The sequence below is a fragment of the Chryseobacterium pennipullorum genome, from assembly GCF_003384725.1.
Lineage (GTDB): Bacteria > Bacteroidota > Bacteroidia > Flavobacteriales > Weeksellaceae > Chryseobacterium > Chryseobacterium pennipullorum.
On record NZ_QNVV01000022.1, the window covers coordinates 1 to 57,671 of the forward strand.

At 37.8% G+C, this 57,671-nt stretch carries 53 protein-coding genes (1 of these 53 running past the window's edge); 12 read left to right on the forward strand and 41 right to left on the reverse strand.

Going from position 1 to position 57,671, the window contains the following annotated elements:
- Window positions 1-469, forward strand: a 469-nt coding sequence (locus DRF67_RS18595; protein ID WP_133297684.1) for an IS256 family transposase, incomplete at its 5' end; no start/stop codon positions are given.
- Window positions 470-556: 87 nt separating this feature from the next.
- Here the strand turns inward: DRF67_RS18595 and DRF67_RS18600 are convergent.
- From DRF67_RS18600 to mraZ, 17 genes are all read right to left on the reverse strand, one after another.
- The gene (locus DRF67_RS18600; RefSeq protein ID WP_115929804.1) at window positions 557-2,071 is read right to left on the reverse strand and encodes a GH3 auxin-responsive promoter family protein; all 1,515 of its coding nucleotides are present in this window, start codon (window positions 2,069-2,071) and stop codon (window positions 557-559) included.
- 106 nt (window positions 2,072-2,177) lie between these two features.
- Window positions 2,178-2,588 carry a BrxA/BrxB family bacilliredoxin gene (locus DRF67_RS18605; RefSeq protein ID WP_115929805.1) on the reverse strand — a complete coding sequence of 137 codons (411 nt, stop codon included), beginning with the start codon at window positions 2,586-2,588 and terminating at the stop codon, window positions 2,178-2,180.
- Window positions 2,589-3,047: 459 nt separating this feature from the next.
- Window positions 3,048-3,494, reverse strand: a complete 447-nt coding sequence (locus DRF67_RS18610; RefSeq protein WP_115929806.1) for a GatB/YqeY domain-containing protein — start codon at window positions 3,492-3,494, stop codon at window positions 3,048-3,050.
- Window positions 3,495-3,583: 89 nt separating this feature from the next.
- A complete protein-coding gene (gene ftsZ / locus DRF67_RS18615; RefSeq protein ID WP_115929807.1) occupies window positions 3,584-5,494 on the reverse strand; it encodes a cell division protein FtsZ in 1,911 nt (636 codons plus the stop codon).
- Window positions 5,495-5,585: 91 nt separating this feature from the next.
- Window positions 5,586-6,968 (reverse strand): cell division protein FtsA, encoded by a 1,383-nt coding sequence (gene ftsA / locus DRF67_RS18620; protein ID WP_115929808.1) that lies wholly within the window; start codon window positions 6,966-6,968, stop codon window positions 5,586-5,588.
- Between the two features lie 84 nt (window positions 6,969-7,052).
- Window positions 7,053-8,030, reverse strand: coding sequence for a cell division protein FtsQ/DivIB (locus DRF67_RS18625; protein ID WP_115929809.1), 978 nt, complete (start codon window positions 8,028-8,030; stop codon window positions 7,053-7,055).
- Window positions 8,031-8,116: 86 nt separating this feature from the next.
- Complete coding sequence (locus tag DRF67_RS18630) at window positions 8,117-8,494, reverse strand: GxxExxY protein (RefSeq protein ID WP_115929810.1); 378 nt, start codon at window positions 8,492-8,494, stop codon at window positions 8,117-8,119.
- Window positions 8,495-8,721: 227 nt separating this feature from the next.
- Window positions 8,722-10,083, reverse strand: a complete 1,362-nt coding sequence (gene murC / locus DRF67_RS18635; RefSeq protein WP_115929811.1) for a UDP-N-acetylmuramate--L-alanine ligase — start codon at window positions 10,081-10,083, stop codon at window positions 8,722-8,724.
- Between the two features lie 69 nt (window positions 10,084-10,152).
- On the reverse strand, window positions 10,153-11,271 hold the full coding sequence (gene murG / locus DRF67_RS18640) for an undecaprenyldiphospho-muramoylpentapeptide beta-N-acetylglucosaminyltransferase (RefSeq protein ID WP_115929812.1): 1,119 nt from the start codon (window positions 11,269-11,271) through the stop codon (window positions 10,153-10,155).
- A gap of 30 nt (window positions 11,272-11,301) precedes the next feature.
- Complete coding sequence (locus DRF67_RS18645; RefSeq protein ID WP_115929813.1) at window positions 11,302-12,540, reverse strand: FtsW/RodA/SpoVE family cell cycle protein; 1,239 nt, start codon at window positions 12,538-12,540, stop codon at window positions 11,302-11,304.
- 61 nt (window positions 12,541-12,601) lie between these two features.
- Window positions 12,602-13,927 (reverse strand): UDP-N-acetylmuramoyl-L-alanine--D-glutamate ligase, encoded by a 1,326-nt coding sequence (murD, locus tag DRF67_RS18650; RefSeq protein ID WP_115929814.1) that lies wholly within the window; start codon window positions 13,925-13,927, stop codon window positions 12,602-12,604.
- Window positions 13,928-13,988: 61 nt separating this feature from the next.
- A complete protein-coding gene (gene mraY, locus DRF67_RS18655; RefSeq protein WP_115929815.1) occupies window positions 13,989-15,230 on the reverse strand; it encodes a phospho-N-acetylmuramoyl-pentapeptide-transferase in 1,242 nt (413 codons plus the stop codon).
- 283 nt (window positions 15,231-15,513) lie between these two features.
- Window positions 15,514-16,974, reverse strand: coding sequence for a UDP-N-acetylmuramoyl-L-alanyl-D-glutamate--2,6-diaminopimelate ligase (locus tag DRF67_RS18660; RefSeq protein WP_115929816.1), 1,461 nt, complete (start codon window positions 16,972-16,974; stop codon window positions 15,514-15,516).
- A gap of 63 nt (window positions 16,975-17,037) precedes the next feature.
- On the reverse strand, window positions 17,038-19,029 hold the full coding sequence (locus DRF67_RS18665; RefSeq protein ID WP_115929817.1) for a penicillin-binding transpeptidase domain-containing protein: 1,992 nt from the start codon (window positions 19,027-19,029) through the stop codon (window positions 17,038-17,040).
- A complete protein-coding gene (locus DRF67_RS18670; RefSeq protein WP_115929818.1) occupies window positions 19,013-19,378 on the reverse strand; it encodes an FtsL-like putative cell division protein in 366 nt (121 codons plus the stop codon). The genes DRF67_RS18665 and DRF67_RS18670 overlap by 17 nt, the downstream gene beginning before the upstream one ends.
- Before the next feature lie 95 nt (window positions 19,379-19,473).
- Window positions 19,474-20,367 (reverse strand): 16S rRNA (cytosine(1402)-N(4))-methyltransferase RsmH, encoded by an 894-nt coding sequence (gene rsmH, locus DRF67_RS18675; RefSeq protein ID WP_115929819.1) that lies wholly within the window; start codon window positions 20,365-20,367, stop codon window positions 19,474-19,476.
- A gap of 47 nt (window positions 20,368-20,414) precedes the next feature.
- Window positions 20,415-20,873, reverse strand: a complete 459-nt coding sequence (gene mraZ, locus DRF67_RS18680; protein WP_115929820.1) for a division/cell wall cluster transcriptional repressor MraZ — start codon at window positions 20,871-20,873, stop codon at window positions 20,415-20,417.
- A 272-nt stretch (window positions 20,874-21,145) separates the two neighbouring features.
- Between mraZ and DRF67_RS18685 the strand changes: the two genes are divergently transcribed.
- From DRF67_RS18685 to DRF67_RS18695, 3 genes are all read left to right on the forward strand, one after another.
- Window positions 21,146-21,907 carry an alpha/beta fold hydrolase gene (locus tag DRF67_RS18685; RefSeq protein ID WP_115929821.1) on the forward strand — a complete coding sequence of 254 codons (762 nt, stop codon included), beginning with the start codon at window positions 21,146-21,148 and terminating at the stop codon, window positions 21,905-21,907.
- A gap of 65 nt (window positions 21,908-21,972) precedes the next feature.
- Window positions 21,973-22,596: a ribosome biogenesis GTP-binding protein YihA/YsxC gene (yihA, locus tag DRF67_RS18690; RefSeq protein ID WP_115929865.1), complete on the forward strand. Its 624-nt coding sequence runs from the start codon at window positions 21,973-21,975 to the stop codon at window positions 22,594-22,596.
- Window positions 22,589-23,038, forward strand: coding sequence for a GNAT family N-acetyltransferase (locus tag DRF67_RS18695; RefSeq protein ID WP_115929822.1), 450 nt, complete (start codon window positions 22,589-22,591; stop codon window positions 23,036-23,038). The genes yihA and DRF67_RS18695 overlap by 8 nt, the downstream gene beginning before the upstream one ends.
- Before the next feature lie 78 nt (window positions 23,039-23,116).
- On the opposite strand, the gene DRF67_RS21375 is transcribed toward DRF67_RS18695, so the two are convergent.
- The 6 genes from DRF67_RS21375 to DRF67_RS18725 form a co-directional block, all read right to left on the reverse strand.
- Window positions 23,117-23,428, reverse strand: coding sequence for a hypothetical protein (locus DRF67_RS21375; RefSeq protein ID WP_123912780.1), 312 nt, complete (start codon window positions 23,426-23,428; stop codon window positions 23,117-23,119).
- Window positions 23,429-23,460: 32 nt separating this feature from the next.
- Complete coding sequence (locus tag DRF67_RS21860) at window positions 23,461-24,081, reverse strand: TM2 domain-containing protein (RefSeq protein ID WP_228435859.1); 621 nt, start codon at window positions 24,079-24,081, stop codon at window positions 23,461-23,463.
- A gap of 9 nt (window positions 24,082-24,090) precedes the next feature.
- Window positions 24,091-25,158: a type I restriction endonuclease gene (locus DRF67_RS18710; protein WP_115929824.1), complete on the reverse strand. Its 1,068-nt coding sequence runs from the start codon at window positions 25,156-25,158 to the stop codon at window positions 24,091-24,093.
- A 117-nt stretch (window positions 25,159-25,275) separates the two neighbouring features.
- Entirely contained in the window at window positions 25,276-25,941 is a 666-nt protein-coding gene (locus DRF67_RS18715; RefSeq protein WP_115929825.1) for a response regulator, read from the reverse strand.
- Window positions 25,942-25,945: 4 nt separating this feature from the next.
- Window positions 25,946-27,331, reverse strand: a complete 1,386-nt coding sequence (locus tag DRF67_RS18720; protein ID WP_123912782.1) for a tetratricopeptide repeat-containing sensor histidine kinase — start codon at window positions 27,329-27,331, stop codon at window positions 25,946-25,948.
- A gap of 298 nt (window positions 27,332-27,629) precedes the next feature.
- On the reverse strand, window positions 27,630-27,809 hold the full coding sequence (locus tag DRF67_RS18725) for a hypothetical protein (protein ID WP_123912784.1): 180 nt from the start codon (window positions 27,807-27,809) through the stop codon (window positions 27,630-27,632).
- A 380-nt stretch (window positions 27,810-28,189) separates the two neighbouring features.
- Between DRF67_RS18725 and DRF67_RS18730 the strand changes: the two genes are divergently transcribed.
- Window positions 28,190-29,044, forward strand: coding sequence for a hypothetical protein (locus DRF67_RS18730; protein WP_115929828.1), 855 nt, complete (start codon window positions 28,190-28,192; stop codon window positions 29,042-29,044).
- A 41-nt stretch (window positions 29,045-29,085) separates the two neighbouring features.
- Here the strand turns inward: DRF67_RS18730 and msrA are convergent, their stop codons facing one another.
- From msrA to DRF67_RS18785, 12 genes are all read right to left on the reverse strand, one after another.
- Window positions 29,086-29,640, reverse strand: a complete 555-nt coding sequence (msrA, locus tag DRF67_RS18735; protein WP_115929829.1) for a peptide-methionine (S)-S-oxide reductase MsrA — start codon at window positions 29,638-29,640, stop codon at window positions 29,086-29,088.
- A 215-nt stretch (window positions 29,641-29,855) separates the two neighbouring features.
- Window positions 29,856-30,824: an ROK family protein gene (locus DRF67_RS18740; RefSeq protein ID WP_115929830.1), complete on the reverse strand. Its 969-nt coding sequence runs from the start codon at window positions 30,822-30,824 to the stop codon at window positions 29,856-29,858.
- Window positions 30,825-30,903: 79 nt separating this feature from the next.
- Entirely contained in the window at window positions 30,904-32,115 is a 1,212-nt protein-coding gene (locus tag DRF67_RS18745) for a PepSY-associated TM helix domain-containing protein (protein ID WP_115929831.1), read from the reverse strand.
- A gap of 50 nt (window positions 32,116-32,165) precedes the next feature.
- Entirely contained in the window at window positions 32,166-34,280 is a 2,115-nt protein-coding gene (locus DRF67_RS18750; RefSeq protein ID WP_115929867.1) for a TonB-dependent receptor, read from the reverse strand.
- On the reverse strand, window positions 34,280-35,479 hold the full coding sequence (locus DRF67_RS18755; RefSeq protein ID WP_115929832.1) for a PepSY-associated TM helix domain-containing protein: 1,200 nt from the start codon (window positions 35,477-35,479) through the stop codon (window positions 34,280-34,282). Before DRF67_RS18755 ends, DRF67_RS18750 begins: the two co-directional genes overlap by 1 nt.
- 47 nt (window positions 35,480-35,526) lie before the next feature.
- Window positions 35,527-37,686, reverse strand: a complete 2,160-nt coding sequence (locus DRF67_RS18760) for a TonB-dependent siderophore receptor (protein ID WP_115929833.1) — start codon at window positions 37,684-37,686, stop codon at window positions 35,527-35,529.
- Window positions 37,687-37,719: 33 nt separating this feature from the next.
- Complete coding sequence (locus tag DRF67_RS18765) at window positions 37,720-39,927, reverse strand: TonB-dependent siderophore receptor (protein ID WP_115929834.1); 2,208 nt, start codon at window positions 39,925-39,927, stop codon at window positions 37,720-37,722.
- A 9-nt stretch (window positions 39,928-39,936) separates the two neighbouring features.
- Window positions 39,937-40,101: a hypothetical protein gene (locus tag DRF67_RS21620; RefSeq protein WP_165851837.1), complete on the reverse strand. Its 165-nt coding sequence runs from the start codon at window positions 40,099-40,101 to the stop codon at window positions 39,937-39,939.
- A 1-nt stretch (window position 40,102) separates the two neighbouring features.
- The gene (locus DRF67_RS18770; protein ID WP_115929835.1) at window positions 40,103-41,230 is read right to left on the reverse strand and encodes a PepSY-associated TM helix domain-containing protein; all 1,128 of its coding nucleotides are present in this window, start codon (window positions 41,228-41,230) and stop codon (window positions 40,103-40,105) included.
- Window positions 41,231-41,383: 153 nt separating this feature from the next.
- Window positions 41,384-44,458 carry a preprotein translocase subunit SecA gene (gene secA / locus DRF67_RS18775; protein ID WP_115929836.1) on the reverse strand — a complete coding sequence of 1,025 codons (3,075 nt, stop codon included), beginning with the start codon at window positions 44,456-44,458 and terminating at the stop codon, window positions 41,384-41,386.
- Window positions 44,459-44,583: 125 nt separating this feature from the next.
- Window positions 44,584-44,805: a DUF2795 domain-containing protein gene (locus DRF67_RS18780; RefSeq protein ID WP_002662059.1), complete on the reverse strand. Its 222-nt coding sequence runs from the start codon at window positions 44,803-44,805 to the stop codon at window positions 44,584-44,586.
- A 136-nt stretch (window positions 44,806-44,941) separates the two neighbouring features.
- On the reverse strand, window positions 44,942-45,970 hold the full coding sequence (locus DRF67_RS18785) for a GDP-mannose 4,6-dehydratase (protein ID WP_115929837.1): 1,029 nt from the start codon (window positions 45,968-45,970) through the stop codon (window positions 44,942-44,944).
- 92 nt (window positions 45,971-46,062) lie between these two features.
- Here DRF67_RS18785 and DRF67_RS18790 point away from each other — a divergent pair, with 92 nt between their 5' ends.
- Window positions 46,063-46,860: a DUF2797 domain-containing protein gene (locus DRF67_RS18790; protein WP_115929838.1), complete on the forward strand. Its 798-nt coding sequence runs from the start codon at window positions 46,063-46,065 to the stop codon at window positions 46,858-46,860.
- A gap of 34 nt (window positions 46,861-46,894) precedes the next feature.
- A complete protein-coding gene (locus tag DRF67_RS18795; RefSeq protein WP_115929868.1) occupies window positions 46,895-49,549 on the forward strand; it encodes an AsmA family protein in 2,655 nt (884 codons plus the stop codon).
- Between the two features lie 93 nt (window positions 49,550-49,642).
- Here DRF67_RS18795 and DRF67_RS18800 read toward each other — a convergent pair whose 3' ends face one another.
- Window positions 49,643-49,993 (reverse strand): hypothetical protein, encoded by a 351-nt coding sequence (locus DRF67_RS18800; protein ID WP_115929839.1) that lies wholly within the window; start codon window positions 49,991-49,993, stop codon window positions 49,643-49,645.
- Window positions 49,994-50,167: 174 nt separating this feature from the next.
- On the opposite strand from DRF67_RS18800, the gene DRF67_RS18805 reads away from it, so the two are divergent.
- Window positions 50,168-50,362, forward strand: coding sequence for a hypothetical protein (locus DRF67_RS18805; protein ID WP_115929840.1), 195 nt, complete (start codon window positions 50,168-50,170; stop codon window positions 50,360-50,362).
- A gap of 123 nt (window positions 50,363-50,485) precedes the next feature.
- Window positions 50,486-51,532, forward strand: coding sequence for a PA0069 family radical SAM protein (locus DRF67_RS18810; protein ID WP_115929841.1), 1,047 nt, complete (start codon window positions 50,486-50,488; stop codon window positions 51,530-51,532).
- 70 nt (window positions 51,533-51,602) lie between these two features.
- Here DRF67_RS18810 and DRF67_RS21625 read toward each other — a convergent pair whose 3' ends face one another.
- Both DRF67_RS21625 and DRF67_RS22060 read right to left on the reverse strand, forming a co-directional pair.
- Window positions 51,603-51,773: a bacteriocin-like protein gene (locus tag DRF67_RS21625; RefSeq protein WP_165851838.1), complete on the reverse strand. Its 171-nt coding sequence runs from the start codon at window positions 51,771-51,773 to the stop codon at window positions 51,603-51,605.
- Window positions 51,774-51,923: 150 nt separating this feature from the next.
- The gene (locus DRF67_RS22060; protein WP_449384855.1) at window positions 51,924-52,088 is read right to left on the reverse strand and encodes a bacteriocin-like protein; all 165 of its coding nucleotides are present in this window, start codon (window positions 52,086-52,088) and stop codon (window positions 51,924-51,926) included.
- A 229-nt stretch (window positions 52,089-52,317) separates the two neighbouring features.
- Between DRF67_RS22060 and DRF67_RS18815 the strand changes: the two genes are divergently transcribed.
- Window positions 52,318-52,587 carry a hypothetical protein gene (locus DRF67_RS18815; protein WP_115929842.1) on the forward strand — a complete coding sequence of 90 codons (270 nt, stop codon included), beginning with the start codon at window positions 52,318-52,320 and terminating at the stop codon, window positions 52,585-52,587.
- Between the two features lie 44 nt (window positions 52,588-52,631).
- Here DRF67_RS18815 and DRF67_RS18820 read toward each other — a convergent pair whose 3' ends face one another.
- Window positions 52,632-53,582: an isopenicillin N synthase family dioxygenase gene (locus DRF67_RS18820; protein WP_115929843.1), complete on the reverse strand. Its 951-nt coding sequence runs from the start codon at window positions 53,580-53,582 to the stop codon at window positions 52,632-52,634.
- Between the two features lie 84 nt (window positions 53,583-53,666).
- Here DRF67_RS18820 and menD point away from each other — a divergent pair, with 84 nt between their 5' ends.
- Window positions 53,667-55,337, forward strand: coding sequence for a 2-succinyl-5-enolpyruvyl-6-hydroxy-3-cyclohexene-1-carboxylic-acid synthase (gene menD, locus DRF67_RS18825; protein WP_115929844.1), 1,671 nt, complete (start codon window positions 53,667-53,669; stop codon window positions 55,335-55,337).
- A 2-nt stretch (window positions 55,338-55,339) separates the two neighbouring features.
- On the opposite strand, the gene DRF67_RS18830 is transcribed toward menD, so the two are convergent.
- Complete coding sequence (locus tag DRF67_RS18830; RefSeq protein ID WP_115929845.1) at window positions 55,340-55,966, reverse strand: aminotransferase class IV; 627 nt, start codon at window positions 55,964-55,966, stop codon at window positions 55,340-55,342.
- Window positions 55,950-56,927 (reverse strand): aminodeoxychorismate synthase component I, encoded by a 978-nt coding sequence (locus tag DRF67_RS18835; protein ID WP_115929846.1) that lies wholly within the window; start codon window positions 56,925-56,927, stop codon window positions 55,950-55,952. The genes DRF67_RS18830 and DRF67_RS18835 overlap by 17 nt, the downstream gene beginning before the upstream one ends.
- Window positions 56,928-56,971: 44 nt before the next feature.
- On the opposite strand from DRF67_RS18835, the gene DRF67_RS18840 reads away from it, so the two are divergent.
- Window positions 56,972-57,671: the 5' portion of a hypothetical protein gene (locus DRF67_RS18840; protein ID WP_115929847.1), read on the forward strand. The gene runs 26 nt beyond the window's last position; only the first 700 of its 726 coding nucleotides appear in the window; its start codon is at window positions 56,972-56,974; the stop codon falls past the right edge of the window.

Consider the following 57,671-nt stretch of genomic DNA (forward strand, 5'->3'; position numbering starts at 1 on the left):
TCCTGAATCTCAAACCCAAATTTGTGTGGTCCATCAAATAAGAAATGCATGCAAATATGTGGTTTGGAAGGACAGAAAAGAATTCTCTGCCGATATGAAGCATATTTACACCGCACCAACAAAACAGGCGGCTGAAGCTGCTCTGGGTGATTTTGCAGAGAAATGGGAAAGCAAATATTCTTATGCTATCCAATCCTGGCGAAACAATTGGGATGAGCTCACTGTATTTTTTGAATTTCCTCTTGAGATACGAAAAATCATTTACACCACAAATTTAATTGAAAATCTCAACGGCAAAATCAGAAAATACACTAAAAACAAAATGTCTTTCCCAACAGATGATGCCGTAATGAAATCAGTTTATTTGGCATTAAAAGAAGCTACTAAAAAATGGACAATGCCTATCCATAATTGGGGTATTGTACTCAACCAATTTATGCTTATTTTTGAAAAAAGGCTCAGATTATAAAATCTAAGCCCTAACTTTTTAACTTACACACTTTACGGGATAGTGTCAAAGACTGCAAGAACCTCCATCCTCTGGCTATCCTTTCTCCTATTTATTAAGTTCCAGCAATGGATCAATATATTCTCTGTCATTGCTCAGTCTCGGTACCTTATTCTGTCCGCCTAATTTTCCTTTCATTTCGAGCCACTGATAAAACAAATTATTTTTGGCGATGTGTACGATAGGTCTTCTCAGCGTTATACTGTTGTATCGCTTCGCTTCATAATCTGAATTTATTTTTTTCAGATGCTGGTCAAAAGCATCGGTAAAATGATCCAGATCATCAGGGAGCTGGCTAAATTCAAAGATCCATTCATGAGCACCTCCTTCGTTTTCTTTCATAAAGACCGGAGCGCCTGTAAAATCTGTAATCTGGGCACCGGTAGCTTCACACGCTTTAGAAAGGGCAGATTCTACATTGGTAATCATCAGTTCCTCTCCAAAAGCATTGATGTAATGCTTGGTTCTTCCCGTTATTTTTATTCTGAATGGATTGGTGGAGGTGAAAACCACAGTATCTCCGATAAGGTATCTCCATAGTCCTCCGTTGGTCGTGATCACCATAGCATAATTCTTTCCTATTTCCACATCTTCCAGACTGACCACTTTCGGGTTCGAAAAATGGAACTGATCCATGGGAATAAACTCATAAAATATTCCGTAATCAAGCATGAGAAGCATTTCATCACTGTTTGATCGGTCCTGGATCCCAAAGAACCCTTCAGAAGCATTGTAAATTTCGTAGTAATTGATGTTTTTTCCGATGATCTGCCTGTATTGTTCCCGATAGGGCTTGAAACTGATTCCACCGTGAAAAAACACCTCCAGATTAGGCCACAGCTCAGAAACACTTCCTACATTGGTTTCTTGTAAGACTCTTTGCAGGAGAACCATCATCCAGCTTGGTACTCCAAGGATACTTCCCACATCTTCATTTTTCACCTCTGAGGTAATCGCTCTTAGTTTGCTTTCCCATTCGCCCATTAAGGAAACCTTCTTGCTGGGTGTGGTGGTTATTTCTACCCAGAAAGGGAGGTTGTCAATTAAAATAGCGGATAAATCGCCAAATTTGGTGTTAAAGTCTGCATGAAGCTCTGAGCTTCCACCCAAACGTAAATTTTTGTAATTGAAAAGCTGGTTCTCCGGATGGTTGTTGGCATAAATAGAAACCATGTCTTTTCCGGCTTTCATATGGCAATATTCCAGGCTTTCTGTAGAAATCGGAATAAATTTGCTTTTTGCGTTTGTTGTTCCGGAAGATTTTGCAAAATGTTTGATGTAGCCTGGCCAGCTTACATCTTTTTGACCCTGTCTTGCCTTTTCAATGTAAGGTTCAAAATCTTCATACGTTACGATCGGAACTTTATTTTTAAAATCCTGATAGCTTGAAATAGAGTTGAATCCGTACAGCTTACCGTATTCTGTATCTTCTGCATGGAACAACTGTGAAAATAATATACCTTTCTGTGTCTCAATGGGATGATCCATGAAATTCTGTATCTGATCGATCCGTTGGCGGATAAACCAGTTGACTACCGTGTTGAAAAGTGCTTTAGTTGCCATTCCAACAAATATAATGATATTTGAATTTTCAGAGAATTTTTTATAGGATTAAATAAAAAAACCGTTACAAAATCTGTAACGGTTTGTTATTTAGTGTGTTGTTTTCTTAGCAATATTCGTCATATGCTGCCTGAAGGTTTGCAGCAATTGCTCCTGCCGGATTTCCTTCAATATGATGTCTTTCCAGCATGTGAACCAATTCTCCGTCTTTGAAAAGAGCCACACAAGGAGAGCTTGGAGGGAATGGAGCCAGGTGTTTTCTTGCTTCTGTTACGGCTTCTGTGTCAAATCCTGCAAAAACAGTAGTCAGGTGATCAGGTTTTTTATCTCCGGTCAAAGAATATACTACTCCGGGTCTCGCTGCTCCTGCAGCACATCCACATACGGAGTTGATGACCAATAGGGTAGTTCCGGATTGCTTAAGGGCATCTTCTACCTGAGCAGGAGTTGTTAAATCCTGGAAACCTTTATCTGTAAGTTCAGCCTTCATCGGCATTACTAAATCTGTTGGATACATATATTTTGTTTTTATCAGTGCAAAGTTAAACAATTCTTTACGTTTGTTCAATATATAAAAACTATCAATCGTTTAGTCATATAAAATTAACCAAATATTAATACCACAATAATATTATAAAAAAAATGAATAAAGAGTAGGAATAATGGAATATTATTATTAAATTTGAAATGATTCTGAAAAAACAAACGACCATGAAAAAACATTTAAAGCTTTCCCTCAAACAATCAATCATTTAGTACGGTCTAAAACACGACAGTAATTACATTCTTTTTTCAGTTTTAATTCAAGCTGAATACTAACTTGAATATCCAATTAAAAATGAAGCCCGGAACTCTTGAGTTCCAGGCTTCTTTAATCAAATCGATATGCAAAGGTTGAATATCCTTATGGAATATAAGACCGTGATGATAGGGGCTGGGCTTAAATAAGCTCATTACCGCCCGTCATACACGTTTCTTATGAAAGAAGCTTTTTAGCCATTTCAGAGATGCTTTTTCCATCTGATTTTCCGGCTAATGCTTTTGAAGCGGCTCCCATTACCTTTCCTAAATCTTTAACAGATTCAGCTCCGGTTTCTGAAATAATATTTTTGATTTCAGTTTCTAATTCTTCTGCAGAAAGCTGTTTTGGTAAAAACTGCTCAATCACTTTCATTTGTGCCTCTTCCACTTCAGCAAGATCCTGTCGTCCCTGTGCAGCAAACTGCTCAAAGGAATCCTTACGCTGCTTGATCATTCGCTGCAGAATAGCAATTTCCTGTTCTGCAGAAACTTCTGCACCTTTAGCTTCTGTTTTTAAAAGAAGAATCTGAGATTTTACGGCCCGAAGAGAGTCCAGAGCAACTCTGTCTTTTTCTCTCATGGCTGTTTTTATTGCTTCGCTTATGGTATTTTCTAAACTCATGGTTTTGGCTTTAGGCTTTAGGCAATAAGCAGTAAGCCTTATGATTTGGCTGGAATAGCCTATAGCTTACTGCGTACTGCTTATAGCGTTTAATCTACGTCTTTATTTAAAAATCTGTTTTCTCTGATCTGCATAGATCCGTTGTTATCAGACAGGTATGTGTTGATATTCTGGTCTGAAGCATTGGATCCGTCGATAGAGATATTTTTTCTTTTGAAAGCAGGAATCGATTCGAATTCACTTGTGCTGTCGAAGCTTTGATAGCGGGAATTGAATTCTTTTAATTTATTTCTTCTTTCGATAACTCTGTCCTGATCAACCGTTTTATTCACGAATGTGAATTCAGATTCTTCAGTATTAGGAGTTTTTATTTCTGTTTTAGTTTCAAAAGCAGGTTTTGTTTCTGCTTTTGGCTCTTCCTGTTTCTGAACGAAAGGATCAATCTTTTGAGCAGGTTCTGCTACCGCACTGGCAGGCGCGTTAAATTCTGCTTTCGGTTGTCCGAAATCAGATTTAGGCTCATTTCTTGAAGGTTCATTAACAAAGAAATTGAATTCAACAGGTTTTTCCTGTGCAAAAGAGCTGTTGGCAGGAGCACCGGATTGAGGCTCTTCTTTTTTATTATCAAAATCAAATGAAAAAGATTGAATCTCCAAATCATTTGGATCTTCATTGTCTTCATCAATAGAAAATAAGCTATACGCCTGATCTCCTTCTTCTTCATGTCTCCACGCCTGTTCCGGAGTATTCAGTTGATCTTTTTCTTCATCAAAGAATTTTATTTCAGTTTTGATCTCTTCCTCTTCAATAATCATTTTTTTTTGAACAGATGATACATTGAAAGGGGTGTCATGATCTTCATCATCTAATCTGAACATATTTTTGCCTCCAAAATCATGCGGTGCTTCGGGTGTAGCTTCTCTTTCTTCTCTTGTTTTGAACGGAGAGGATTTCTGAGCATCAAAGCTGTCGTTCAGACTAATTCTGATTTTCTCCGTAGGTCCGGAGAATTTTTTGTTTTCGTTAGAGAATCCGGTAGCAATCACCAAAACGCTTACAGCATCTCCTAATTCCTCATCAGCGCCCACCCCGAAGATGATATCCGCCGTATTTCCTGCTTCTTTCTGGATGTGATCCATGATGATACCGATTTCGTCCATGGTTACCTCTTCTGCACCACTTCTGATCAGTAACAGAACATTTTTAGCGCCTGTGATCTTATTGTCGTTTAACAATGGTGAATCCAGGGCTTTTCTTACTGCTTCTTCAGCTTTATTTTCACCGGAAGCGGTTCCTGTAGACATCAGAGCCGTACCAGAGTTCTGAAGGACAGATTTAGCATCTCTAAAGTCAATGTTTACATCAAAATAACCTGTAATCACTTCTGCCATACCTTTGGCAGCATTGGCTAAAACTTCATCGGCCTTTGAGAATCCTTGCTTGAAACCAAGGTTTCCAAATTGCTGTCTCAATTTATCGTTGTTAATAACAATTAACGAGTCAACATTATTTTTTAATTTGTCAAGACCATTTTCAGCCTGATCTAATCTTCTTTTTCCTTCAAAGCTAAAAGGAACGGTTACGATACCTACGGTTAAGATTCCCATGTCTTTTGCTACTTTAGCAATAACAGGGGCTGCTCCCGTACCGGTACCACCGCCCATTCCGGCAGTAATGAACACCATTTTTGTGTTCTGTCCCATCGCTGCTTTGATGTCTTCGATACTTTCAATCGCTGATTTTTCTCCAACTTCAGGATCGGCACCCGCGCCCAGACCTTCCGTGATGGATGTTCCCAACTGTACTTTATTGGCAACAGGGTTGTTATCTAAAGTCTGAGCATCTGTATTACAGATCACGAAATCAACTCCGTGAATACCTTTTTCGTACATGTGCTTTAATGCGTTGTTTCCACCGCCTCCTACACCGATTACTTTTATGATGGATGAATTTCCTTTTGGTAAATCAAATGAAAATCCTTGTGTACCTATATTTTCCATACCTATACTTTTTATAATTATAATTGATCATTGATTGATGATAATTGATAAGGAAAAGATCGTTTATCGCTTATCATTCATCATTTATAATTTACTCTACTTCTTCAAAGAATTTTTTTACTTTTTCCATAAGCGACTGCCCGAAGGTCAGTTTTGCTTTTCTGTTTTCTTGCTGCTGGCTCATGACAGACTGTTCTTGCACCGGTGCTGCCTGCTGAACAGCTTGCACGGTTTCCGCCTGGGTAGCAGTTACTTCCGGTTTCGTTTGTTCTGCAACAACCTCAATCTCTTCATCAGCATTCTGTTTTTTGTCTCTGATTTTCAAACTTTCCATCAGCAATCCAATGGAAGTAGCAAATTCAGGGCCTTTCAGATACTGATTTTTATCGTTGGCGATATATTCGTTCGCAAAACCGATTCTGCTGTCAAACCCTGTGGTATAATTGGCCAGCTGGCGAAGATGCTTTAAATTGGAGCCACCTCCTGTTAAAACAATTCCCGCAATCAGTTTTTTCTTTTGTTCAAAGGCACCGTAAGCTTTGAGCTCTGTATTCACCATTTCCAGAACCTCTTCTACTCTCGCATTGATGATCTGTGCCAAAGTTTTAAGAGAAATTTCTTTGTCCGGTCTTCCGTGCAGCCCGGGAATCGTTACAAAAGTACTGTCTTTTTCTAATTCCGGAACAGCAGAACCGAATTTTACTTTCAGTTGTTCTGCATGTTTCTCTATGATAGAACAGCCTTCTTTGATATCTTCCGTAATAATTCCGCCTCCGTAAGGAATTACACAGGTATGACGGATGATGTTATCTTTGAAAATTGCAATATCAGTAGTTCCACCACCAATGTCCACAATGGCAACTCCGGCTTCTTTTTCTTCTTTGGTAAGAACGGCCTCTGAAGATGCTAAAGGTTCTAAAGTAAGGGCTTCCATTTCTAATCCGGCTTCACGGACACATCTTGCAATATTACGGATGCTGCCCATCTGTCCTACAACGACATGGAAGTTAGCTTCTAAACGTTTTCCGTGCATCCCTACAGGTTCCTGAATTTCACCTTCGGAATCCACTTTATATTCCTGAGGAAGGACGTGGATAATTTCTTCTCCAGGAAGCATAACCAGCTTTTTAACCTGATCTTTTAGCGCTTCAATGTCATCATCTGTAATAAATTTATCCGGATGTTCACGCATAATATAATCGGAGTGCTGCAGAGAACGAATGTGTTTTCCTGCAATACCTACCGTAACTTTGCGGATAGGAACGCCGGCACTAGATTGTGCTTCAGACACTGCAGCCTTGATTGAATTAATGGTCTGTGAAATATTATTCACAATACCTTTATGAACACCAAGACTTTTAGCTTTTCCTACACCGAGAACTTCTATTTTCCCGTGTGCATTCCTTCTTCCGACAATCGCGACTATCTTTGTTGTCCCGATGTCCAGACCTACTGAATACTCTTGATTTTCCATTTTTATATCGATTTGATTTTTTCTGCTTTTTCTTATACAGGGTTGCCCCTTTTTGTGTTAAATGATCCAAGTGGGAACTTGCCTTTATTCTATCTTCACCTTTGGTTTCGGTTTCGGTTGTACCGTAGCCGATGATTTTTTTTCTGGTTTTTTAGTTTCTTTTGGTTGTGTTTTTATTTTTGGTTTTGCATTTTCTTTAGATTTTACCGGTGACGGACTTATCTTTTTGGTTTCTGCAGTCTTCGGCTTGGGGTCTGCCTTTTTTATATTTGCTGTCAGAGCCGGGGCTTTTGCCAATTCCATTTTTCCCGCTTTCAGAAGACTGTCATTTTCTTTAAAATAAGGATTTAATGTAGTTACAATCTGATTCTGGTATTTTACAGAGACCATGCTGTATTTTTGAGGATCCTGGTAGACCAGGTATTTTTCCACAAAAGTTTTAAACCCTTTTACTTTAACATCAATATTTTCCAGATCTCCTATTTCCACCCTGTAGTTTCCTTCACTGGTCAGGAGATTGTAGCTGTCCCTGGATTTTGAAATTCCAATGAAGAACTTTTTGCTGAAATCATCCTTATCAATTTTTCCTACCAGTTCAGCTAACTTTTCATATTCATCAGGCTGTACATTTCCGGTTACCAGCATGCATGGGTGGGAATATGTTCTTGAAATCGGGAACTCAATGCCCTTTTCATCCACATAAAAGTCTTTTCCGTCTTTATTGAGCCTGAATACCGGAACCCTCTGTTTGATATCCAGATTGAGCTTCCCATTGAGATTAAGATAAATATTTGCACTGTCTACCGCAGGCAGAGCATTGATCTTTTTCTCCAGGCTAGGGATATTCAGATTACCCACTTTTCCGGATGGGTTTTCTTTTTTTACGATTTCTCTGATATCCTTCTCATCTACAAAATAAACCGGGGTTTTCTCATTCATTTTTACAGAAATCTTACTATCCGTAATCTGCTGGCGGCTGAATCTCTTCAACGAGAAACTCAGTAATAATCCCAGGATAATTACGGTGATAGCAATTTTTAATATTCTGTATTTATTTTTCATATTTTTTTCTTTTAACGCAGCGCTCGCAAAGATTTTTTAATTTTCTTTTCGTTCGCAAAGGCGTTTCACTCAGCAAAGGCTGGACCTTATAATTTGTTTACAACTCTTTTTACTCCGTTTTTAAATAATAGTGAATGAAAATTTAAAATCATTCCTAAGTTTTTATTTGTTATTCTTAAATAATTTAAAAGCTGAAAAAAATGATAATCATTGATTTCCTGAACTGCTTTTATTTCAATTATTACTTTGTCTTCGATTAATAAATCAACTCTGAACGCTTTAGAAATTTTCAATTCTTCATATTCAATATCAATATTTTTTTGACTTTCAACATGTAATCCTCTTTTTTTCAATTCATAGACTAAGCATTTCTCATATACATTTTCATAAAGTCCAATTCCAAGCGTACGATGTATCTTTATTCCGGCATCGAAAACGATAGCTGAAATGTCATTTTCAATCATACATTGTTTTTTTTTATTTTAAACGCTAAGCTCGCAAAGAACTTTATTATTCTTCATTCCGCTCGCAGAGGCGTTTCACTCGGCAGCGGCTGGCTTTTTATGAATTGTTTTTAATCTTATATCTTACCAATCAATTTTTGTTCATGCATTCTCTTTGCTAAGTAGAACGCCCTTGCGACCGGAAAATATTTTCAATTAAATTTTCTTTCCGAACGTTGCGTTTATCTTTATTTAATATTCTCAATCCATTCACAGATAGGGTCGTATAGGGTATCAATATTTCCTGCTCCTACTGTAAGAAGGATATCAAAATCCTTTTCTTTTATTTTTTCAAAAGCATCGGCCAGCGTTGACCCTTCTTTTTTCTCTAAACTCACTTTTTCCAGCAGCCATTCCGAAGTAATTCCTTCGAAATTTTCCTGCAGTTCTCTTGCCGGGTAGATGCCCAGTACGATCAACTCGTCAGCATTGCTTAAGCTTTCAGCAAACCCGTCTGCAAAATCTCTTGTTCTGCTGAAAAGGTGTGGCTGGAAAACCACAAGTAATTTTTTATCGGGATAAAATGTTCTGATAGAACCTACTACAGCATTGATTTCTGTAGGGTGGTGGGCATAGTCATCAATGTAGATTTTACCATTTTGATAAATATGCTTGGTGTATCTTCTTTTAATTCCTTTAAAATTAGCTATTGCTTTTTTCAGCGTATCAAAATCTGCGCCTAAATTGTGAAGAATAGCCAATGCTACCGTAGCATTTTCTACATTATGGATTCCCGGGATGTCCCAGACAAAATCTTTAATGGTCTCGGTTGGAGTATGAAAATCAAAATAAATCTTATCATGATCCATACGCAGGTTGTCTGAATAGTAGTCTGCAGGCTCATTTACCGCATAGGTTTGATGGGCTCTTCCTATTTCAATTCCTTTTCTAACAAAAAGCTTTTGGTCTTCAGGAACCAACGCTGCAAACTGTCTGAACCCCTCTTCAATATGGCTTTTATCCCCATAAATATCCAAATGATCTGCATCTGTAGAAGTGACTACTGCCCAATCCGGTGAAAGGTTCAGGAAGCTTCTGTCGTACTCATCAGCTTCCACAACGGAATAAGTAGATCCGTTGTACAGGAAGTTGGATTTAAAGTTTTCAGAAATACCCCCCAAAAAGCATGAGAAAGGCAGATCTGCTTCTTTGCACAGATGAGAAATCAGTGTAGAAGTAGTGGTTTTCCCATGAGTTCCAGCTACGGCGATACAATCTGTATTTTCTGTAATGAGTCCTAAAACTTTGGCACGTTTTAAAACTTCAAACTGATTTTCGTTAAAATAATCCAGGATCCCAAGTGTTTTGATCGCAGGAGTATAAATGATTAAAGTATCCTCTTGCTGAAGAGAAGTGATCCTTTCGTCTATCAGGTCTTCAAAAACGATATCAATTCCTTCGCTCATCAGATTTTGAGTCAGTTTTGTATTGGTTTTGTCATACCCCAATACTTTCTTTCCGGATGCATTGAAATAGCGTGCTAAAGCACTCATTCCGATACCTCCGATTCCAACGAAGTAAAAAGTTTGATATGTTTGTAAATTATTCATTTTCTTATCTTAATGTATGACGTACGGTGTATAAGTATTATGTTACTTTTACACTATACATTGTACTTTTTACAATTTATTAAATATCTCGTCCACAATCTCTTTAGCAGCATTTGGCTTGGCAAAATACTTCAGATTTTCAGACATTTCTTTTCTTATATTTTCATTTTCGCAGATCTCTGATAAGGTATTCCAGAATTGGGCCTGCATTTCAGAGTCTTTTACCATTCTTGCAGCGTTTTTTTCAACCAGATTCATGGCATTTTTTGTTTGGTGATCTTCCGCAGCAAAAGGGAAAGGCACCAGGAGTACTGGTTTCTGTGCTACAGCCAGTTCTGAAATGGCAATGGCTCCGGCTCTTGAAACAATAATATCTGCTGCAGAATAAGCCAGCTCCATATCTTTAATGAATTCTTTCAAATGAATGGCATCTGAAAGCTGGAGGCTGGAAGATAATTCGTTATAGTCCAACTTACCGGTTTGCCAGATCAATTGATACTCTTTTTCTTTCAGATTTTCAAGGTTTTCTTTCCATGCATTGTTTAAGGTTCTGGACCCCAATGATCCTCCTACAGATAAAATGGTAAGCTTGTCCTTATCTAATCCCATCTTTTCTTTTGCCTCGGCTGTTTCCAGCATTCCGGAAACGATGGTTGATCGGATCGGATTTCCAAGAAACTTAATTTTTTCTGCTGGAAAGCCCTCTACTTTCGGATAGGCTGTGAAAACGGCTTTCGCTTTCTTACTTAAAATTTTATTGGTAACCCCTGCATGGGCATTCTGCTCCTGAATAAAAATCGGAATTCCCAGTTTACCTGCTTCATAAAGTGCCGGTCCGCTGGCAAAGCCTCCGGTCCCTACTGCAAAATCCGGAGCAAAATCTTTGATAATCTTTTTCGATCTGGATAAGCTTTTCAAAATCTTGAAGGGCAATCCAAGATTGGATAAAAGATTTCCTCTGTCTATTCCGGCGATATCAATTCCTTCTATTTTATAACCAGCCTGTGGAACTTTTTCCATTTCCATTTTTCCGTTGGCTCCAATGAACAAAAATTCCGCATCGGGAAATCTCTTCCTGATTTCATCAGCAATGGCAATGGCAGGGAAGATATGTCCTCCTGTTCCTCCGCCTGACAATAAAACGCGAATGGCTTTTGGCTTTTGGCTATTGGCTGATTGATTGTTCATTTTAAGTCTCGTTTCTTATTTTTTTTAATTCTAAGCGATATCGTTTATTTCTGCTATACTTTGTTTTTTGCCCATTCCTTCTTCATCATAAATCTGGATTCGTGAGCTTATATTTAAGATAATTCCTAGCTGTAAATAGGTTACCAACATGGACGTCCCTCCATAACTTATCAAGGGCAGAGGCTGTCCCGTAACCGGAATCAGATTCACTGCTACAGCAATATTGACGGCAAGCTGTATAAAAATCATCACACCGAGGCTGAGCACAAGTAACGATCCGAAAAAGGCCGGCATTTTGCTGGCAATCATCACGATCCTTATCATCATAATCAGATACAGGCTGATCAGAAACGCGGCTCCAATCAGGCCATATTCTTCTACAATAACCGCGAATATAAAATCGGAGGCCGACTGTGGAAGCATTTGCTTTAAGGCGCTTTTTCCTGGCCCCATTCCGGTAATCCCTCCATGTACAATGGCTGCTTTTGCCTGCATGACCTGATAATTTTTGGCTTTCACACTTTCATCGTCTACATCTGCTGTTTTGGCTTTGCTGGACGTGAATGTTTCTATACGGCTCATCCAGGTATGTACCCGGTTTCCACCGATCATGTTGGTATTCAGTGCGATCAATAAGAATAGCACAATGGCTACAAATGATGCAGAAATGAAACCGGCAATATATTTCCAATGCAGCTGTCCTATGATGAGAACAACTACAGAAACCATCAGGATCATCAGGGCAGTGGATCCGTTATCTTTTGCTACGAGTACAAACACAAGAAGAATAGGTCCGAAAATATACATGATATTTTCTATAGGAAGTCTTTCGCGGGTTATTTTCTTTGTTAAGTATCTGCACAGGTAGATGATCAGCATTAAAAAGGCAAAAGACGAAGGCTGGAATGAGATGGGCGTTCCCGGAATTTTCAGCCATCTTGAGGCACTGGCTCCATCAATGGTCTGTCCGGTGAACATGGTGACCACCAATAAGATAATCATCAGGCCAAGCAGGATGCTGCTGAGCTTTCCGATGTACTCATATTTCACGGCGCCTACCAGCCTCATAATTCCTAGTCCCAGGAGTACAAAGAACATATGTTTGATAACGTGACCTGTTGTGGTCCCGTTATTGACAATATATTCCAGATTAGAACTTGCAGAATATACAGGGAAAATAGAAAATATGGAGATCACAAGAATGACCATCCAAAGTACTTTATCGCCCTTTAGAAATTCAAATCTGTTTTCTGTGTACTGTTCTTCCATAATTTTGTATTGATGTATGACGTACAAAGTAAAATGTACTTTTTACATCTGACATTTACATTTATTTTAATACCTGCTCTTTAAACTGACGCCCTCTGTCTTCATAGCTTTTGAACAAATCAAAGCTTGCGCAGCATGGTGATAAAAGAACGGTATCTCCGTTTTTCGCCAGTGACTTGGATATTTTTACGGCTTCTTCCATGCTTGAAGTATCATAAATAAACTCCTTTTTATCTTTAAAGAAATCGATGATCTTCTTATTATCAATCCCCAGGCACACAATGGCCTTTACTTTTCTTTTCACCAGGTCCTCAATTTCGGTATAGTCATTTCCTTTATCCAGTCCTCCTACAATCCATACCGTTGGGTTCTTCATGCTTTCAAGAGCATAATAGGTAGCATTCACATTGGTTGCTTTGCTGTCATTGATGTATTTTACCCCATCTATTTCCGTTACAAATTCCAATCTGTGTTCTACCGCCTGAAAGGTCATTAATGAATGTCTAATGCTTTCATTGTTTATTTTCAGTATTTTACCAGCAATAGATGCTGCCAGGCTGTTGGCTACATTATGATTCCCAAGCAGGGATAACTCTTCAACTTTCATCGAGAACTCATCCTGCATCTTTACTATAATTTTATCATTATTCATGAATCCCCCTTCTGCAAGTTTTTCTTTCGTAGAGAAAGGAATCATTTTCGCTTTTATTTCAAGCTTTTCAAGAAGGTTCTTACTCATTTCATCATCCTTGTTGTAGATAAAGAAGTTGTCATTTTCTTGATTTTCTGTGATCCTGAATTTAGCCAATGCGTATTCTTCATAGTTGTAGTTGTACTGATCCAGGTGATCCTGGGACAGATTCAGCAATAAAGAAATATAAGGCCTGAAATTCTGAATATCATCGAGCTGGAAAGAACTTACTTCCAAAACATAATATTCATGATTTTCATCTGCAACCTGTTTAGCAAAGCTGTATCCTATATTTCCACCCAGGCCTACATTCAATCCGTCATTTTTCAGGATATAGTAAATGAGGGAAGTGGTGGTTGTTTTTCCGTTGCTTCCGGTAATAGCAATAATTTTAGCATCTGTAAATTCGGAAGCAAATTCAATTTCGGAGGAAAGTCTTATTCCTTTGTCATGAATCTTATGGATAATGTCTGCCTTTTTTGGAATTCCAGGGCTTTTTACAATCCAGTCTGCATGTAAAATTCTTTCTTCATCATGACTTCCTTCTTCAAACTCAATGTCATGGTCCGTCAGAAACTGCTTATAGTTATCCTTAATGGCTCCCTTATCTGAAAGAAATACTTCCAGACCTTTCTTTTTAGCCAAATAAGCAGCTCCACATCCGCTTTCTCCTCCTCCTAAAACAACTATTTTCATATTATAAAAGCTTTATGCTATATGCTTTAAGCTTTAAGCTTATTGCCTACAGCTTTTAATTTTATCTCATTTTTAAGGTGATCAGACACACAATGGCCAGTATTACACCGATGATAATCATCCTGTTGACGATTTTGCTTTCGTGAAAACCATCTTTCTGATAGTGATGGTGTAATGGGGACATTTTAAAGAGTCTATTGTTTTGGGCATATTCCAGCCCGTATTTTTTCTTTCTGTATTTGAAGACTATTACCTGCAGCATCACCGATAAGTTTTCTATCAGGAAGATTCCGCATAATACGGGAATAAGCAATTCTTTTCTCAAAATAATAGCTAAAACGGCAATCACCCCTCCCAGCATCAGACTTCCTGTATCTCCCATGAAAACCTGGGCGGGATAGGTGTTGTACCAGAAGAATCCAATGACGGCTCCTACCATTGCTACGGCAAAAATGGTGGTTTCACCCATATTTGGCAGGAACATAATATTGAGATAATCTGCAAAAATAATATTCCCGGAAAGGTAGGCGAAAAGAGCTAGGGTAAGCAATATTATGGCACTGGTTCCGGCAGCAAGCCCATCAATTCCATCGGTAATATTGGCTCCGTTTGAAACGGCGGTTACAATGAAGATGACAATAGGAATAAAGACAATCCATGCCCACTCATGAGCATCTTTATCATCCATCCAGAACAAAATCCCACTGTAATCGAATTCATTGTTTTTGGCAAATGGAACGGTAGATACGGTAATTTTTTCTGTAGGCATAAAGTTTTGCTCTACATTGTTTCTGTTCACTACTTTAGCATCTGCATATTTTCTTTTAACGGTGATCTCCGGGTGGAAATACATGGTAATACCAACAATTAAGCCTAATCCTACCTGGCCCACTACCTTGAATTTTCCGCTAAGACCATCTTTATTTTTCTTAATCTTCTTAAGGTAATCGTCAAGGAAGCCAATGGCTCCCATCCAAAACATAGAAACCAGCAGCAGGACAATATAGATATTGGTTATTCTTGTAAACAGCAATACAGGAATGATGGTCGCCAAAATGATGATAAGTCCTCCCATGGTAGGAGTTCCTTCCTTTTGTTTTTGTCCGTCCAGCCCAAGATCCCGAACCAATTCTCCCATCTGTTTTGTTCTCAGGTAATTGATTACTCTTTTACCATATACAAGAGCAATAATTAAAGAGAACAACACAGCCATTCCGGCACGGAACGAGATGTATTTCAACATCCCTAATCCGGGAACGTGAATTCCATGGTCGGTTAGATATTCGTATAGATAGTATAGCATGTTTCGTTTTTTTTATTATTTAAAAATTTAATTTATTTAAAGATTTAAGGCTGGTTTCTCAATATTTCACTTAAATACTTCACCTGATTTAAATCTATCACTTACAATCAGCATATTAGCTGCCTTTTGCAATTTTTAAATATCTAATAAATTGTCTGTTATTATTTATATTCTGAGCCTTTTGCAATACTTGCTAATTGAAAAGCTCACTCTTTTTATCTGGTTATTAAATTCAATTTCTTTTTCAAAACTTTGACCTTGAAGAAATGAATAAACTTTTAATCTATTTGGACATTAACTTCCAAAGCTCATTAATTACTTCTTTGTCATCAAAATGGTGTTTTATACCATTAATCTCCTGATAGTTTTCGTGGCCCTTTCCGGCAACCAAAATGATATCTTTAGGTTCTGCAAACTTGATGGCCATTTTTATGGCTTCTTTTCTATCGGGAATTGAAGTGTATTTGCTGAAGTATTGAGGTTCAACACCTGCTTCAATTTCTTTTATAATCTGTCCGGGATCTTCTGTTCTCGGATTATCTGAGGTAATGATCGCCAGTGTTGATTTTTTGGTGGCAATATTCCCCATTTCAGGTCTTTTGGAGTGATCTCTGTCTCCTCCACAGCCAAAAACAGTGATTAATCTTTCATTTTTTGTTCTGATATCATTAATGCTGTCCAGTATATTTTCCAGGGCATCCGGAGTATGGGCATAATCTACAATAAAGAAGATCCCACCATCAGATTTGAAAGTTTCAAATCTTCCGGAGACTCTTTTTAATTTACTGATTGCCTGAAGGATATCATCCTGTTCAAATCCAAGTTCTGAAGCGATTCCGTACACAAGCAGTAAATTATATACATTGAATTTACCGGTAATAGTGGTCCAGAATTCTTTTCCATTGAAGTTCAAAAGCATCCCATTGAAATCCACTTCCAAAAGTTTTCCATGGAAGTCTGCCATTGTTTTCAATGCGTACGACTTCTTTTTAGCTTTCGTATTCTGCAGCATGACACTGCCGTTTTTGTCATCTACATTGGTGATGGCAACAGCGGTGTCTTCCAGATCATCAAAAAATCTTTTTTTCGTTTTCAGATATTCTTCAAAGGTCTTATGATAGTCTAAATGGTCGTGGGTAAGGTTTGTAAAGCCTGCAATTTTGAAGTGCAGCCCTTCGATTCTGTTTTGAGCAATCCCATGAGAACTTACTTCCATGAATGCAAACTCACAGCCCTTTTCCACAGCATCAGCTAAAATTTTATTGATGGTAATCACATCCGGCGTAGTATGGGTGGCCGGAATGATTTCTTCCCCGATTCTGATCTCAACTGTTGAGAGCAGAGCTGAGTCATAACCCAGATTTCTGAAAACATCAAAAAGGAGGGTAGATACAGATGTTTTTCCATTGGTTCCGGTAACCCCTATGAGCTTAAGTTTTCTGGATGGGTTTCCATAAAAGTTGGATGCAAGATGTCCCAGTGCTTTAGAGGAATCTTTTACTTTGATATACGTTACAGTTTCGTCCAGCAATTCAGGGAATTCTTCACATACAATTGTTTTGGCCCCTTTTTCAATGGCTGCCGTAATGAATGCATGCCCATCTGCAACGGTACCTCTTATTGCAATATAAAGAGCGTTTTCCGAAACCTTTCTGCTGTCAAATACCAATGCAGAAACTTCGCGGTGAGTGTCACCGTGAATTTCTGTTACTGGGATTTTGTTTACTAATTCTGTTATAATCATTTTATCAACAGGACTTTATCCTGTCCTTTATTAAATTGTCCTTTGGGGACCGGTTTTCTACTTTTAATTTTGCAGAGACAAATAAATTCTCTGGTTCTTGCTGATGGTTGTGCCTTCAAGCGGAAACTGTTCTTTAATTCTTCCCACCCCTTTATAGTCGACACGGTATCCCAGGTTTTCCAGCTGCGGGATTACGTTTTTACCGATTAATCCTACAACATTTGGCATCTGTTTATCGTTTACTGCTACTTTTACATTTGGCTCCACCATTTTACTCAGGTTGACCTTTTTGTCTACAAGCATTTCTTTCTCGATATTCTGAGGCGTTTTCAGGAATGTTTTCCCTGCAATTTCTTTAAACACCGGGGCTGCTACGGGACCACCATAGAATCCTATTGCTGTATTGGGCTCGCTCACCATTACATAACAGGTATACTTTGGAGCATCAGCAGGATAGAATCCGGCAAATGATGCTCTGTATTTCATAGGGCCCGGAAGCCAGTATTCAAACCTTGCCGTTCCTGTTTTACCTGCCATTTTCAGGTTAGGGGTAAAAATGCTTCGTCCTGTTCCTTTCTCTACAGCTTTTGTCAGAGCGCTCGTCATCATTTTAACCGCTTTTTCTGAAGCCATCTTGTTTACCATAATTTCAGGTTTCGCCCGATACATTACTTTTCCGTCTTTCATGATCTTGTCGATGAAGAGGGGTTTAAGCATCTTGCCGCCGTTGGCAATTCCATTATAGAATGTTGTCAGCTGCAGCAGGTTGATATTGGAAGAGTAGCCGTATGAAATGGAGGCTAATGTTGCGGCATTCCATCTTTTATTTTGTGGCGTTACGATCTTCGGTTTTGTAATTCCGGGAAGCTCGATGTCCATTTTATCAAATAATTTCCAGCGTTTCAGGTGGTCTAAGAAGATCTGGGGTTTTTCTGCATAGTACTTTGTAATCAGCTTTGCCGTTCCCACGTTACTGGACTTGGCCAGTACATCACTGATGTCATAAGTTCCACCGCCGTGTCCGTCTGATATTCTTTGCTTTGCATAGGTCCAGACCCCGTTCCCTACATTCACTGTGGTATTCTCATCAATAAAGCCATCGTCCATTGCCGCTAAAAGGGAAATGGTCTTGAAGGTGGATCCTGGTTCGATATTGTCTTTCAGAGCATAGTTGTAAGAATCTTCGTAATCTCCTGATTCTGTTCTTCTTAAGTTAACCAGGGCCTTAACTTTTCCTGTTTCAACCTCCATGACAATCACAGTGCCATGTTTGGCTTCGTAATGGACCAGCTGCTTCTCCAATGCAGAGTGTGCAATGTCCTGAATTCTAAGGTCTAACGTTGTATATACGTCCTCTCCATCAACGGGTTCCTGTACCTTCCAGAAGTCAATCGGTTTCCATTGTGAAGAATTGATTCTCTGCTCCAGTCTTTTTCCGTCGGTACCTGTAAGATATTTTGAAAAGGCTCCTTCAAGGCCGGATTTAAGGTCTCCGTTATCCATTCCGATGGTACCGGCACCGATTTCTGAGGTGGCCAATTCTCTTTTATAATTTCTGTCTACGATGAATCCTCCTTTATTTTTACCTCTTTTGAAGATGGGAAAGTTTCTGATCCTGTCGTACTGGTCGAAGTCAAGACCTTTTACAAGCGTATAATATTGGTTTTTCTTTTTCTTTTGCTCGTCAAACTTCTGTCTGAATTCTCCTCTGGATTTTCCGAACATTTTGCTCAGGGAATCTGTCAGCGCTCCAATATTATTGCTATAGATCGTATCCTTCATTGTTTTAAAGTCGAGATAGATGTCGTAGCGCATTACTGTTGTTGCTAGGATAGAGCCGTCAGATGCAAAAAGATTTCCGCGGGCAGCTTTTAGTGTGGCTTCGCGGTAATTTTTGTTGATGTAATCATCTTTAATTTCCTGAACATTGGTATTTTGAAGAATAACGATTCTTGCGAGGAACATTACAAACACGCACAAAGCTACCACTGCGAAGAGGTAGCCCCATCTTAACGTTTTTTTACGTTTGTTGTCGTATTCATTTTGCTTTTGCATCTGTACTGTCCAGTTTTATTAGCAATTTGTGAGGATGGTTTTCCAGGGTCATTAGAGAGTCCCTGGCGACTTCTTTCCCCAGTTCTGATTCCATTTTTACTTTGATCAGCTTACTCTGGGCGTAAGCGTTTCTCGATTTGTATTCTTCCGTCTCTTCTTTTAAAGCATTGACAATTTTGATTTTCTTGTTGACGAGATGATTACTGTAAATCATGGCCATCATCAACACAAACAACAGAAGAAAATACCGGTAATGTATTTTGATCTCATCACGGTTCAGAAAGTTTCCTTTTATAATATCTATAAAAGTGAGTCTTTTCTGTGGGCGATATGTTGTTCTTTTTGCCAATTTGTTTTATATCAATTTATTTCAGAATGAATTCGCTTTGTTGTCAATGACCGGGCTTATTTTTTTACCGAAGATTGGCGGTTCAGCTGTTGCTTTCAAACTTTTATTCCTGTTCTCATTTTTGCACTTCTTGCTCTTGAGTTTTCTTCAATCTCCTTGTTATCAGGAATGATTGCTTTGCTCTTCAGCAATTCAAATGCCTTTTTATAATTTCCGTAGATATCTCTTTCCGGCTCTCCTTCGAACATCCCGTTTTTCAGGAACCTTTTCACCAGGCGGTCTTCTAAGGAATGGTAAGAGATCACTACTAATCTGCCTTCCGGCTTCAAAACATTGTAAGCCTGAACCAGCATTTCTTTCAATACTTCAAGCTCCTGGTTCACTTCTATTCTTATGGCCTGAAAGAGCTGGGCATAAAATTTATTAACCTTATGAGGTGGAATATAGCTGAAAAGCTTTTTCAGATCCTCAGTGGTATCTATATTTTTTGTTTTTCTGTGATGAACAATTTCTCGTGCCAGTTTTCTTGCTTCTCTCAGTTCACCGTAATAGTAAAAAATGTCCGCAAGCTGTTCTTCTTCATAATCGTTGATCACCCTTTTCGCATCCAGCCCCTGCATTACATTCATTCTCATATCCAACGGAGCATTGCTTCTTGTAGAGAACCCTCTTTCTGCTTCATCAAACTGGTGAGAAGACACTCCAAGATCTGCTAAAACACCATCAACCTGTGGAACTCCGTACATTAACAATGAGTTTTCAAGAAATCTGAAATTCTGATTGATCAATGTAAATCTGGGGTCATCAATTGTATTTTTAAGCGCATCCAGATCCTGGTCAAAACTGAAAAGTCTTCCTTTGTCAGAAAGTCTGCTCAGAATCTCCCGTGAGTGACCACCGCCACCAAAGGTGCAATCCACGTATATACCGTCAGGATTCGTCACCAAATCATCAACACTCTGCTTCAACAAAACGGGGTTATGATACATGCTTAATTGTGTTTTTTATTTAATACTATTCTTAATATCCGCTACAGTTATTCTTCATCAAAAGCGCCCATTACATCTTCAGCCAGGCTTGCAAAATCAGTTTCATTGGTAGCGATTACCTTTTCATAAGCTTCTTTATCCCAAATTTCAAAAAGCTCTCCGGCGCTTGTCACTACAATCTCTTTCTGAAGATTGGCAAAAAGAGTCAGGTCTTTTGAAATCTGTAATCTTCCGGCACTATCCAATTCAACTGTTTTTACGCCTGCTGTAAACATTCGTATGAAATCAGCATTCTTTTTTATGAACCTGTTCAGTTTATTAATTTTGTCCATCAGCCTGTCCCATGCATTCATCGGGTAGACTTCCAGACAAGGTTGGAACACAGATCTTTTGACTACAAACGCCTTATCGTCGAAGTTTTCCATCTGTTTGATCAAAGATGAAGGAACTTTTAACCGGCCTTTGTCGTCAATTTTACACTCATATGTTCCAATGAAATTTTTCATTTGGGACAAATTTATATAATAATTTCCAAAATTTCCCACTTTTTCCCACTTTTTGACTCAATGTTAATAAGTTTTATTAAAGATTGAATCTCAATAATGTAAAATGCTGATATGATGACACTTGTTGAAACTGTTATTTAGGCCATAACAAAGCGGTTTTGAAAAAAAAAGTTAAAAAGGGGAATATTATATTATTTTTATCTTAAATTAGGATAATCAAAATTTTTTTGAGGTTTAATTTGTATTTTTGCAAGGCTTTATTAAGGCGTTTTATGATATTTAGTACGAAAAAAGAAAAGAAATATTCCTATGTAGAGGCGGGAGAAGGACATCCATTAGTGCTGTTGCACGGCTTAATGGGTGGATTGAGCAATTTCGATAAAATGGTAGATTTTTTTTCAAAACGGGGGTTCAAAGTATATGTTCCTCAGCTGCCCATTTACGATCTGCCGGTACTCAATACTAATCTTACCACTATAGCAAAATATATTATCAAGTTCATAGAAAGTCATATTGACGGGCCTGTTTCTATTGTAGGAAACTCAATGGGAGGTCATGTAGGGCTTATTCTAACGCTGGCAAGACCGGATCTGGTAAAGAATCTTGTTTTGACAGGGAGCTCAGGGCTATACGAAAGAACATTTGGAGACAGCTTTCCGAGAAAGAACGACAGATCTTATATTAGGAAGAAAACAGAAGAGGTCTTCTATGACCCTAAGGTAGCTACAGAAGATCTTGTTGACGAGGTTTTTGCCGTGGTGAACGACAGAATGAAAGGAATAAAAACAGTAATGCTGGCCAGAAGTGCCATCAAACATAATATGCTGAATGATCTTCCGAAAATTGTGACTCCCACTTGTCTCATCTGGGGGAAACAGGATAACGTCACTCCGCCGGAAGTCGCAGAGGATATGCACAAGTTTATCCCGAATTCAGATTTATTCTGGATCGATCATTGTGGTCATGCGGCGATGATGGAGAAGCCTGATGAATTCAATGAGATTCTGTATAGCTGGATAAAAGATAAAGTTTAAAATAAATAACAAATGACCATTAAGAGCTTTTCTTAATGGTTTATTTTTCTAAAATAGATTCAAAAATGATTATTAAGACAGCGGAGTTTGTAAAAAGTAGTGGAAAATGGCAGGAATGTCCTGAGCCGAATATTCCTGAATATGCTTTTATTGGAAGATCTAATGTAGGAAAATCATCCCTAATCAATGCGATGATGAATCATAAAGATTTGGCTAAAACTTCGGGGACCCCAGGGAAAACCCAGCTGATCAATCATTTTCTGGTGAATGAAAGCTGGTACCTTACCGATTTACCGGGATATGGATATGCTAAAGTATCGAAAGTTCAGCGAAAAGATTTTGAAAAGCTGATTACCAATTATATTCTGAACCGTAGAAATCTGGTGAACCTTTTTGTGCTGGTAGATGTGAGACACAATCCGCAGAAAATCGACCTGGAGTTTATCCAATGGTGTGGGGAAAGCGGAATTCCTTTCTCAATTGTCTTTACCAAAGCAGATAAGCTAAAGCCGAATGTTGTGGTTAAAAATGTGGAAGATTATAAAGCCGAACTGCATAAAACATGGGAGGATCTTCCTGAATTGTATATCACTTCCGCAGAAAAGAAAGAGGGAGGAGATCTAATTCTGGATTTTATAGAAAAGACCAATGATTTTTTAACGCTTAATAGTATCAATTTTGATGAGTAGTTTGGTTTGGAAAATAAAGACCTTTGATGAGTTTACCGTTCCGGAGCTATATGCGGTATTGAAAGCGCGTATTGATGTATTTGTTATCGAACAGAATTGCCCTTATCCGGATCTTGATAATTATGATCAGAAAGCGGTGCACATCTGGGCGGAAGAAGAAGGTGAGGTTCTGGCTTATTGCCGTATTTTTGATCAGGGGATAAAGTATGATGAAACTTCCATCGGAAGGGTCCTTACCACAGAAAAGGCCAGAGGAAAGAGCCTTGGAAAGCAATTGATACAGTACGCGGTGGAAACCATAGAAAACCGTTTTCACACTCCGGAAATCAGAATTTCAGCACAGGATTATCTTATAAGATTTTACAGCGGATTCGGATTTGAAAATACTGGAAAAAAATATCTGGAAGACGATATTCCCCATACGGAAATGATAAGAAAATAAGAAAAAGGTATCCCATTCGGGATACCTTTTTCTTATATGAAGGATTCATAGTAAAGTTGAGTTTTCATGGTTTTATTCTTATCTGCAGCCTGAGCAATAAGACCGGTCTACATATTGCTTACTGCTCCCGGTATAGTAATAACAGCCTCCTCTGGACCCCACATAGAGAGTATGTCCGTTATAGGTGCAATTTCTGCTTTGTAGGTACGATCTCGAGTTGTAGGATTTGCCTGATCTGCTTGACTTACTTTTCCGGCTTGTTCTGCTCTTGCTTTTTCTAGGTTTTTTTGTTGAAATTTCTTTTGTAGATGGGTTTACTGTAGAAGCAGAAAAGCTGCTGGGTAATAATAACCCAAGCCCTAAAAGACTTGTAAGGAGTAGTTTTTTCATAGTGATTGTTTTTTATTATTTATAGAATGGTTTCATGGTAGTCTTTGGTTATTGTATTTTTGGTCGAACTTATCTTGTGTGGTAAAGATGAATGCAAAAAAATCTATTAAGGCAATAAATGCAGGAATAAATGTCCAACAAAATAGCAGATAGGCAAGGCCCATGATAGTTTGTCCCAAATAGAATCTGTGTATACCAATGCCACCAAGGAAAAAAGATAGTATGGCAGCAGTATTTTTATCCTTCTTATTTTTAGTGACAACCTGGATGCTTTTCTGTTCTTTTGCTTTTAACAGACTAATCTGTTCCGGTGACATTGCTGTTAAGTGGGCAAGGTAATTGGTAATATTTACAATGTGATTATTGGCATGGGTAACCTCATGGGATTCGTTAAAAGTCCCCAGCTTTCTCCTGACTTCAATATTGATCTCAGTTTTCTGATCCGAAAAAGAGTTTAGCTGAATATCTATATAAACTCCTAAACTCAAAAATTCATAAGATTCGTAGGTGTATTGATTGAAAATTTCGTTAGATGAAAACAACCGATATTTTGAGTTGAGAAGAGTAATGTTTTTTGCTGACTTTCTTATTACGTGTAGAGAACAGTCAATATACAAAGTCTTTTTTGGATTTGGAATTGCAAATACAGCCATATGAAAGGGTTAATAGTTTTCCAGTGTTTTGTGTAGCTCTTCTCTGAAATTATAAATTTCATCAAGATTGTTTAATAGTACTTTTTCTCCCGAATCTTTACCATTATGAAATGTCTCAATATACTTGTTTACCGTATTGAAGTGGAGTCTGCAAAGAGGTTTTCTGTTATTGTCATCAAGTAAGATCCCAAAATAAGATAAGGTATCTCGGTATACAATTCTTGTTGATGGAATTTTTTCGCGCATAATTGCTTTTACGATTTGAAATCCCTCAAGTTCTTCTTCTGTTGTCACAATTTTAGAATCATTGTTATGATCAACAGATTGAGCTGTTTTTACCTCTTCATCATTCTTTTCAATTTGTTCATTAATATTTAATGCTGATTTAAGTCTGAAACTAATAGATTCATTGATGGATGTTGTCAATGCTTTTTTAGTATATTCCTTAAATGAAATCATCCTGTTTGCTGTAATGGGTTTTTCAAAGAACCTGCTTACTAAGAGCTTTACAATTTCATCGGATGGAGTTTCTATTTCTTTTTCGAATTCTTTTCTTATGGCTTTAATGTATTTTAGCGCTTCAGCAGAATCCAAAATACTTTCCAGATTGTAATCTTTTTTGGTGAAATTTTCGAGTATTTTGATAGAGCTGTCTTTCAGGTCCTCAATATTGATGGTGAAAAAAGGTTTTTCGTCCATAATATTAGGTTTTTCAAGATCTGTGTAGAAATTATAAATGATCCCATTGGTAAGTACTCCAAATCTTGTTTTAGATACATGGTAATACCTATGGAGCTGAGAATTGTGAGCATCTGCACTTTCTTTCCAGTGTTTACACTCAATAATGAAAATGGGTTCGTTATTATTTCTAATTACATAATCAACTTTCTCTCCTTTTTTGGTTCCGATATCACAAACATGTTCAGGAACCACTTCTGTAGGATTAAAGATGTCATACCCCAGAATTTGTATAAAGGGCATTACAAAAGCATTTTTTGTTGCCTCTTCTGTACAAATCTGATCTTTTAATCCTGATACTTTTTGCTGTAACTGCTCAAGTTTGATTTTAAGGTCCATTGCTTTGATTTTTTATACTCCAAATGTAGAACCCTTTAAAAAGCAATCCTTACGGTTTTCCGTAAAAACAAAAAACCTTTCGGAAATCGAAAGGTAATAGTTTTGGTTGTCAATAATTTATATAATGCCCCAATCCTTACAATGGGCAATTAACTGTTCATTGTTTACTACACCCAGTGATTCTTTAAGGTTATTCAGCGCCTTTTCTACACTACTCAGACTAGATGGCTTTATATTATTTTCCTTCAGATAGTCCGGGATGTGTTTTTGAATCATCCCTTTAGAGAGTAGAGTGACAAGTATTTTGTCAAACTTGGTAAAATCGTAGGCGTTTTTGTTTTTAATAGCAGCTTTTATATTGGAAGAAACATACTTTTCGTTATTATAAACAGCTTTTATTGCCTTTTTTAATTCCTTTATATCTTCTCTTCCTTTAGAAACAAAACCATTGATTTGATGAACTGTGAATAGATTTTCAATAATGTCCGGCCTGCTTTCAATGGAAAATGCAATGACTTTAATGTTTGGAGCATCGTTTTTTACAGCATTAATGAGTTCTCTTCCATTTGTTAAACTTTGTTCCCGGTGATCTGTGTCAAATGAGAGATCAGTAATTAATAAATCATAATAATCTTTTTCCCGTATGCCTTTTTTTACCTTCATCCACGCGTCATCACAATAATGAACATTATCTATGGTTTCAATTTTTAATTCTTCAACGGCTTTCTGAACGGAAATATTAAAACTTTCGAAGTCTTCGGCTATTAGTACTTTTTTGAACATAATTTTATTTTTTTGCTGGAAATGAAAGGTTTATTTTGATTCCCTTTTCTGTTTTCGTCTCAAAATTAATTGTTCCTTCTATTGAATTTATACGGGATTCCGTATTTTTCAAGCCATTTTTAGGCGAATGTTCTTGCATTCCCACTCCATTATCTGAATAGGCAATGGTTATCGTATTATTTTCCCTCTCGAAATCTATAATAACACGATCTGCTTTACTATGCTTTTTCATATTGGTCATGAGCTCCTGGAGAATATAAAAAATTTCAATTTTAGTAGTTTCGGATGTCCCATTCCATAGTTCTTCTTCATTTCCTATTATAGGAACTTTGATAATGTCTGAGGAATAAGATTTCAACATTTTAGAGAGTTGGCTTGAAAAATCTTTTTCTAAAGCAATATCTTTATCTTCATAGGAAATATCCCGGGAAATATGATAAATACTTTCTAATTTATCTAACAACTCGTTTTTGTTAACGTATGGGGTATTTTCTACTTCAGACATGACATGATAAACTTTATTAGCAACTTTATCATGAACCTTTTTTGAATATTTAAGAGCTGTATTTTTTACTTCAAATTTTAAACTGATTTGTCTTTTACGGAACCATATAATAATGATAATTGATAAAATTAATGCGACGATAAGCAGTAAAATATTATTTTGTTTTTGAGAATTATCTGCTTTTAGTTTTTGGTTATCTGCATTACTTTTTTCACTATCATATTTAATATAGGCAAAGCGGTTACTGTAATTGTTTCTACTCAACTGAATACTATCTGATAGATTTTTATATTGATTAAATAATTTCTTAGCGTTGTGGGGAGTGTCTACAATCAAAATTTTTTCAAGAGCTTCTAAACGATCTTCAGGGCTTTTATTTTTGGTAGCCGTGATCAGCATTTGTTTTGCATAAAAAAGGGATTTTTCTGAATTTTTATCTTTATTGAAATCAGAAAGATGAGAGTAACTTGAATTCATTCCCCATGTATCATTTTCTAATTCTTTTGTTTTTAATATTTGTTCCAAGCTAGCCTGCGCATCGTAGGTATTATCTAATAACCAGTGAAAATATTCTCTATTGTCTTTTATGGTATATACCGTATTTTTTTTCTGTATTGAATCCAGTGAGATCTTGTCCAGGATTTTTAATGCATTTTTGTAGTCCTTTATTTTGGAAAATGCAACAGCCTTATTATTAAGTATCCTTGCTTTTGTATCATATTCTATGCTATTGTCAGATAACGTTTTATCAGACCACTTAATTGAGGCTAAATATTCTTTTTGAGCAAATTTGATATTGGCCATTGTTCCATATAACGAATAAAAACTCGGATCATTTTCTTTCATATAAGTAAGAGCCTCAACCAGCGTTTCCTCAGCTCCCATATAGTCTCCGGTATTGTTCTGGATATTGGCTTGAAATATTAAGGCCTTCGAAATATTGGAAGAATCATAGGACAGTTTATAATAGAAGATTGCTTTCTGAAAGTTTCTGTATGATTCAATATCATTTTTCTGGAATAGCTCTGCTCCTTTTGTATAAAAAGAGTCTCCAATTACAGTATTTTCATGGATGCCCTTGTCCTTTTTACAGGATAAGAACGTGAAAAATATAAAAACAAATAAAAATCTTGCCATCCTCTAAAATAAAAAAAACCACTCAAAATAAGAGTGGTTCGTGATTTTATTTTTTTGGAGGTAAAATCGGAAGTGTTTCTCCGCCTGTATCTCCCGGGTCAGGAGTAGGAACTATTCCTGCATTTAATGTTATGGGTGGAATCTGGCCACCATCCTGAGTTGTTACTGTATTGTCATTATTATTGGGGAATGCTAAGCCAAGTAGCATTAATATAAACTGGATCATTTCCTTAAAATTTAAAATTTGAGCATTTCTGTAGTTGCCAGTGAAACCGATCACGGGTAGAGCTACACGATTAAAAAATTTGAAGCGCTTCTAAATTTTTGGGAAGTGAACCTTCAAAAACGGAGGAGAAACATCTGCTTCCCAACCCGGAGTTTTCCTCCGTTTTATCCGGTGATTTTAAAATCAGTTTTGTAAATTTGTTTTTGTAATGTTTTGTTTATCACTGATTTTCTTATGACAAAGATGCGACAAGATGAGACGCATAGGTTAGACAAAGAATAGACATCGATAGACAGAAAATGGACAGGATTGTGTTACGGTAATCCGTAATGTGGTATGAGTGATAATCATCTATTTTGTAAAAACTCAAAAAACGATATATGTCCAAGAAAAAACTACTCATTCAGGAAGTCTTTGATAAAGCAAGGGAAGACTTTCCAAATAAAAATTCGAAGAGCGGACTGTCTTCGGAGCTATCTGATTTTTTTGAGAGTAACCTGAAATTCGTTATCCACGAAAAAACATTTACACGTTATTATGACGCTTATATAGGTAATGGCAAAGAGATGGATATTAAGGATATTGAAATTCTTGATAAGCTAAGCCAGTATTTAGATTTTAAGGATTTTGTAGATTTTACGAAAAATTTTGCTAAAAAAGAAGAAACGGGAAGGTCAACAAAATTGAAAATTGATGTGGATGATGAGGAATTGTTATCTGAAAATGTAGGTAATAATATCAGAATTATTATCAATCAGCACTTTAAAATGCCAGAGTTTCTAAAGCAGAACGGAATGGGTATTATGGAAATCAGTTTTCTGATATGTCTTGTTACGGGGAACGTTTTATTTTCCAATAACAGAAATGAAAATTCTAATCGAATATCTCCTTTAAGCTTTATGTCTAATGGGAAACCGGCTATTGAAAAGAAATATATGTATTGGAACGGAGAAAGGTATCTGGCTACAGACAGCAGCTATATAAACCCAGGGGTTGATATTGTAGCCATGAATGTTCATAAGCTTCTGTATTTTAAGAAGATTTTGCGAAAAGATACTCTGACTGATTTGAATGCGGTAGGAAAAACCTGGTATTCGAAGTATAATAATGAAGTGGTATTTTTTACAGATGATGGAGTAGATCCTGAGAATGGTAGAGAGTTAAGAAAGTCCACCCCTCTTATTATTTTTAAATATGCTGGAAAACAGAAAGATTCGGTAGTATTAGAAGAGTAGTGTAGCGCATAAAAAAAGCGAAGATTTCTCTCCGCTCTATATTATTCTTCGTTAATCATTCCGAGTTCTCCGAAATGCTTTTTAAATTTCTGGATCTTTGGTCCTACTACAGCGCTGCAGTAAGGCTGTGTTGGGTTTTCATTGTAATAGCCCTGGTGGTATTGTTCTGCCGGCCAGAATTTCTCAAAAGGAGCAAGTTCGGTTACGTAGGTTCCCGCCCATCTTCCTGACTTCTGAGAAGCTTCGATTGCTTCTTCAGCCTTTGTTTTCTCAGCATCATCTTTATAATAAATGACGGAACGGTATTGGGTTCCGATGTCATTACCCTGTCTGTTCAGTTGGGTAGGATCGTGCAGGAAGAAAAATACATCCATCAGCCGTTCGTAGGAGATTACAGAAGAATCATAAGTGATCTGTACCACTTCTGCATGACCGGTTTCACCTGTACAGACCTCCTCATAGGTAGGATGATCTTTATGTCCGCCGGAATATCCTGAAATAGCAGATTCTACTCCTTTCAGCATATTAAAGCAGCTTTCTACACACCAGAAGCATCCACCACCAAAAGTGATTTGCTTAAAATTATTGTTGTCCATTTTGGTAATTATATTGTTTTATACTCTTTCCAGATTCGGAAAAAGCCAATCAAAAGTATGAAAAAACTTTTTTATTGAGCATCATTTTTACTTCTTAAACTCTAATTGCTATGATAGATTTTGCAAATGTTTTTTAGTTAAAGATTTCGCGATAACTGCAACGAAAAAAAGCATCCCAAAAGGATGCTTTATCTTATGCATAAGAGCCATTCAGCTTATTTTTCCCAGACTAAAGCACTTGCTCCCAAAATGGCAGCATCGGCTTCGTCGAGCTCACTGAATACTAATTTTACTTTATTTCTGAAGATAGGAAGAAGGTTCCTTTCCATATGAAGCTTTGCCGGCTTCAGGATGAAATCTCCCGCTTTGATCACCCCGCCAAATAGAAGAATCGCTTGTGGTGACGAGAACATGACAAAATTGGCCAATGCCTCACCCAGTTTTTGTCCGGTATATCTGAAAACCTCGATAGCAATAGGATCTTCTTTCATCGCACATTCGTATACTGTCTTGGAATTGATTTCGTCCTCAGGATATTGATTCAGCATAGATTCGGGAAATTCTGCCCTCATTTTTTTGGCAGTGATGGTAATCCCCGTTGCAGAGGCGTAAGCTTCCAGGCTTCCTTCGGAGCCTGTACTCCAGTGTTTTCTTCCGCCAGGTTTTACAATGGTATGTCCCAGTTCTCCTGCAAAACCATCATGGCCATAGATCAGGTTTCCGTTGGCTATGATTCCGCTGCCCACTCCCGTTCCCAGGGTAATCATGATAAAGTCTTTCATTCCGCGTGCCGCACCGAAGAGCATTTCCCCCAATGCTGCTGCATTGGCGTCATTGGTCACTTTACAGGGTAGATTGAACTTTGCAGTCATCAGCTCAGCAAAAGGGATGACCCCTTTCCAAGGCAGATTAGGAGCAAGTTCTATAGTTCCTTTGTAATAGTTAGCATTGGGTGCACCTACTCCGATCCCGTCAAAATGCCGTACTGCGCCATGTTTTTCCATTAAAGGCTGTACATGTTCATATAAAGCATCGATGAAATCTTCAACTTTGTCATAGGCATCGGTTTTCAGGTTTCCTTTATCCAGAACTTCTCCACGATGGTTTACGATTCCGAATTTGGTGTTGGTTCCGCCGATGTCAACGCCAAGGGCAACTTGTTTTGATAAATCTATTAATGACATTTCTATGATTAAATTCTAGAGGCTAAAAATATAAAAAAGATTGTATTAATAGATTATTAACTAAGCTTTATTTAATGCCTTAAGCAGTTTTTAACGGTTTTTTCTTTCTTCTTCCCCACCAGATCATGAATCCTGTTACCGGAAGTGAAGCACAGATAAGACTTACAATAAAGGCTATGATTTTCGTTGGAAGCCCTAAAATAGCACCCACGTGAATGTCATAATTGGCATTAACTACCTTTTCTCCGAAGTTTTTATCTTTTGGATCACGGGTGTGGAGCAGATCTCCCGAATTTTCATCAAAAATCAGGCTGCTGCTTTTGTGGTAAGAATAAGAAAGATGTTTCACGTACACCTCAAAGTTGGGATGTTCATGATCATCCATATGTTCATGGCCTAAATCTATGGCGAAACCATAGGAGTCAGGATATTTTTCTTTTACGGTATTGATGATTTTGTCCAGAGTGGTTTCTGTTCTCAATTCTATCGGAGCCTTTGTTTTGATGTGTGAAAAATCCGGATATTTGGTTTCCCCACCGGAAAATACTACATAAATCATGGCCTGAACTATGAAAAAGGCGTAGAACAATCCTGTAATGGAGAATATCAGTGCGAAAATAGAGGCGTAGAAACCCAATACGTTATGAAGGTCATAATTCTTTCTTTTCCAGCTTTTGATATTTTTCCATTTGAATCCAAGACGTTGTTTTCTGGCAGCTTTATTTTTAGGCCACCATAAAATAATTCCGGTGATCAGCATAATAACGAAGATAATAACCGGGATCCCTACCACGTAAGTTCCCCAGTCCTGTTTTAGCAGAAAACTCCAGTGGATCATTTTTACAATATTGAAGAACCCGTTCTTTTCGTCATACACCCTCAGGACCTTTCCGGTATAAGGGTTCACATAAGCCTGTTTGTAGACCGGAAACTCATCGAAATAGTTCCATGCATCTGTATTGTGTTCATACCAAAAGAACATATAAGACATTTTTTTGTCTATAGGTATGTTGACCCAGTGGACCGGATACTTTTCGTTAACCTGCTCTGCAACGGTTTTCTCCATGACTCTGATAGGTAGAATCTGCTTTTGCTCAATATTCTGCTCATTGTGGTACATCACATCTTTACGGGTAATGTTTTCTATTTCGTCTTTGAAAACATACAATGCCCCTGTAATGGAGATGATAAAGATCAGAAAACCAATCCCCAGTCCAAACCAAAGATGGAGCTTCGCGGACCATTTTTTAAAGAAGCCCGGTTTCTTTTTATGATGATGTTTTTTCTGCATATGGAAAATGAAAGTTTTGCAAAGATAAGCTAACTTTTTATTTAGATTAATTAAAATTTGTATTCAACCATGAAGGTTCCTCTCCTTCCCGGAGCATTGATGAACTCACTGTCTCTTGCTGTCCACCATGCAATGGCTGGCTGATATTTTTTGTTCAATACATTTTCAATTCCCAAAGACAATCTCCAGTTATTGTTAACTTCAAAGCTTGCCTTGAAATTAAAAACAGTGTATTCTGGTACATAGCCTTCACCATAAGAATATAATCCGGTTTTTACGTTAGGATTAAATCTGTTTTGGGTAAATGAATGAAGCATATCGACCCCTAAAGATAATGTAGGGATAGGTCTTGCCTGAATATAAGCAAGCACCTTAGGAGCTGAAATTCTGCTGTTGTTGATCTTGGCAGAATAATCTCCGTCATCCTTCAGAGACGTAATTCCTTCCATCCAGCTGTAGCTTCCGCCAAACTGAATCCATTTTGCGGGCGTAAAATGTAGAAAACCTTCCACCCCGTACACGATTTCCGGTGATCTCTGGATCATCAATGCTCTGTCCGGACTTTGTACAAATGAAGCCCCGAGCTTGGAAGTACTTACATAGGATGTCAGCTCATAATTAAGCCAGTTCGACAGTTGCCCTGTTGCTCCCAATTCATAATTATTGACGATAATGGGTTTTGTCTCAAGACTTTTAATGGTTTCAGAAGTGGAGGTTCTTAAAATTCTTCCCAGCTCATTGATGGAATAGGCCTGTGAAAAGCTTGCAAAAAGGTTGATATAAGGCTCGATATTGTAACGAACCCCAATGTTTCCGACCAAAGCATTATAGGTAAGCTTACCCCCTTCTACCGGAATACTTTTTGTAAATGTTCCATCACTTTTAATGACAGAAAGAGTATTAAAATCATCCACATTTACTTTGATGTTTTCATAACGAAGTCCCGCTTTGAGGGTCAGTTTCTTCAACAGGTCAACTTTGGCCAATACGAAGGGTGCGATATTGGTCATGCTCATATTAGGAGTCCAGAACCTTCCGTCCTCCAGTTTTTGTACCGTTTGGTCGTTCAGAATATCTGCTCCATAGATGATTTCTCCCTGAGAGTTGGCGGTATTCCATAGCTGGGTATCAAAATTGAACCGGGCGCCTGTTTTTTTTGAAAGCACGTTGGATTGGCCACCATTAAAAAAAGTATCGCTATATCCGTAGACGGTTTTAAAATCCTGGTAATAAAGATTAATGTTCAAGGAAGTTCCTGCAAACAAGTTTTTATTGTCATAGCTCACCCTGATGTTATGATTCTTTGGTGTTCCCTGAGGTGTTGTTTCAAGACCTCTTCCAACCCCATCACCAATGGTGGGCTTAATGCCGTACTTTCCGGTGCTGAGACCTAAATTAAGATCGGACCTTGAGGAATAGCCGATATAAGATGCTTCAATTCTTTGATTGTCATTGATAGTATAACCCAGCTTCAGTAATCCGTTGTAATTGTCCATTTTGGCAGTACTGTAGGTGGGGCTAAGATATATGCCGTCAGCGTCTTTCATGTATCCTGTTCTTTCGTACGCCAGTGAAAGGGTGTAATCAAACCTGTTGACCTTACCCGATAAAAGCTGGCTGGCTCTTACGCCTAGTGTTCCTCCATAGGATTGTCCGGTAAAACCAACCTGGGATATTCCGGAAATTTTTTGGTCTGTTTTATTCCTTTTGGTGATATAATTGATGATTCCTCCATCAGCACCATTTCCATAAATGGCCGATGCTCCTTTAATCACCTCAACTCTTTCAATGGCCGAAGGATCTATAGATCTAAGATCTCTGGCTCCGTTACGAAGTGGGGTAGACTGTGGGATTCCATCAATCAGGACCAGGACCTGGCGGCCTCTCAGGGTTTGCCCCGTATTGGAAGTCTGCCCTGAGTTGGTCCCTAAGCTGGGAACCGTATATTGCAGAATACTGGTGATATCTGAGTTGACCGTCAATTGAGACTGAATCTGCTTTTCTCCCACTATTGTAATGGAGCTGGGTACCTCTTTGATATTCTCCTTTTTTCTGGAAGCTGTCATCACAACCTCATCCACATTCTGGGTTTGTAAAGTATCTTTTACCTGGCCAAAAGCCATTGTAGTTCCTAAACAGGCAGCTGATAAAATCGCTTTTTTCATTATATTTTCTTTCCTTGTTTCTTTCTTTTTCCCCACCATACCAGAAAGCCGGTAACGGGGAGTGAGGTGCAGATAAGGCCTGCGATAAACCAGAGGATCTTTCCAAACAGTCCGAAGTAAGATCCGGTATGGATGTCATAGTTGGCATTCGCATATTTTTCTGCGGCCCTGAGTTTGTGATGAGGTTTATTGGTGAGTAGTTTTCCTGAGTATTTGTCGAAAGTAAGCAGATTCCGTTCACTGAATCTTCCTTCCTGTCCATATACCGTGACCGGAAGGTTTTTAAGCTCCTTTCCTTTTTTATTTTTTCCGTTGAGTGTAATCCTAAAGCTGGATGACCCTGCGTACAGTTTTTCTGCCTGCAATGCGGCTATATCAAAAACAGCATCTTTTTTTGCGACCATAGAATCCCGGGACTTGATTTCCTTTTCTTTTGGAAGCTCCCAATAGCCGGATATGGCAAGATTAAAAGTATTTTTCACATACGGATAAGCAAAGTAAATCCCTGTGATACTCATTATTAAGGCAATGAACGAGGCATAAAACCCCAGAACATTGTGAAGGTCGTAGTTTTTTCGTTTCCAGTTTTTTACGTTTTTCCAATTGAACCAGAACCTTCCTTTTCTTGCGTTTTTATTTTTTGGCCACCACAGAATAATTCCGGTAATCAACATGACGATAAACAATACAGTAGGAATTCCGATCACATAAGGTCCCCACTCGGAATTCAGCAAAAGTCCCCAGTGGATATACTTCAGGATATTGAATACATCATACTTTTCATTATACACCGCAATGATTTCTCCTGTGTACTGATTTACATATACCTGCTTGTTGATGAGAACCTGCTGAAAATAATTCCATCCCTTTTTGCTCTTTTCATAATACAAAAAACGGTAGGATTTGCTTTTGTCTAAAGGAATTTCAACAGAGCTTACTGGATATGGCTCGTTAAGCTCCAAGCTTATCTTTTCACGAAGAATATTGATGGATAGAGGCTTTGAATCGATGTTCTTCTGCTTTATATAAATTGCTTCCTTACGAAAGCTGTTCTGGACTTCATCCTTGAAAATATACAGCGTTCCTGATAGAGAGACAATAAAAACAATAAGCCCAACGGATAAGCCCAACCACAAATGCAGCTTGGCAGACCATTTCTTGGTAGAAGAAATTTTCTTTTTATGGTGCTTTTTCTTCATAGCAAAAAAAAGCTAACCCTCCGGGAGGGTTAACTTTTTATAGAGTATTAAAATTTGTATCCGATTGATAATCTCCAGTGACGAGGAGCATTGTAGATCCATGCATATTCACCTCCGTCACCTCTATATCCGCTGTAAAGCTTTTTGTTAAGAACATTGTTCAGCATAAAGTTGACATCAAATTTTTTGGCAACATAGGAAACTCCAAGGTTGGTATCAAAATAATCGGGAAGGCTTTGATCTTTTTTGGCACTTACACCAAACCAGGATTGTCTTCCTCCCTGATACTGATATCCTGCTGAAATTCCGAATCCGTTCAAAACTCCATTTTGAAATCTATAGTTGATCCATGTATTTTGTACATTTTTCGCATTTCCAGGAGATTGTACTCCAATTCTTAAAGGATCGGTGTCTTTGATAGTCTTTGCATCTGTATAAGCATAATTTATCACAATGTTCAATCCTTTGATGATTTCTCCTTTGATATCAGTCTCGAAACCTCTTGCTCTTTGTTCTCCTGAAGCAATTTGGAAAGGTACCCCGCCATTTTGTTCTTTAATTCCGGCAACAAGAATATTTTTTCTTCGGATTTCATATACAGCAAAAGTAGAATTCCATTTTCCTCCAAACCAGTCTTTTTTCAATCCAAATTCAATATTTTGTCCTTTAAAAGGATCTGTAATCTGAGTACCACCAATTCCTAAAGCAGATTGTGGGACAAACGTTTTATCAAAGATTCCATAAGCAGAAAAATCGCTCAGGATAGAATAACTAATTCCTACTCTCGGTGTGAATTCTCCTGCTTTATTTCTTGGAACTACATTTCCTTCCGAATAATATGGGTATCCGGCATAAGTGGTGCCACTTGTATATCTTCCTGCTAATGTTAGTCTTAGCTTATTATTAAACATTTCAATCTGGTCCTGCACATAGTATGAAGTATACTTTACCCCTTCATCATCATAAAACGGAGCTGATGAGTTTAGCGTGTAAAAGTCTGAAGAAGGAAGTTTTGAAGGATCTACGCCATAATTCACATTATAAATGTCGATAGGAAATGGTCCTCCTGCAAAAGATGAGAAGTCTGCATTATATTTTCGGTCTCCGTAATCAAATCCTGCAATTATTTTATGTACAATATCTCCTGTATTAAGCTTTCCTCTCACATACGTCTGGAAAATATGATTTTTTCCTTTCGCTTGCCAGTTGCTTACTGTTCTGTTTAGAACATTTTTGTTGTTAGGGTCAAAAGTTCCCCACCATGAACCACCGTCATAATTGAGATTCATATAAGCATACTGTGTACTCCAAACCCAGTCTTTGAATAGCTTTTGGTCTAAACTTAAGAATAAGCTTTGGTCTTTTACTTCTGTCTGTTTAAAGTTAGGATCATTGAAATTGGTGTGTACATTTAATGAAGCGTATCCATCATTAGACATCAAATAAGCCCCTGGCTGATTAAATTTTAAGTACTGATAATTATATTGCGCCGTAAAGGTAGTGGTCTTTGTCGGTCTGAAAGTAATCGATGGAGCAACAATTATTTTGCTGGTTTTATCATTTTCTACCCAAGATTTATTGGAACTTCCCATTAAATTGATACGATAATCTAAAACACCGTCTTTAACAAGAACTCCATCCAGATCCGCTTCCCCTCTAAAAAGATTATAGCTTCCGGTTGTGAAACGAACACTGTTGGCAAACTTTCCTGTAGGTTTTTTTGTCACAACATTATAAAACCCGGCAGGGTCTCCCATAGAACCCATAAATCCGGCAGGGCCTTTTACAAACTCAATTCTGTCAATAATGGCTGCATCGGGATTGATAGGTCCCCAGGTAGAAGATACATTCATCCCATTCATGAAGGTAGCAATACTGGCTCCTCTCATGAAAACATTGGAATACACATTATCCCAGTGCTCTACTTTTCTGGCACCACTCACGTTACGGACAATGCCCTCAGACATGTTCAATGTAATCTGATCTGCAAGAACCTGTGAACTTACAGACTGTACGTTCTGTGGAAGTTCAAGAATCGGAGTCTGGATTCTTAACGAACCTGAAACCTCGTTGAGCTTGTATTTCTGATAATATCTTCCGTTAACAACTACTTCTTCAATATCGTTGGATTTGATGGTGTCTCTTCTTTCCTGTGCAAAACTTAACATGGATGTTAATAATGCCGCTCCTATAGTTATTCTTTTCATTGTTTATTAAAGGGAGTAAATTACTCCTACAGTTTAAAATTTATAAGTGAAGCTTCCTAATACATTAGCTAGAGCCTGAGCATTGGCCGTCGTATATCCGCTCCAGTAATGTTCGTTGGTAAAGTTGTCTACTTTAACACCAACTCTGAATTTTCTGGTGTCATAAAATGCATTGGCATTCAGTACCAGGTATTTAGGGAGGATGAAAGTTCCCATTGTTGTGGAGTTAACAATTTTATTGTCGCTCGCATAGTTTCCTCCAACACCGAACCCAAGTCCTTTTAATTTTCCGTCAAGGAATTGGTAGCTTGCATTGAAATTAACCAACCATGGAGATGATGCCGTAGCGGGTCTTCTTCCGATAACCGTTTCATCAGCTTCTGTATATTTCATATCGTTGTAGCTTACTCCGGCAATTACAGAGAACCCTTTGATCAGATAAGCGTTTGCTTCCAATTCTACTCCCTGGCTTCTCAATAATCCAGCCTGATTTTGTACAGCCTGTCCCGTTCCTGTCATTTCACCGGTACCCAGAAGTGTATTTTTTACCTGAATATTGTAGTAGCTTAAAGTCGTAGTAACTCTTCCTTTAATAAGGTTTGTTTTTATACCTCCTTCAAACTGATTGGCTCTTTCGGGAGTTGAAAGAGTGACATTCCCAGCCTTGTCTGAAGTATAATATCCATTGACAGTAAAACTATTCTGGTAATTTCCAAATACGGATAGTTTTTCAGGAAGAATTTGGTAAACAATCCCAAATTTTGGTGACCACGCTCCCTGGCTATATGAATCGGTAAGTATTTGTCCGGTTTGACCTCCTTTAAAATGTACACTTTCATATCGTAATGAAGTAAGGATATTAAGGCCTGTTATTGGTGTAATTACGTTAGAAATATAGCCACTGTATATATCCTTTTTACCAGAACTTATATAGGTGGATTTTTTTTCAAAATCCGGCTGATTTCTCAGATTATCATACATTGCTCCCAATGTCTGCCCGTTCATATTAGTATAATCTGTACCTGTGAACGGAACCCAGTCAAAATTGGTAAACATAAAGTATTGATTGTCATTTAATCTCATATAATCGAAACCTGCTACAGTTCTGTTTCTCACGCTTCCGATGTTGAAATCAAAATTGAAGTTCTGCTGAACCTGGAAATACGTTCTTTTGCTGTCTTTAGTAGACTGGTCAGCTCTTACAATTCCCAATTCTGTCTCTGTAGGAATTCCTGTTACCATTCCTTTCGGAGCAAAATAGAAATATGGATTAAATCCATCTGAGTAAGAATATGAGGTGCTTACATTGGTAGAGGATTTGATGTGCTCATTAATCTTATAGTTAACCTGTCCAAAGAAGTTTCTTGCTTTACCAACAGTTTTAAGACCTTCTCCGGTGTAAGATTGCTTATAATCATAACCAAGTTTCTCCAGTTTATCCATACTGTCTGCACCAAGCTGTGCACTCGGAACATAAAAGAAGAAAGCTGTTTCAGGATATGAATTGGTTTCAAACATTTCCAGTTCCGCATTGATCTCCAGATTATCCGTAGGACGATAAGTAATGGATGGGGTAAATGCATAGAAAGAATTCTTTGCATTGGTTCTCTGGAAGGTTCCCTGGTTTGTATAAGCTGTATTTAATCTGAATAATAATTTTTTATCTTTTGTAAGAGGAGCATTTACATCTGCCTGTACTCTGTAGTAGTTATAGCTTCCTCCTGCCAGAGAAACAGCACCTGCAAAAGTTTCAAATGGTTTTTTGGTAACTCTGTTGATAACACCTCCGTAAGATGTCACATTACTACCAAATAATGTGGCAGAAGGTCCTTTTAAAACTTCAATTCTCTCCACATTAATAGCGTCCATAGAAGTTGTAATAGGAGCGACCATCCCATTTCTGATGGAGTTCCCAGCTACAAAGCCTCTTAAATTAAGAAAAATACCTCCGTCTCCAGCTCTGTTTGTGGCACTCCACATCTTCTGTGCTCCGGCAACATTCCTGAAGGCATCATCTACAGTAAATAATAGTTGGTTTTCCAATATCCCTTTATCAATTGAAGAATACACTTGTGGATCTTCTATAGCTTTTAAAGGCATCTTATTGGAGTATTCACTGTCTTTCTTCACATAAGTATTGATGATTACTTCATCAATACTTTTAGTTTTCAGAGTGTCTTTCTGCTGTGCAAAAAGAATTATGCTTGAAAGTATAGATACACTTAGTATTATCTTTTTCATTGGATAGGATTATTTATAATAGTGTTTAATAATCAAAAATAAAGGGACTGAAAGTGTTAACCATCCTAATATATCCCATATGCCATCGCCCAGTAATGCTGCAATTAATCCGAAAATGGATAATAGAGCCAATAGGATAGGCATTCCCCAAAGTTTTAAAAAGGTTCTTTTCATTTTAAATCTCTTTAGGGGTTAACAATCTCTGCTGCTGTTTTTCAGCCTTTCTTCTCGCGATCCACAGGTACAGACCTGTGATAAGAACAAGGATTGTAAAAACATCAAAAACAGTCCAAACAACCTTTAGAATCATTCCCCCATAATTTCCAAAATGAAGAGGCTCAGAAATGAAAAGAGCATTCACATACCAGGGCATATCTCTGGAATCTGTAACGGATCCTGTTTGGGCATCTATAAGTACGGGTTTCAACAGTTTTGAGGTCAGTTCCGTATTGCCACGCATAAAAACTGCGTAATGGTGCTTACTGGTAAAATCTGTCCCGGGAAAAGCTATTACAGAGACTTTCATATCTTTTATGGTATTCTCTGCAGATCTTTTAGCATCTTCCAGTGAACTGAAATCACCTGTCAACGGTTTCTGGTTTTTGTAAGGGGCTGTCATTTCAGCAAGTTGCCCTTGCTGCCAAAGTCCAACAATGACATCGGAAAGGGTATTGATAATTCCTGTAAATCCTACCACAACCATCCATGCTGTGATGGCAATTCCCAATAAATTGTGTGTATCCAGCCATTTAAGTCTCTTTGATTTGTTTTTACGAACCATTCCGAAATCATACTTCTTCATGATTGGGCCATATAAAACAATTCCAGATATAATGGAGATCATGAAAAGTATTCCCATCAGTCCTAAAAAAAGTTTTCCCGGAATTCCGAGAAACATATCTGTATGAAGCTTAAGGATAATATTCATTAATCCGTCTGTTCTTGGAGCTCCTAAAATCTCGCCGGTGTATTCGTTTAATACTAAATATTTGCTTTTTTCGTAAGGAGCATTGGGCTTATCTACAACATCAAAAAGAACTTTATTTTTTTCGTTTTCATCCCAGAAAACATATCTTACCTTCTCTCCAGGGTATTTTGATTCTGCTATTTGAGCAAGTTTATCTAAGTTTAATTTATGAGTATTCTGAGCTAACGCTTCTTTATTGTCTTCCAAAAAGTGTTCAATTTCTTCATGAAAGATCAGCGGTAACCCTGTTATACAGAGATACAGTAGGAAAACGGTACAGATTAGGCTCGTCCATTTATGCCAATTAAACCAGCGTTTTGCAGTTTTTAGCCTCATGAAGCAGTCAAATTTTTTGCAAAGATATTATTTTTAAGTATTCTAAATAAATAATAATATTGATATTTATCATAAATTAATATCTGCTGAATAATAAAAAACCCGTCTCAGCTATTACTGAGACGGGTTTTTTAAAATATTATTAAATTTTTCTTAAGCAGGAATTTCTCCTTTGTATAAGAAAGAAATAATTTCTTTGTTCAATTTGTCGATCATTTCACTGAATAAGTGGAAAGATTCCTGTTTGTAGATTACTAATGGATCTTTCTGCTCGTAAACAGCTCCCTGAGAAGATCTTCTCAAGTCATCCATCTCACGAAGGTGAAGTTTCCAGTTTTCGTCGATAATCGATAACGTAATATTCTTTTCGAAATCGTTTACTAAACTTTCACATTGAGTATCGTAGGCTTCTTTAAGATCGGCTACAATGGTCATTGTTTTGTGTCCGTCAGTGAACGGAACCTGGATCATTTTAAACATTGACCCCTGATTCTGATAAACATTCTCAATGATCGGGAATGATTTTTCTTTCAGTAGGTTCAGTTTCATCTGGTAATCTTCCTGTGCAGCTTTGAATACAATATTGGTCAGATCCTGAATGTTCTTGTTGCCGAAATCACTTTCAGAAACAGGAGATTCCATCGTGAACGTTTTAATGATCTCGTATTCAAAATCTTTATAGCTTCCGTTTGCTTTTCCTTTCGCTACGATAGAATTGGCAACATCGAAAATCATATTCGTGATGTCATACTTCAGGTGATCTCCGAACAATGCATTCTTCCTTCTCTTATAGATTACATCACGTTGTTTATTCATCACGTCATCATATTCAAGAAGCCTCTTTCTGGTTCCGAAGTTGTTTTCCTCTACTTTTTTCTGAGCTCTCTCAATAGACTTGCTGATCATGGAATGCTGAATAACTTCACCTTCCTTATGACCCATTCTGTCCATCATTTTGGCAATTCTCTCAGACCCGAATAAACGCATCAGGTTATCTTCAAGAGATACGTAGAACTGAGAGCTTCCAGGATCCCCCTGACGTCCTGCTCTACCTCTTAACTGTCTGTCTACACGTCTGGAATCATGTCTTTCTGTACCAATGATTGCAAGTCCTCCGGCTTCTTTTACTTCTTTGGAAAGCTTAATATCCGTACCACGACCCGCCATGTTTGTTGCAATGGTTACCACTCCCGGCTGTCCAGCCCCTGCCACGATCTCCGCTTCCTTCTTGTGGAGCTTAGCATTCAGTACCTGGTGCGGAATTTTTCTCAGCTGAAGGGCCTTTGAAAGCAATTGGGAAATTTCAACAGAAGTAGTACCTACAAGTACCGGTCTTTTTGCTTCTGTTAATTTTTCTACCTCTTCAATAACTGCATTATATTTTTCTCTGTTAGTCTTGAAAACTAAATCCTGTTTGTCATTTCTTAAAATTGGACGGTTGGTTGGGATAACCACGACATCCAGTTTGTAGATTTCCCAAAGTTCACCAGCCTCCGTTTCAGCTGTACCGGTCATCCCAGCAAGCTTGTTGTACATACGGAAATAATTCTGAAGTGTGATCGTTGCAAAAGTCTGAGTAGCAGCCTCAATCTTTACACTTTCTTTCGCCTCAATAGCCTGGTGAAGACCGTCAGAATAACGACGTCCCTCCATGATACGGCCAGTCTGCTCATCAACGATTTTTACTTCACCGTCGATTACGACATACTCATCATCTTTTTCAAATAATGTATAGGCTTTCAATAGCTGGCTCATGGTGTGAACACGCTCAGATTTTTCAGCAAAGTCTGCAAATAACCTTTCTTTAGCTTCGAATTCCTCTTCTTTAGAAAGGTTTTTAGCTTCTACTTCAGCAATTTCAGTCCCGATATCAGGAAGAACGAAGAAGTTTGCATCAGAGTTCCCCTGAGACATGTACTCAACACCTTTATCTGTAAGGTCTACCTGATTATTTTTTTCTTCAATGACGAAGTAAAGGTCTTTATCTACAATCGGCATATCACGGTTGTTGTCCTGCATATACTGCGCTTCAACCTTCTGAAGCAATGCTCTGTTTCCGCTTTCCGATAAGAATTTAATTAATTGTCTGTTTTTTGGAAGGCCTCTGTATGCCTGAAGTAATTTGAATCCCCCTTCCTTGGTATTTCCTGCAGCGATTAATTTTTTCGCTTCATTGAAAATAGCAGAAACGGTTTTCTTTTGTACTTCAACAATCCTGTCTATAGAAGGCTTAAGAACATCAAACTCCTGTCTGTCTCCCTGAGGAACCGGACCGGAAATAATCAAAGGTGTTCTTGCATCATCTACTAATACAGAGTCTACCTCATCCACGATAGCAAAGTTCAGTTCTCTTTGTACCAATTCTGAAGGAGATGTTACCATGTTATCTCTCAGATAATCGAAACCGAATTCATTATTCGTTCCATAGGTGATATCTGAATTATATGCTTTTCTTCTTCCGTCTGAGTTCGGCTGGTGGTTATCAATACAGTCGATAGACATTCCATGGAACTGATAAAGAGGCCCCATCCATGCGGAGTCTCTTTTCGCAAGGTAGTCGTTCACTGTAACAACGTGTACGCCCCTTTCCGGAAGAGAATTTAAGTAAATAGGTAATGTTCCTACCAAAGTTTTACCTTCACCGGTTGCCATCTCGGCAATTTTACCGCTGTGAAGAATAACCCCTCCGATAAACTGAACATCATAGTGGACCATATCCCAAACTACAGGGGTTCCGGCAGCGTCCCATGAGTTTTTCCAAACGGCTGTGTCTCCCTGGATTTCAACGAAATCTTTTCCGGCAGCAGCTAATTCCCTGTCCCAGTCAGTTGCCGTAATACGGATTTCCCCATTCTGGGCCCATCTTCTTGCGGTCTCTTTTACCAAGGCAAAAGCTTCTGGAAGGATCTGAATCAGAACTTTCTCTTCAATTTCGTATGATTCTTTCTTAAGAGTCTCAATCTTTGAAAAAAGAGCTTCTTTTTCGTCAACGTTGGTTGAATTTTTTATTTGCTCTTGGGTCTGTTCTATCTGAGCTGAGATCTTGCTGGTTGCAGATTTAATATTCTCTTTAAACTCAGCAGTTTTCTGTCTCAAACCATCATCCGTCAATTGTTGGATATTGGGTTCTACAGCTTTGATTTTTGTTACAACTTTTTTTACTTCTTTTAGGTCCTGCGCTTTTTTGTCTCCCAAAAACCCTTTAAGAACTTTGTTTAAAAAACTCATAAATTTTTTGCTTTATGCTTAATGCAAGATGCTTTAAGCGTTGTAAATGACACGCTTATCGTGTAAGTTAATATATAAAAAGGGCAAAAAAGCTCTAAGCTGGCAGCCTAAAGCTTATCGCTTTATTAATATTCATCCTCGTTCCAAAGGAAGTCTTCATCAGTAGGATAGTCGCTCCATACCTCTTCAATAGATTCGTAAATCTCTCCTTCGTCTTCAATAGCCTGAAGGTTTTCCACTACTTCCATAGGTGCACCAGTTCTGATTGCGTAGTCAATAAGCTCTGCTTTTGTCATTGGCCAAGGTGCGTCACTTAAATAGGATGCTAATTCTAATGTCCAGTACATAATTTTCTAATTTTTTGCAAAAGTATAAAAATAGGTTGTATAATAAACTTTTTTATACTTGATTTTCAATTCTTTTTATAATTTTTTCTTGTCAATGTCTGCCATAAACCTTATGCAAAGCATGTCAGCCATTCACTTAATGTCGTTTTCTCAAAAACCATTCCACAAATTTTTTTATGCCATTTTGGAAGTCTGTGTCTGGTTGGTATCCTATTAAAGCCTTTGCTTTGGTAATATCTGCGTTCGTTTTTGTGACATCTCCTGGCTGCATTGGCAGAATTTTTTTTCGGGCTGTCATACCCAGTGCATCCTCAATCGTTTTTACCATCTCTGAAAGGGTGATCACCTGATTTTCCCCCAGATTAAGAATTTCATAGATACCGGTGTGGCTTTCCAGGTACAGCACAGACTTGATGATTCCATCAATAATATCATCTACATAAGTATAATCACGGGCTGTATTTCCATCGCCGTAGAACGGGATTTCCAGGCCTTCAGAAATAAGGTTTGCAAATTTATGGATGGCAAGATCCGGCCTCTGTCTGGGACCATATACAGTAAAAAACCTTAGCTGAATCATGTCAATCTGGTAAAGGCTGTGATACACATGTCCAAGGACCTCACCACATTTTTTGGTTGCAGCATAGGGAGAAATAGGATTGTCCACATTATCGGTCTCAGAAAAAGGAACCTTTTCATTGTTTCCGTATACGCTTGAGGAAGAAGCGCAAATAAATTTCTTAACATTAAAGTCTTTACACAGCTCCCAGAGATTCATGGTTCCACGGACATTCACTTCTTCATATTCCAGCGGCCTCTCTATAGACGGACGTACGCCGGCCAGTGCAGCCAAATGAATGACCATATCAATAGGATGGTTTCTGAAAATGTTTTCAAGCCCGCTTTTATCCCTGATATCCTGCCAGTAAAGTGAATACCGGTCTGAATGCGTGATGGAGATCAATTGTCTGATATCAGTCTCTTTGTCTGAAAACTCAAAATCCGAAATTGTATCAATAGACTCTAAAGTATTTTTTATTTTTATCTGATAGCTATAGAAATCATCAAAATTGTCAACGTTTATGACAGAATGTCCATTTCTTAATAATCGTTCTATTACATGAGAGCCGATGAATCCGCTACCACCTGTTACAAGATAAATCATTTGTGGGTTTTTATTAGCGCAAAAATATAAATTTTACTTATTGAAAATATAATCATTAAATTTACTTAAAAAAGTAATATAACAAATATAATATGCAGTTTCAAGGGCAAATTTTAAAAATGACAAGCTACGATGCAAAACCTATCCAGTATTATCTGAATCTTTCAGGGGATCTCATCCATATGAACGAGCTGTTTGGAAAGGAACTCAGCATCAAACATATTGGTTTCCAATGTGTGAATTGTGGTGAGGATAAAACGATCTACAGAATGGGGTTCTGTAAAAACTGCTTTTTTGAAAGCCCATATGCCAGCGATACCATTATCCGCCCGGAATTATCTACCGCACATTTAGGTGTTGCAGAACGTGACCTGGATGTAGAAAGAGAAATTCAACTGCAGCCACATACTGTTTATCTGGCCTATACCGGAGACGTAAAGGTGGGAGTGACAAGAAATACCCAGATTCCTACAAGATGGATCGATCAGGGGGCCACTTTTGCTCTTCCCATTGCAAGAACAGAAAACCGCTACGAGGCAGGAATGATAGAAGTGGCCTTGAAAGAACATTTAGCCGATAAAACCAACTGGAGGAAAATGTTACAGGATGATTATGAAGGAGAAGTGGATCTTGCGGACTTCCAACAGAAAATAAAAGAATACTTCCCTCAGGATTTCCAGAAATTCTACAGTGAAGGGGAGAACCTTTGGATGTTTGACTATCCTTTTGAGAAGCCTGAGAAAGTGAGTTCATTTACTCTGGATAAAAAACCCGAGTTTACAGGAAAGCTTACAGGAATTAAAGGTCAGTATCTAGGATTTGACGGGGGGAATTTTATTAATGTAAGAGGCCATGAAGGGTATGTGATTGAAATGGTTATCAAAAAATAAGGCACCTGTAAAAACAATAAACCAAATCACAAATATGAAAAAATGGGCTAAAAGAGTACTGATAAGCTTTGGAATTCTGGCAGCAGTTATACTTGCGGCCAATTTCGGATTAAATATTTGGCTTAAAACCCAACTTCCGGATTATATTAAAAAAAATACCGATTATAAAGTTTCTTACAAAACGCTGGATGTTGATCTGGGAACCGGAAATATTTTAGCAACCGGTATTACTGTCAACAGTAAAGATCCGCAAAATACGAATGTGATAGGATTGCAGGGGACTATTGATACTTTAAAGATCAGTCGTTTTGGTATTTATGACGCTATTTTTAATAAAACGATTAGCTCATCAGACCTGCTGTTGGCAAAACCGAATCTTAATGTAATTCTTGCAAAGCCAATAGATCGTAAAACAGGAAAAAAGAGAAATCCGGTTTTATTTGAAAATATCAGGATCAATGAAGGTACGATTGCTGTTTTTAAACATACCAAACAGAAGTTCCTTTCTGTACATCAATTGGATCTTTTTGTTGAAAACCTTCAGATGACAGAAGAATCGGTAGAGCATAAACTACCGGTTGTTTTTGACCGATACAGCATCAAAGGTAAAAGCTTCTTTTTTCGCCCGGATGAAGTATATGCTGTTACCATCAGCAATATACATACTGCTGATGGTCAGATGACCGTGGAAAATTTCAAACTGATTCCTCTTTTATCACTCAATCAGTTTAAAAAGTTTTATCCCAAAAAAGCAAGGTTATTTGAGTTTGCCATTCCAAAAATGGAATTCAAAGACGTGATGCTGAATAAAAACAAAATTTCCCTGACGAATGCCGATTTTCAAAACCCCAGGCTTATCGTTCATAATACGGGAATACCCGTTAAAAACAGTAATAAAAAATCAGATTTTGAAGTCAATCTGGAAAATATAAAGCTTAGCAATGCTGTAGCTCTGATTAATAAGCCGGACGGTAGTGCATTATTATCTGCCGGAAACCTTAATCTGAATATCAATCAGCTAAAATTTAATAAAGAAACCTCCGATCAGGTAATTCCTGTGGGGTACAGGGATTTTACATTTTCAGGAAGAGATATTGTATATTCCAATCAGCAGAATATTTCTGTCAGAACGGTCGGTATAAATCCGAAGAGTGGAGAGCTGAGAGATATTGTGATCACGCCCGGTGCTCATGCAGATGGGAAGACGACAATGGACCTGAAGTCTAGTCATATTGCTTTTAACATCAATAAACTTGAATTTATTAATAAGAAGCTGAATCTTGATCTTAAAGATCTTCTTGTAGAAAATATAAATGGAACTGTTAAGGCCGGTGTAAAAAAGCAGAAAACTGTGCAAAGACCTGGCATAATACAGTCTGTAACCGTGCAAAAAACTTCGGTTAAAAACTCGAATATTATTTATGATAAAGGTGGCGAGCCTTTGGCTTTTCATGATCTGAATGCAACAGTTAATGAAATTATGCTGACGCCTCAACCTAAGGGTCAGGGACTTTCTTTTAAAGTGAAGGACTATTTCCTGACAACAAGAAATTTTGCATATAAAACTCAGTTCTACAATATCAGTCTGGGTCTTTTGAAACTCAATAAAAATAAGGTACAGGTGAATAATTTTGCCATGAAACCTCTTGTTTCAAGAGCTCAGTTTATTAAGATGATTCCCGTTGAGCGAGATCTGTATGATCTGAAAGCAGGACAGATCAATGCTGAAGGAAGTTGGGACCTGTTTTCCCAACAGAAATTCTTTAATGCTTCGCGGGTAACCATTGAGTCTGCTGATGCTAATATATTCAGAAGTAAAATTCCGAAAGACGATCCTAAAGTGAAAGCTTTGTATTCCAAAATGCTGCGTTCTATTAAAATTCCGATGACCGTTAATCATCTTGATTTGAAGAATTCAAAGCTGGTCTATGAAGAAGATACCCCGGAAAGTCTGGGACCTGGAAAACTGACATTCAGCAATTTCAATATGAATGTGAAAAACCTGAATTCTGCGAAAACAAAAGGTAAACCTACAAAAGTGGATATAAAGATCAACTGTTCTTTCATGAACCTGGCTCCGCTTTCCGTCAACTGGAATTTTGATGTTGCTGATCCCAGTGATGCTTTTGCCATTTCGGGGAGAACCTCTAATCTTCCTGTAAGTGGAATCAATCCGTTCATCAGACCTTATCTGCATGTAACGGCGACTGCCGGGACGATTCAGGAAATGCTTTTTAATTTCAAAGGAAATCCAGCCGGATTACATGGTACCTTCAATCTTAAGCATAAGGATCTTAAAATCGCGGTACTCAATAAAAATAATCAGGAAAAGAAGGGCCTTCTGACGGCTGTTGTTAATATTTTCATCAAATCAGACTCCGGCAGATTTCCTGAGGCTGTCGCTGTGGAAAATGTAGAACGCGATCCTACAAAATCATTTTTTAATCTTTTCTGGAAAGGAATTGAGCAAGGACTGAAAAAGACATTGATTGGTAAAAGTGTCGAAAAGACAGAGAAAAAGGTAAAGGAGGCTGTATCGTCTGTAAAAGATATGAAACAGTCTGTAAAAGAAATAAAGCAGGAAATCAAAACCAAAAAGGAACCTTCAAAGCCTCAAGAAGAGAAGAAAGAAAAAAAGGGTTTTTTGAATGATCTTTTTAAGAAGAAAGATAAAGCCGAAACGGAATAATTTTAAACCATTAAGATTGTATCAGTTCAATGTATTAAGTTACATTTTCAAAACGATCTTAATGGTTTAAAAAATATGATAGAATTGATTCATTTAAAAATTGAATTCATCACTTTCCTGAATAGGAATATCCCGTAAGAACTCGTCGAATTTTTCGCCCGGATAATTGCTGTCTGCTCCATAAGAATCGATAATCATACCGAGATTTCCGGTAGTGTCCTTTAATACATACAATACGGCATTGTCATCAGGATTGCTGTCCCCTTCAAAGCGGTATGTTTTTAAGATAATCAACTCAGACGGCTGGTAAATTTTTTCAGAATTCTCAAATTTCATTTCGCATTGGTCATTCATTCTGAATTCTCTGTGAATTCCTCTTTCAGAAAGCGTTTTCATAACCTGGCTTAAGGTCGTCATTCTGTCGATGTTTTCAGGATTTTCCATAATACTATTTTTGTTGGTTACTACAATAATTAAACCATTACATCACTAAATATAAGAAAAATAAAGGATTATAGTTTCCGTAAAAATAAACTTTAATGTTAACAAAATTTATAATTGTAAAAGCTGAAATGGGTATACTTTTTGCAATGGATACTTTAATAAATCAGAGAAAATATGAAAAAAGAAGTTGGAGTTTTACTGGCAGGAGGAGTAGGTCTTTTGGCAGTATTGAGTTTAATCAGCATAAAGAAGATATTGACTAAAAAAGATAAAAAATATAGTGATACCTATTCGGATTATCACAGACACTTTGATGAAAAGAACCACGACGACGAAACACACGGAGTGGAGTTTTATGCGCTGAAGTAGTACAATAATATATTTAATTATGTTTAATCCAATACTTTTGAAAGTGTTGGGTTTTTTTGTGGAAAACTTTAATGTTAAAGTTCATTATTTTATAAAAATTCCATTCTAATTTTACACTGTAGAATGCAAAACGAAAACTTCATAAAAGGTCAGGGTGCTCAGCGAAATGTTATCAACCGTTTCGACAGGTATACCTATGAGCCTGAAGATGAAGATTTTGACTCAGTAAAAACTTCCTTTACTGAGGTTTTCCCGAAAACAATTGTCAATCAGGTTAAAAGCGAAGATCTTCCGATGGCCTACTCCATGAATCCTTACCAGGGATGTGAGCATGGTTGTGCCTACTGCTTTGCAAGACCTACCCATGAATACTGGGGGTACAGTGCTGGTATAGATTTCGAAAGAAAAATTATGGTCAAAAAGAATGCTCCGGAGCTGCTGGAAAAATTCTTTCAAAAAAGAGGTTACCAAGCAGCTCCTATTTTGCTATCCGGAAATACCGATTGCTATCAGCCTGCTGAGCGCCAGTTTGAGATTACCCGGAAAATGCTCCAGGTATGTCTGGATTATAGACACCCCGTTAATATATTGACAAAAAATGCGTTGGTGCTGCGCGACCTCGACCTTTTGAAACCAATGGCAGAGCAAAATCTGGTGTCTGTTTCTCTGAGTATTCCTACCATCAATGAAGAATTAAGAAGGAAAATGGAACCGCGGACAAGTTCAGCTCCGAATAAATTAAAGGCGATAGAAATTCTCTCTGAAAATAAAATTCCTGTTCACGTTATGGTCGCTCCGGTTATTCCGGGACTGAATAGTGATGAGCCGTTGAATATACTAAAGTCTATTGCAGATGCCGGAGCATTGGGCTTCGGGTATACTTTGGTGCGTTTAAATGATACGGTGGAGCCGGTTTTTGTCAACTGGATCGAAGCTCACTTTCCGGACAGGGCTCAGAAGGTCCTTAACCTTATCCGGTCGATGCGCGGCGGCAAGCTGGGAGACAAAAGATATTTTGAACGACAGAAGGGCGAGGGTAATATTGCCGAAATGATCCATACCACATTTAAAATTGGAAAAAAGAAATTCTTTGAGGGTAAAGAATTTCCAAAACTATCCACTGCTAACTTTACAGGAACCAGAGATCAGCAGCTGAGATTGTTTGATTAAGATAAAGGGATACTGCAAACCGCATAAAAGCCACCCAAAAGGTGGCTTTTATGACAAGATAACTGCTGTTTTAATAAATAACAGGTTGTTCACCGTCCAGACATATAAATTCTACCCGGCACAATTCTCTGTACTGTATTCCGTCACTGCATACATAAAAGCATTCTCCAGGATAAGGATAGCTTATTCCTCCGGAAATACTCTTCAATTTACTTTTGCTAAGTTTTTTTAGATTTTTCATATTATTTTAATTTGAGAGTTTATAAATATAATGAAATATTTTTAAGTTATTGTTTTTTAGGGGTTTATTTGGCGTAAGGCTTCGGAATGCTAAGAAATAAAAAAAGCCGCTTCAGACAGAAACGGCATTATTACATTTTGATGATCAATTTTACATATCACTGCTAGTGTCCGGACATTTAAAATCATCACTGCACGTAGCACAGATTACAGTGCCATTGCAGTAATACATACAAAATTCCGGCTCAGGAAGACTAATGCCCGCACCTGAAATACTCTTTAATTGGTCTTTTCTTAGTTTTTTTAAATTTTTCATATGATTTAATTAAAAATTTGATAGTAAAGTAAAATTAATCAAAATATTATTAACAAAACCTAAGTGAGGTACCTAAAAAAGTATACAACACGCTAAAAAGAATGATGAGTCTATATCATTAAAACGATATTGGTATTTATTTATTTGATAATTAATCAGATAAGTGTTAAATTTAAACAAGCGTTATCCGAAAAGCTTGTAGAGTAGGAAAAACTAAAAATCGAAAACTATGAAAAATTTAAAGAGACTTTCCCGGGAGGAAAAGAGAAATACCGTTGCGGGTGATAGCGGGTCCCCGGCTTATTGTTTTGAAGGCGGTCCCGGTGAAGGTGGCTGTTCAGCAGGTTATATATGTTCAGGAGGTAAATGTATACCTTACATAGATAATCCCGGTGGAGGTGGTAATCCGGGTGGTGGGGATACGTATACCTGTATCTGCCCGTGGGGAACTGTCACTCAATCTACCCCGTGTCCTGAATTTTACTGTATAACCGGATAAAAAAAATAGTCAGTAATTCAATTACTGACTATTTTAAGGTATAATTATTTTTTGATCAAGCCCAGTTCAATGAGCCTCTCATGTAAAAATTCTCCAGCAGTAGTGTCTTCATACAATTTTGGGTTGTTTTCATCAACACAGTTTTCAAGAGCATTTAAAGACATCGCACTGATAGGGTGCATAAAGAAAGGAATTGAGTATCTTGAAGTGCTCCAGAGCTCTCTTGGCGGATTTACCACTCTGTGGATGGTAGATTTCAGTTTATTGTTGGTATGCCTGGATAGCATATCGCCCACATTAATCATCAATTCATCCGGTTCCGCGATAGCATCGATCCATTCTCCGTTATGATTTTGTACCTGAAGACCTTTGCCTTGTGCGCCCATTAAAAGGGTAATCAGGTTGATGTCTCCGTGAGCAGCTGCTCTTACGGCGTCATCCGGTTCTTCTTTGATTGGTGGATAATGAATAGGTCTTAAAATAGAATTTCCTTCTGCGATTTTGTCATCAAAGTAAAATTCATCAAGACCAAGGTGCAGGGCTAAAGCTCTTAAAACATACTGTCCTGTTTTTTCAAGCATCTGGAAGGCCTCTTTACCTACTTCGTTGAATTTCGGAAGTTCATCAACGATGACGTTGTCGGGATACTCTGTTTTGTATTTTGAATCATCAGATACGTATTGTCCGAAATGCCAAAATTCTTTTAAGTCTCCTTTTTTGAAACCTTTTGCAGTTTCTTTACCGAATCCTACATAGCCTCTCTGGCCACCAATTCCTGGAATCTCATATTTCTGTTTGGTTTCCACTGGCTGGTCAAAAAAGTTTTTTACCTCTCCATAAAGGTCTTCTACTAATTTGTCATCAAGAAAGTGACCTTTTAAGGCAACAAAACCAATTTCTTCATAAGCTTTTCCGATTTCATTTACAAATTTCTGTTTGCGTTCCGGGTTGCCCGAAAGGAAATCACGCAGGTCTACACTAGGTATTTTATCCATTTTTAGAAATTTACGAATAGCAAAATTACATTTTTTTTAATTTAAATAATTTTAAAATCATTATTTATAAGTTAAATTTGCTGTATGAAAAAATATTCTTCTAAGAGAAGTATCCAAATACTCGCACATCTCCTTCAGCAGTATGGAATTGCTGACGTTGTGATCTCTCCGGGATCAAGAAATGCTCCTTTAGCGATTCATTTTTCAGAAATAGACAGTTTCAACTGTTACAGCATCGTAGATGAGAGAAGTGCTGCCTTTGTAGCCATGGGAATGGCTAAAAGTGAAAAAAAGCCGGTTGCCATAACCTGTACCAGCGGGTCTGCAGTGGTGAATTATTATCCGGCAGTTACTGAAGCTTTTTATCAGAATGTTCCACTTTTGATTCTCACTGCTGACCGGCCAACGGATTTTGTTGATATTTTTGACGGGCAGACGATCAGACAGAAAGATGTTTTTCATCAGCATTCTTATGGTGATTTCCAGCTTTTGGAAGACAGCAAAGAGAATGCAGAAGATATTAATTTCGACATTATTAAAAAAGCTATTGAACTTTGCTTTGAAAAGCAGGGTCCCGTACATATCAATATTCCTTTGGAAGAACCTTTATATGAGCTGGTGTCTGAGCTTCCCACTTTTCCTACTGTAGAAAAGACAATCAAGCATAAGGAGTATGAGATTCCTTCCCATCTGATTGCCGAGTGGCACACCTCGCAAAGAATTATGCTTCTGGTGGGAACAAAAGATTACAGCCCGGAGCTTGAAAATCAGCTGACGCAGCTGGTCAAAAACCATTCTGTTGTTGTTTTGAGTGAGGCGAATTCTAATCTTCACCATGAGAAGTTCTTCAGACATATTGATAGGTATATCTTTAATTTTACAGAAGAGGACTATAAAACGTACGCACCGGATCTGCTGATTACTGTAGGGCAGAATGTGGTTTCCAAGAAGGTAAAGCAGTTCCTGAGAAATGCCCGTCCCAAGCAGCACTGGCATCTTGATGAGGTCTGGCAGCCGGATACGTATTTTTCATTAACAGAAAAGATTGAGGTAAGACCGGAGCTTTTCTTTTCCAAACTATTGAAATTTATTAATCTGGAACCGCGTCCTTATTTCAATCTTTGGGATGTTCTGAGAGATAAGAAAGATGCTAAGCACGAGCAGTTTCTTAATACACTGGACTTCTCGGATTTTTATTTTTTCAATAAGGCTGCACAGACAATTCCTGATACTTATAATATTCATTTCAGTAATTCATCAGCGATCAGATATGCTCAGCTGTTTGATTTTGGAAAAAGCAAAATGTACTGTAACCGGGGAACCAGTGGGATTGATGGTTCTACATCTACCGCCATGGGATTTGCGATCAAAAATGAAAAGCCTACTTTGCTGATTACAGGAGACTTAAGTTTCTTTTATGATATTAATGGCCTCTGGAACCAATATATTCCGCCATTTGTAAGAATTATGATCTTCAATAACGGGGAAGGAAACATCTTTAAAATTATTCCGGGACCTGGAAATGCCAATCCTAATACACTGGATGAGTTTATTGCTACCAAACACCGTAAAAATGCAGAGTATCTGGCCAAGCATTTCGGATTCTCTTATATCAGGGTTGAAGATGAACTGACATTGGACCGGGTGCTGGAGAATTTCTTCAAACCAGATGCACAGCCTAAGATCCTGGAAGTAAACACTTACGGGAAAAATAGTGGCGATGTACTAAAGGCTTATTTTGAATTTATGAAGTAAAATTAAAAATCAAGATATTCTTCATTCCCCGGCAGATTCATAATTCTGTCGATGGGGTAAATAAACATATCATCAAAATCATTTAAAGCATTAATGATTTGAAAATGAGTGAACTGTTTTATATTTTGTAAGGTAATCTCGGTTTCTTTTATCTTTTTGTGCTTGAGAAGATGTTGCCTCTGTACACCGTTTAAAAGATAACTATTGGGGGTAAACCAATCTTTACCTTTGAGAAACAATAGATTGGAGAATGAGGTGTCAGTGATATGGTTGTTTTTGACAATAATGATTTCTTCGGCTTTGGCCTTCATTTTCATTTTGTCCAGTTCTTTTCGGTCCTCAAACTTGAAAGAATAATCGAAACTGTTATTCTCTACCAGCTGAAACCCGTGTATTTCAGGAATGGCATAGGGGATCATCTGCGTCCGTATCTTTTTGTCTAGGTCATAGGAAACCCTCAGTTTAAAAAGCCCGTCTTCGTCGTGCTGCAGATTTTTATAGATCTTGGCAAGATCAATGGAGCCTTCTTTCCCAAAGTGGGAAAAAGTCTGATTGACACGTTTCTGATGGAGTTCCAGCAGGAAAATTTCCTGGTCTTCTACTTTAATGCTTTCAATGAATTGGGACATAGATTTTGTTTTTCATTTCCTGATATTCGTCTTCTAATTTACTCATGTGCGTTATACCGCCTCCGCTCTTGAAAAAAAGTTGATCCCCTTTTTTTTCAATAAAACGTATCATTACACAGCTGTCGACATTCCGGCCGTCGAACCAGCCACAAACTCCCGTATAATACCCTCTTTCATATCCTTCTGCATCCAGAATGATTTCCAGTGTTTTAGGCTTGGGTGCTCCTAATATAGAACCTGCAGGAAGAAGCTTTTGCATAATGCTGCCTACTTTTCCATCATATTCCGGTTTTAATACTCCCGAGATCTCAGAGCTCATGGTATACAAATCCTTTTGTTGGGTTTTGATGAAATCAATATGTTGAAATTTGTCAACTTTTACTTTATCTGCCACCATACTCAGGTCGTTCCGGAGAAGGTCTACCACGGTGTAATGTTCAGCTTTCTCCTTCCGGTCATTTTTTAACATTTCAGCTGCATTTTCCAGGGAGGCATCAATGGTTCCTTTCATCGGATAGGTTAAAATTTTACCATCCACAATCTTTACAAAAGTTTCAGGAGAAAAAAATACAAAAAAATCTTTATAAAAGACCTTGTATTTCGCATTTGAATGATAGAAAATTTCTTCCAGGCTTAAATTCGTCTCTATTTCAGTTTTGCGGGTATAATTAACCAGATAAGAATTTCCCAGCCGAATATTTTTCTGAACTTTTTCAAAACCTATTTTAAAGCTTTCCAGTGTTTCCGGAAACGATTTCCATTGTATTTTTTTATTCAATGGCTGTTTGTGTTTTGCGTTTGAAAAATGTTGAAAATCAATGAGTAAACCTGATTTCTCAATGTCATTCTCTTTGTAAATTTCAACGTTCTGTGCAAGGAAGTCGATGACAAAGAAATAGGGAACCTTCTGTAGGGAAAGCTCGTCCATTTCTATAAATTTTTGATGATTCGCTGAAAACATTCCGCAAAAATAATTATTGATGTTTACTTTTGCATAAAATTTTTATGATGCAGAGCAAATATCCTCAGAAACCGAAGATCGATTTTATATTGAAGCAGGCTTTTTTTTATTGGAATAAAACGTTGGTGTTTCAGTTGATGTTTTCAATGATCTTTTTTGGAATCTTCCTTACCTCAGTGTTTTTCTTTGGATCCAAATATGGGATCTGGGACCAGAATCAGGTGCTTACCGAAGCCCTGAGACAGGGAACCAAAGCATATATGGAAAAGATTGCCGCACTGAGTGCCACTGAAAACTATCAGATGTTTACCTATGCAATCTGGGGAACTACCGCATTTCTCTATCCGCTGAATCTTGGAATGTTTCAGATCTACCGAAAGCTTGATCTGAATGAAAAAATAGAACTGGGAGACTTGTTTGCGGGATATAATGGGCTTAATTTTTTTAAGTACCTGAGTTATTATATTTTCTGGTTCCTGATCTACAGGCTCACTGTTCCTACTTTGTTTCTGGCAGTCATATGGGTCGCAATGACCGTTTTTGTTGCTCCGCTGATGTTTTTTACCAACAAAAGAATTTTTGAGGCCATTTCCTTAAACCTCAAAGCACTAAGAATGTACTTTGTGGAAATTATGGTTTGTGTGGTGGTAGCTGTTTTATTTAAGTATATCGGATTTACCCTGTTTTTGATCGGGGGTCTTTTTACATTTCCCTTCTGGAACGCTATGATTTATTCACTTTACA

What these genes read in the sequence shown, in the direction of transcription:
- DRF67_RS18805 (WP_115929840.1), top strand. Translation starts at nt 50,168, where the DNA reads ATGAAAAAAGAAGTTGGAGTTTTACTGGCAGGAGGAGTAGGTCTTTTG.
- DRF67_RS22060 (WP_449384855.1), bottom strand. Translation starts at nt 52,088, where the DNA reads ATGAAAAATTTAAAAAAACTAAGAAAAGACCAATTAAAGAGTATTTCA.
- DRF67_RS18610 (WP_115929806.1), bottom strand. Translation starts at nt 3,494, where the DNA reads ATGAGTTTAGAAAATACCATAAGCGAAGCAATAAAAACAGCCATGAGA.
- yihA (WP_115929865.1), top strand. Translation starts at nt 21,973, where the DNA reads ATGATTATTAAGACAGCGGAGTTTGTAAAAAGTAGTGGAAAATGGCAG.
- DRF67_RS18695 (WP_115929822.1), top strand. Translation starts at nt 22,589, where the DNA reads ATGAGTAGTTTGGTTTGGAAAATAAAGACCTTTGATGAGTTTACCGTT.
- menD (WP_115929844.1), top strand. Translation starts at nt 53,667, where the DNA reads ATGAAAAAATATTCTTCTAAGAGAAGTATCCAAATACTCGCACATCTC.
- DRF67_RS18820 (WP_115929843.1), bottom strand. Translation starts at nt 53,582, where the DNA reads ATGGATAAAATACCTAGTGTAGACCTGCGTGATTTCCTTTCGGGCAAC.
- ftsA (WP_115929808.1), bottom strand. Translation starts at nt 6,968, where the DNA reads ATGGAAAATCAAGAGTATTCAGTAGGTCTGGACATCGGGACAACAAAG.
- DRF67_RS18770 (WP_115929835.1), bottom strand. Translation starts at nt 41,230, where the DNA reads ATGAGGCTAAAAACTGCAAAACGCTGGTTTAATTGGCATAAATGGACG.
- DRF67_RS18800 (WP_115929839.1), bottom strand. Translation starts at nt 49,993, where the DNA reads ATGGAAAATCCTGAAAACATCGACAGAATGACGACCTTAAGCCAGGTT.
- DRF67_RS18795 (WP_115929868.1), top strand. Translation starts at nt 46,895, where the DNA reads ATGAAAAAATGGGCTAAAAGAGTACTGATAAGCTTTGGAATTCTGGCA.
- msrA (WP_115929829.1), bottom strand. Translation starts at nt 29,640, where the DNA reads ATGGACAACAATAATTTTAAGCAAATCACTTTTGGTGGTGGATGCTTC.
- DRF67_RS18660 (WP_115929816.1), bottom strand. Translation starts at nt 16,974, where the DNA reads ATGATTATAACAGAATTAGTAAACAAAATCCCAGTAACAGAAATTCAC.
- DRF67_RS18600 (WP_115929804.1), bottom strand. Translation starts at nt 2,071, where the DNA reads ATGGCAACTAAAGCACTTTTCAACACGGTAGTCAACTGGTTTATCCGC.
- DRF67_RS18755 (WP_115929832.1), bottom strand. Translation starts at nt 35,479, where the DNA reads ATGAAGAAAAAGCACCATAAAAAGAAAATTTCTTCTACCAAGAAATGG.
- DRF67_RS18750 (WP_115929867.1), bottom strand. Translation starts at nt 34,280, where the DNA reads ATGAAAAAAGCGATTTTATCAGCTGCCTGTTTAGGAACTACAATGGCT.
- DRF67_RS18665 (WP_115929817.1), bottom strand. Translation starts at nt 19,029, where the DNA reads ATGCAAAAGCAAAATGAATACGACAACAAACGTAAAAAAACGTTAAGA.
- ftsZ (WP_115929807.1), bottom strand. Translation starts at nt 5,494, where the DNA reads ATGGAAAATATAGGTACACAAGGATTTTCATTTGATTTACCAAAAGGA.
- DRF67_RS18715 (WP_115929825.1), bottom strand. Translation starts at nt 25,941, where the DNA reads ATGTTCAAAAAAGTACTAATAGCCGAAGACTTCGAAAGTTTTAATATT.
- DRF67_RS18645 (WP_115929813.1), bottom strand. Translation starts at nt 12,540, where the DNA reads ATGGAAGAACAGTACACAGAAAACAGATTTGAATTTCTAAAGGGCGAT.
- DRF67_RS18740 (WP_115929830.1), bottom strand. Translation starts at nt 30,824, where the DNA reads ATGTCATTAATAGATTTATCAAAACAAGTTGCCCTTGGCGTTGACATC.
- DRF67_RS18630 (WP_115929810.1), bottom strand. Translation starts at nt 8,494, where the DNA reads ATGATTGAAAATGACATTTCAGCTATCGTTTTCGATGCCGGAATAAAG.
- DRF67_RS21625 (WP_165851838.1), bottom strand. Translation starts at nt 51,773, where the DNA reads ATGAAAAATCTAAAAAAACTTAGCAAAAGTAAATTGAAGAGTATTTCC.
- DRF67_RS18790 (WP_115929838.1), top strand. Translation starts at nt 46,063, where the DNA reads ATGCAGTTTCAAGGGCAAATTTTAAAAATGACAAGCTACGATGCAAAA.
- DRF67_RS18835 (WP_115929846.1), bottom strand. Translation starts at nt 56,927, where the DNA reads ATGTTTTCAGCGAATCATCAAAAATTTATAGAAATGGACGAGCTTTCC.
- rsmH (WP_115929819.1), bottom strand. Translation starts at nt 20,367, where the DNA reads ATGTATCATAACCCCGTTTTGTTGAAGCAGAGTGTTGATGATTTGGTG.
- DRF67_RS18760 (WP_115929833.1), bottom strand. Translation starts at nt 37,686, where the DNA reads ATGAAAAGAATAACTATAGGAGCGGCATTATTAACATCCATGTTAAGT.
- DRF67_RS18730 (WP_115929828.1), top strand. Translation starts at nt 28,190, where the DNA reads ATGTCCAAGAAAAAACTACTCATTCAGGAAGTCTTTGATAAAGCAAGG.
- DRF67_RS18605 (WP_115929805.1), bottom strand. Translation starts at nt 2,588, where the DNA reads ATGTATCCAACAGATTTAGTAATGCCGATGAAGGCTGAACTTACAGAT.
- DRF67_RS18810 (WP_115929841.1), top strand. Translation starts at nt 50,486, where the DNA reads ATGCAAAACGAAAACTTCATAAAAGGTCAGGGTGCTCAGCGAAATGTT.
- DRF67_RS18815 (WP_115929842.1), top strand. Translation starts at nt 52,318, where the DNA reads ATGAAAAATTTAAAGAGACTTTCCCGGGAGGAAAAGAGAAATACCGTT.
- DRF67_RS18780 (WP_002662059.1), bottom strand. Translation starts at nt 44,805, where the DNA reads ATGTACTGGACATTAGAATTAGCATCCTATTTAAGTGACGCACCTTGG.
- DRF67_RS18720 (WP_123912782.1), bottom strand. Translation starts at nt 27,331, where the DNA reads ATGGGAGCTGAGGAAACGCTGGTTGAGGCTCTTACTTATATGAAAGAA.
- mraY (WP_115929815.1), bottom strand. Translation starts at nt 15,230, where the DNA reads ATGCTATACTATCTATACGAATATCTAACCGACCATGGAATTCACGTT.
- DRF67_RS18765 (WP_115929834.1), bottom strand. Translation starts at nt 39,927, where the DNA reads ATGAAAAAGATAATACTAAGTGTATCTATACTTTCAAGCATAATTCTT.
- DRF67_RS18685 (WP_115929821.1), top strand. Translation starts at nt 21,146, where the DNA reads ATGATATTTAGTACGAAAAAAGAAAAGAAATATTCCTATGTAGAGGCG.
- DRF67_RS18745 (WP_115929831.1), bottom strand. Translation starts at nt 32,115, where the DNA reads ATGCAGAAAAAACATCATCATAAAAAGAAACCGGGCTTCTTTAAAAAA.
- mraZ (WP_115929820.1), bottom strand. Translation starts at nt 20,873, where the DNA reads ATGAAAAATTTCATTGGAACATATGAGTGTAAAATTGACGACAAAGGC.
- DRF67_RS18830 (WP_115929845.1), bottom strand. Translation starts at nt 55,966, where the DNA reads ATGTCCCAATTCATTGAAAGCATTAAAGTAGAAGACCAGGAAATTTTC.
- secA (WP_115929836.1), bottom strand. Translation starts at nt 44,458, where the DNA reads ATGAGTTTTTTAAACAAAGTTCTTAAAGGGTTTTTGGGAGACAAAAAA.
- DRF67_RS18625 (WP_115929809.1), bottom strand. Translation starts at nt 8,030, where the DNA reads ATGAAAAATAAATACAGAATATTAAAAATTGCTATCACCGTAATTATC.
- murD (WP_115929814.1), bottom strand. Translation starts at nt 13,927, where the DNA reads ATGAAAATAGTTGTTTTAGGAGGAGGAGAAAGCGGATGTGGAGCTGCT.
- DRF67_RS21860 (WP_228435859.1), bottom strand. Translation starts at nt 24,081, where the DNA reads ATGGCTGTATTTGCAATTCCAAATCCAAAAAAGACTTTGTATATTGAC.
- murG (WP_115929812.1), bottom strand. Translation starts at nt 11,271, where the DNA reads ATGAACAATCAATCAGCCAATAGCCAAAAGCCAAAAGCCATTCGCGTT.
- DRF67_RS21375 (WP_123912780.1), bottom strand. Translation starts at nt 23,428, where the DNA reads ATGAAAAAACTACTCCTTACAAGTCTTTTAGGGCTTGGGTTATTATTA.
- DRF67_RS21620 (WP_165851837.1), bottom strand. Translation starts at nt 40,101, where the DNA reads ATGAAAAGAACCTTTTTAAAACTTTGGGGAATGCCTATCCTATTGGCT.
- murC (WP_115929811.1), bottom strand. Translation starts at nt 10,083, where the DNA reads ATGAATAATTTACAAACATATCAAACTTTTTACTTCGTTGGAATCGGA.
- DRF67_RS18785 (WP_115929837.1), bottom strand. Translation starts at nt 45,970, where the DNA reads ATGATTTATCTTGTAACAGGTGGTAGCGGATTCATCGGCTCTCATGTA.
- DRF67_RS18710 (WP_115929824.1), bottom strand. Translation starts at nt 25,158, where the DNA reads ATGGACCTTAAAATCAAACTTGAGCAGTTACAGCAAAAAGTATCAGGA.
- DRF67_RS18725 (WP_123912784.1), bottom strand. Translation starts at nt 27,809, where the DNA reads ATGATCCAGTTTATATTAATGCTACTTGGCTTAGCATTCCCCAATAAT.